This is a genomic window from Haladaptatus rarus, assembly GCF_054177585.1.
Genome location: NZ_JBPEHG010000017.1, coordinates 1 through 55279, shown reverse-complemented (window position 1 = coordinate 55279; position 55279 = coordinate 1). Strand labels below are relative to the sequence as shown.

Here is a 55279-nt window from a genome sequence, read left to right as displayed (position 1 = left end):
CAGGTAGATCCTCAGGGCGTTCTTGAGGTTCGTCGTCATCAGCCTCATCCAACCGTGCCTCTCGCTCTCGATACTCCGAAAGTGCATCAGCATACTTGGCGATAGACCGGAGCGTTTCCGCATTACACTCCTCGAGTGAGGACGCTACTTCTTCGGGAACCTCGGGTGGGGTCGCTGGTTCTGAGTACGACATGGGAGCACTTTAACCAACAGATGGGGCTCTGAGGCTTAATTTTGTTGGTTAAACAGGGGGCCTTCGATTACGACTGTCCTGCGCTTCCCGACCCACTTCTCCGCAAATGAAGGGGTTGGTGTCTTAGCCGGCGACTTCTTTCTCACCGATACCAAGTGATCGCTATCCAATACACACTTGGCGATAATTATATGAATTATTGGCTGAGTTATTGTTGCCGTGCCAGTTACGCGGGCGAAACCACTTGACTCCCTCTACGACGAAGTCCGAGACTATGACCTCGTCATCGTTCCTGATGCGCCGCTTGCCAGTGGGCTGAACCGACGTCTTGACCGAGCTCATTTCGGTATATTTGCCATCACGCCGCGTCGACTCGCAGCAGGTCGTCGCGAACGCGCCGAGGACCGGAGCGCCTTTCTCGAACTCGTTACGACTACCGATCTCGAGTGGAAGCAAGCTGCCTACGCGATCGGAAACACGCTCCAATGCTGGGAGCACCAGGGACGGGTCGATGCCGTTCTCGACTACGACGCCTACGCCGACACCGCGACTGAGACCACCGTCGAACAGCTCTCAACGCTCGATACGACCTCCCGGCGACTCGACGAGTACCAAATCGACGACAGCAAAGACGTCGCCGTCGTCGGCCACGACCAACTTACGACCCTCGAACGATCGATTCTCCCCACGCAGTACGATACGTTCGATCCATTCACCGATGCCGCATTCGACCGACCGCCGTTCCACATTTTCGATTCAAGTACAGCAATAGTCGACGCTGTGCTCGGCATCGTCTCCGCCGACAATGCGGAGGACGTTGCGGTCGTCGCGGATCGCGGGAGTGAATATGCAACGCTCGTCCCGAGCGCGCTCGAAGCCGCCGATATTCCGTTTATCGGTGGCCCCGGGTTCGCTGACGAACAGCACCACCGCGGATTCGTCCAGTTCCTTCGCGCCGCTACTCGCGGGACGGAGACGCGCGTGAAGACCATTCGTTCTGTTCTCTCCAGCCTCGGGATCGCCGTCGACGTTGAACACGACGACAAGCGGCTACAGGATGTCGACGCCGCCAGTCTGACGTGGTTTCAGGAGTTCAGCGCGGAGATCGGCGAGACAACGTTCGCTGGAGCACTTACTGCATACGAACGACAGGCCGGGATCAGCCTCGATGCGTTCCGAGATGAACTCGAGGCGCTCGGGATCGCTACCGACGACGTCACTAGACAGGGCATTGATCGGCTCGAATACTACCTTCAGAGCTACGAGGTCCCCGTCGACCGCGAAGACGAAGGGGTTCTCCTGGCCGACGCAAAGTCAGCAGCCTACGTGGACCGCCCCGTCGTATTCTACCTCGGCCTCGACGAAGCGTGGACTCACTCTCCACCACGTCGTCCATGGGTCGACCGTGACGCTGAATTCAGTCGGAACCTGACGCAGTTTCAGCTCCTCCTCCAGAACGGCGTCGAACAGTATTACCTCGTTCAGGACACGATCGGCGGCTCACCCGCAACGCCGTGTCTCTACTTCGAGGACCTCCTTGATGACGACTTCGAACGGTTCAGCGATCTCGATACGGTGACTCACGGACGGACCTTCAGTGCGGCCCAGGATGGGTTCGAGAAGGAATCACTCGACGTCTCACCGACGCAAATCGACACCGTCAGCCAGTCCAGTCTGAGTACGTACGTCAACAGCCCCCGTGACTACCTCTTCAGTCGGCTCGTCGACGGCCCCGATAAGGACTACTTCAAGGAGGGGAATCTCTTCCACGACTTCGCCGAGTTCTACGTCAACCATCCCGACCTGATCGACGAGGAGACCATCGAAGACCTCGTAGACGTAATGCTCGAGGAGGCGGGTCCGTTCGTGCGGCGCGTCGACCGTCCAACGCGCCGTACCAAGTACCGGGTCGGCCTCAAAACCATCGTCGAGTTGCTCGACGAACGCACCCCGGAGGGTGACGATCTGCTCACTCCGAACAGCGGGTGGGGCCAGAATTTCTTCGCGGCCCATTTTGACAGGGAAGTCGACTCGCCGTTCACGGAGCGCTGGTTCGAGAACGAAGACCTCGGACTGAAAGGCAAGATCGACCTTGTTCATGGACCGACTCACCTCCTCGATTACAAGAGTGGGAGTCGGAAACGGGCGTCTCGCGTCGTCAAGAACTCCGCGCTCGATCCACCGAGCGATACGCCGAACTTCCAGGCACTTCTCTATCTCGCCCACCGTCGGAGCGAGCGCCCAGGCGAGCGCCTACAGTTCACGTTCTTCCACTTTCTCGAGACGCTCGACGACGTCGTCGCCGGCGAAGCGGACGTAGAGGAGACGCTGACGACCGTTGAGTATCATCCGACCCCGTTCGAGGAGCACGCCCGGTCGCGAGCGACGTTCGAGGCGCTCCGCGATGACGGGGCAAAGAACTGCCAGAAGACGCTCTCGAAGATTGCGTACGCTGATTACCAAGCCGCGTTCGAGACGGCCCCGCTACCGGCGACGCGTGACAGTGACGAACTCATCGACTCCGAGTTCGGGCAGGCGATGCAAACCCGACTGCAGGAGTGTGTCGGCGAGTTCAAATACGTCTCGTCGGGCTGTAAACAGCTGCTTCGTCAGCTGGCACGAGTTCGGAGTCAGAACTACTTCGAAGAAGATCTCGACGCCTTCGAGACGTTCGTCACCGAGCGTATGACGGAACTGAACCACCGACGTGCTGGCGAAGAACGCTTCCCTGTGAACGGGCTCGCCGGTGAACCGAACTACCGTCGCGTGGACAACCGCGACCTCCTTCTTGACCATGACTAATCCCAACCCTCAACAGCAGGACCTCATCGACAGCACCGACGGCTTATACCTCGTTGACGCCGGCGCAGGCACGGGGAAGACGTTCACCATCACGCGCCGCTATGCGAACATCGTCGACGAGGACGACGTCGCCCCTGAGGACGTGCTGCTGGTGACGTTCACGAACAACGCTGCAACCGAGATGAAGGACCGGATCGTCGGCCACTGCGAGTACGGAATGCGCGATCTCGCGGACGCGCCGATCCAGACGTTCCACTCGCTCTGCCACGATCTCCTCCAGGAGCACGGCTATGCTGCGCCGACGCACCTCGGGATCGACGACCGCATCACGGGCTCGACGCGGATCGTCGAGGACGACCTCGTCGAGGAAGCCCTGTTCGGGGAGTTCATCGACCGGTTCAGCGACGACCACCCCGAGTACGATGACTACTTCCGCATCGTCTCGGACCCGACCGAACTCCTCGGACTCGTCTCGCAACTCGCCTCGAAGGGCGTGTTCCCGACAGCCGACGGCTGGTATCGGAACGGCGAACGGTATCTCGACGGGGATTTCGAGGCGTTCAAATCGCTGTTCGACGAGGTAAATGAGCCACAGAATGGCGGGAGCAAGCAGTCACGGCTTCGCTCGAAGCTCAATCGCTACGGGAAGAACAAATGCTACCTGCCAGACGCCCCTGAGAAGGCCGAGATTCGTGGGCAGGGCACGAAACGCGTCCCTGATGCCGTCGCTCGGATGGTATTCGACGCTGACCGCGAGGGACTCAAGGCATTCGTTCACGATGTCTACTACGAGTACCTCGAATTCGCGCTCGGCCGGAACTACCTCAACTTCGGCTTCCTCCAACTGTTCGCGTTCGTCCTGCTCTGTGAGGACCACGCGCTTCGTGAGTCCATTGCTTTCGACTACGCGATGGTTGACGAGTTCCAGGACTCCAGCGAGATCCAGTTCAAGCTGACGCTGCTACTCGCGGGCACGAACAACCTCTGTGTCGTCGGCGACTGGAAACAGAGCATCTACGGCTTCCAGTACGCCGAAGTCGAGAACATCACTGCCTTCGAGGACCGCCTCAATCGGTTCGTCGACGAACTGAACGCCGACCACGAACGGGTTACCTTCGACACTCGGCCGATTCATACCATCGAGCTTATCGAGAACTACCGCTCCACCCAGGAGATCCTTGACTTCTCGGAGCACGGGCTACTCGTTCCGGCGGCGAACCGGGACAATGTCGATGTCGAGGCCGTTCAGGATCGAATCGTCTCACTCTCGACCAACACCGAACACGAGAACACCCAGATCGAAGCGATCGCGAGCCCGGAGGAACACGAGTCGGTGGTTGCGAAGATACAGGAGCTAGTGGGCAACGACGCCTACCAGGTTGAGGCCGATGACGGGTCGCTTCGGACGCCCGAGTATCGAGACGTCGCAGTTCTCACGCGAACACGAGAGTTCGGCCGCGACCTGCTGCAGACCGCCGAGGAGTACGGACTGCCGATGGCGTACGAGGGCGGGATCGAGCTGTTCCGCACGCCCCAGGCAAAGTTACTGCTGGCGTGGCTCCGCATCCTCGAATCCGACACCGACCGCGGCTGGGCGGTCGTCCTCGAGGAAGCAGGCTACACACTCGATGAGATCAAGCACGTCCTGGAGACCGAGGCGTATCCCGAGAACATGCGCTCGTTCCGCGAGAAGCTGGCAGAACTGGAGACGCTCGGCGGGGTGGCCGAACGCGTCTTCTCGCGGTACGGGTACGACGGTGCTACAGCCGACGTCGTCCTCCACACGATTCAGTCGGTACACACCGCGACGACACTGACTCGGGGAGACCTTATCCGGTTCATCGAGCGCGGCATCGATGCGGGCAGTACCCACGATGTTCACGCGAACGCCGGTGCAAACTCAGTGACGGTCCAGACGATTCACGCAGCGAAGGGGCTCGAACATCCGATCGTCGTGCTCGCGAACATGAACAGTGGGCGATTCCCGCCATCGGGCGGCGGGAGTGGAACGATCACGTTTCAGGATCCGGTCGGGCTCCGACAGCGGAAACGCTACGCCGAGGCTGACGGCCTCCCCCACGTGTACGATGACTGGCGGACTGACGTCCTCCGCCGGTGTTTGCCCAGGGAGTACGACGAGGAGCGCCGACTGCTCTACGTGGCGATTACGCGCGCCGAGAGCCACGTGATCTTCTCGGCCGGGGAGGACCCAAACACGTTCCTCGAAGAACTCCCGGTCGAAATCGAAGCGTGGGACACTGAACCTGATGCGGACACCGTAGACGAAACCGAGCAGAAGGAGTTGCTGATCACGGTACCGACACCGGAGGGACCGGTCGGTCACTCACCACATTCGCTGATGCGTGAGGATGTTTTCGAGGACGTCGACGATGGTATGGGGAAGGCGTTCGGTACCGACGTCCACGACTTTGCGGAAGCGTACGCGCGCGGCGATGATGTAGAACTGAATCGGGACGACCCCGGATGGGACGACAAACAGCACGTGATGTCGTTTCTCGACGGCCTGTCGGGCGACCTGCTCGTCGAGGAGGACGCCTATCTTCCGCTGGACGTCGACGGGACTCGCGTGATGATCTCCGGGATCATCGATCTCGTCCACGTTCGAGCTGACCGCATCGAAGTGGTCGACTACAAGACCGACCGTGGTCGGCACGCGGAAGCCGAGTATCGAAAACAACTCAGTGTCTACTATCACGTGCTTCGGGAGCTGTATCCTGAGCATGAGATTTCGGCGTCGATCTTCTACACCGTTGATGGCGTCCGCGAAGAGATCGATCCCCTCTCACGAGATGACCTTGTCGACGTCGTAAAGTCGGTGTCTGATGTGGAATCGCTCCAAGCTACACCTCCGTTAGGTAGCTCCCGTTAAGCCGAATACGGGGAAGGAATTTACCAGTCACGTCTCTTGATAACGGGCACGAGCCCTGTTTAATCTTAGAGTTAAGGTTAATGGTGGCTTTTGTCCTGATCGCAGACAGCGACGCTTCAATGAGGGCCTATTCACATCAGTGGGAACTCCAGCTTTTCTCTCGGACAAGCAGACCTCCGATTGGACACACTGATGCTGAGCAACAATGACAGACCTATCCTTAAGATTAGAATTAATGTTAAAACAAGTCTTATCGTTGTTCCCACCCCGGTCTCGGCGACCCCGGGAGATCATCTGTAGCGTCGAGTAGCTCTTCCTCAGTCGTCCAGGGATAACATCGCCCGTGGAGTTCGAAGAGACGGAAGTCGTTCAGATGGACCCAGCTGTACGACGGAACCTCGATATCGTGTTCCTCAAGCGTGGTCCTCACCGCATCGACCGAGATGTCGATCCCAGTTTGGTTTGCTCGTTCGACGAGAGCCTCGAGTTCTGCAGTCTTTGTCTCGTCATCGATGTCGGTGGCAGCTATGATTTGCGCAGCAGCAGCGACTACGTCACGTTCGTCGGTGAGGTGGTCCTCCGTTTCCCACTGGTAGGCACGGGGGAAGGCGTACGCCTTTTCGAAGTACTCGGTTTCGCCCAGTTTGCCGAGTTCGTTGATCTCCCCGCCCGCGTCTTGCTCGAACACGGCAGCCACGTAATCACAGAGTGTCGCCGTGATATGGAACTTCACCCGGAACTCCGGAAGACGCGGAAGATCGATGTCTGAGAGGTCTCCGATGAGGAAGGCATACGTTCCGTATCGGCGGTTTAGCCGATCGCTGACCGCCCGTACGCGTCGGAGATACGGATCACGGTAGCTCCCGAGGACGAGATACGCGGTTTGATCCCGGTCGTAGATCGCTGGTGTCTCACTGTTTGCCCACGAGAGGATTCGCACGGCCTCCGTCGACCCGACGTCGAGCCCACGTAAAGCCTGCTGCACAGCCTTCATGATCTCGCCCGAGTTTGGGGGCACAGATGGAGCACTCATAAGTGGGAACAGTACTGGCTGAGTAAAAGGCGTTTCTAACTGACTCAGTGTTTCGGCGATTCTATTGACTTGTTCAACCCAAACCGTTATGCAGTCGAGCCCACTACTCTATCGTATGAGCGACACGGCCCCGGAAGGGTTTGAGGACCCCTTCGCAGAGCAGCAGCGAATGCGTGAGCTGCTCTCCCAGGAGACGCGCCACCTCATCTTGCAGTTGATCCTTGGTCACCCAGCACACCTCGCGTCGTTGGCCGAGCTCGACTACATGATTCCGAAGAACGAGGCGGCCATCCTCGACCAGCTCGAGACACTCCAAGAGGCAGGAATCCTTGACGTCTACGTGCACGAACCCAACGTGTCGACGCGAGACCTCCCGTCAAAGTTCTGGGGGCCGACCGAGCGTGGGGTTGAGATCCTCTACGAGCATAATTTCCTGCGGGGCGTCCCAGTTGCACGCGCTGTCTACGAGGAGACGAAAAAATCCGAGCGGGTGCAGCGCCACGAGGACGCACCGCGACCGACTCTTCCCAAAGCCGTTAGAGAGGCACTCGAATTCGACGAACCGGATCTGGAAGAGGCTGAGGTTTCCTAGGGTTCGTCAGGAGAATCTCGAGGAGAGTGGTTTGTGGATCTCATAGGGAACTCCATGAATTTTGACCCCTCTCACCGACTCTCTACTAACCGTGGAGAACGAGATAACTTGCCAGCACTGCGGTGCACACCTTTTCGATGGACCGGTGTTCGAGAAGGACCAGTTTTCGTGCGTCCGGTGCCATATTTTGGAGGACGAACGAGAGCGGGAGTTCTCTATTGTTGAGTCGGACGAGGTGATGACATACTCGGGAGAAGGCTACGCAGTTGCTGAGAAAGAGAGCAGCAGCCGTTCACTGTTGTACGTTCGCGGATTAGAGAGTCGTAGGGAAGGCGAGAGGTGGGTTGAGGTCCTTCAAGACCGACTTACGAGGGCCCTATCTCTGACGCTCAACACGGGTGACAAAGAAGTTCCACTCATTATCTGCGGCCGATCAACCGCTGAGTGTGAGCGAATTTTCTCAGCACTTGATAACTCAGTCCTTCAGCCGTACATTGGTAATCACGACATCCTACCGCTCTGGGAGCTGGAACCAAGTGCCTACAGTAGACGTCTGATTGACTATTCTGACTGGGCGATCCCGCGTATCCGGCACGCGAATCCGATCCGATTTGAGGAGAAGACGTTCGGCCTCGTCGTTCGAGGTGATGACTTTCGTCCAGATGACAGTCGTATCCAATTCGACCCAATCATTGAGGCACTCCAAGAAGAGGCGGGAGAGCGCGCCGATCTTGACGCCGTCGGAACCCTCTCTGAGGCGAGAGACGTTGGCAAGAATCTCTTCCCAACGGCATCGAAGGTGATCCCTCAAATCGAGCGAGCGCTAGTGGAATACCTTCGAAAGAACCCTGAACACCTGAACCCACGAAGTCGCCGAACCATCGCCGGTAATCAGAACGGACAGAACTTCGAGGACTACTTTGAGCAGATGGCACAGGATTCAGGGTTAGAGGTCGTCGACGGGCCAGAGACTCTCTGGGCGTTCATTGATGTCAACCCGAGCAACGCGAGGTGGGAGTTCGACTATGAAGCGCTCTGCGAGGCTGTTCCCAGCGCGCTTGAAGCCATCTTCGATGGTCACTCGAAACACACCCCGCCTGCTGGTATTCCTGACTTCTTCGTCTACGGTGAGCAAGCGGATGTCGAGGCGTTTCTCTCCGGTCTTGACGACGAGGATGTCACGCTCTCCCATCAGGGGGCCTACGTCGAAGTGAAGTACACGGATTCCAAATCGGGTCGTGCACATATTCCTAATAGCCAGCGAGAGCTAATCCCGCAACTCACCGAAGCGGGCGCTGACGTGTTTTTCTTTAAGGGGACACCAGAGGATGAGGAACTCCGGCGGTCGTGGCTAAAGCCGCGCAATTGACGGGTGGTGGAACCTTATGTTGTCTTTTCCGATGAATGTACTCTCAGAGCTACCATGGTAGCTCTAAGCTACCACTATCTTGGTGCCTTGCTGTGAGACTAGGAATAGACTGTGGAATCCTTAATTCTAATCTTAATATTAAACAGCTTCAAGAGGTTGAGGGGCACGATCCCGGTAATAGATCTTCTAATGATTCCATCTGTAGCCAACGATGGCTGTGTCAGTACAGTTGCCCGGACGTTTTAAAATTAACCTTAACATTAGGGTCAACCAATGGCGCGGAGGATTCCCACACGGCTTAACCAACAATCTCCATGAGATTGGGATGGCGTTGGTTAATTCAGTCCTTGAGGAGATCGTCCACTTGCTTCGCGGTTTCGGCTGCTTGGATGTCGGAGTACGACTCGTGGGTAGTCTCGATGCTCGCGTGTCGGAGTGCTGATTGGGCGAGTTCGGCGTGGCCGCTCGCGTAGAGCTCGTGGCCAAGCCCTCGACGGGCACCGTGTGGCTTCAGGTAGTCACCGTCGACGTCGAGGTCAGCGTCATCACACAGCCGCTTCATCAGGTTGCGAGCACCGTTCGTCGAGAGCGCTGGTGGGATGATCTCATGTTCTCGGAGCACCGTCTCGATATCGCTGCGCTCGAGAATGGTCTCGATCTCGTCGTCCGAAACTCCCTCGCGGGTCAGCTGCTCGCGAACGGCGCGATATTTCGATGGGACGTGGCCGCTGGGAAAGACCGGCCACTCGTCGGTCGGTGGATCGAGGACCGTCCTGTACCGCTCTAATGCCGTGGCGGCCCGCTCGGGAAGCTGTGCGTACTCGTACTCTCGTGACTTCCCGAGGACGCGGACGGCACCGGAGTCGAGTTGGACGTCTCCCCAGGTGATGCCGTTGCGCTTGTCGTCCGAGGGTTCAGCGAACACCTCCGCGCCGCGAACGCCCGAGAGTCCCAGGAGATAGACGATTGCTCGGTCGCGAAAGGCCCGCTCACGACTCACGTCCGCTTCCTCGTCAAGGGCGTGATCGACACGTTCGTCGACGTAGCGCATGATCGCCCGCCGCTCCTTTTCCCGCCAGAACTGCCGGTCGGCGTCACCGAGATCCTCGGGGAGCTCGTCGGTGGCACGCTTCGCTTTGGCCGGATTCGTATCGAGGAGCTCGTCGGCCACGCAGAACGTGAGGAACGCGCGGACGTACGCGTAGTAGGTGGTCGCGGTACTCGCTTTCAAATCGCCGTCGCGGGCCTGCTTTTTGAGATAACGCGCGTATCGGCGGCAGTCGAGGACGTCCAGGTCCTCGAGGTCCGTCACACCGCGCTCCTCGCGCAGCCAGGTTCGCCACGTCGCGAGGGTCGACGCGAAGTTCTTCCGGGAGTTCCCGGCTTCGACGCTGTCGAGGTACTGCTGGATGGCCGTCTCGACTGGTGTTTCCCTGGGTGTAGCGTCGCCCTCGTCGGGTTCCATGGTTCGTGCTCGACCGACGGCGGCGACCCACGTAAATCTACTGTGTACAACGGGGATAATACACAGTGAATGTGTATCCTCGAATTCTCCATATACCAAAGGATACACAGGCTATAACGCCGATATTCTATCTTATATATCGTATATGGCTATACAAAGTCTACTGCAAGACGTCGTCGAGGCTTCAACCCGTTCACCGGGTGGCTCGTTACAAGATTGTCAAGGAAGGCAGGAGAGGTGCACTGAACTCCTATTGCCACGCTAACGTTACCCGCTAGTGCTGTTGGTGGTAATCATGGTGAAGTCGCTTGACGACATTCGCATCAAGCACTTCATCGAGATGTTGACTCACCATCTCCTCTGTAACCACGATAAGCTCGCTGCAGTCATTGAGTGCTTCCTCGTAACTATTGTACCGCTCTGGAAGCTTTGTCTGCGGCGAGTTCTCCCGGGTGATCTGCTGTACCTCTGGACTCAACTCCTGCTCAAATACACGGCTATCGAAGAATGGGCGGATCACCTCGACTGGATCACCCTTGGAGAGATTCACTTCATTCTTAACGAGGGGAACCGCGAATGACTCCACCAACTGATAGAGCGCGTCTGTCTTCACGATGACGACGCTGTAATCGCCCTTATAGGCCTCTTTCAGCCGATTGTACCATCGAATGTCCTCTGCACCAGAAAGCTCGTGAGTGACGATTACGTGGCTGATATGGTGGTTCCTGAGCGCGTGGATGCTCGTCCGGGCAAGGTATCGCTTGTGCTTGGTGATGATTTCCTCCTTATCAAGACGTGCTTCTTGCCCCGACTTCGCGTCTACGACACTGAACACCTCGGGGTACCCATCCAACCGTTCTTCGGGGAACCCACCGTGTCTGCCCTGCGGGAGTTCAAACGCGGTGTCAGCAACATTCTCGAAGTTATCCTCCCCACCCCCTTCATCAGGTAGGAGAATGCCTTCGAGCATCATGAACGCAACTCTGCATGTTTTCTCGAACTGATTGGCGATCTCCTTGTTGCTGGCACCGCCAGTCTCTCGGAGAGTAATCAAGTGTGCCAACTTCTCACCTACCATCCCAGGATTCTCGCTGAGATAGACTAGAAGATCATCTTCGTCAAGCTCGTAGAGGTTCTGTACACTAAGCTTGCGGTCTCTTGAAATCGTAGCACTTCGCATGAGCTGGCGAAGAACACCAGTCTCTTCCAGTTTTGAAAACGGGTAGGGACGAACCGTGGCCATCGCATACCTGTCGATGATTTCGATGATATGATCTACCGTGTCTTGGAGTGAGAGCAATACCACGACCCGGTCGTGCTGGATTGCGTCTCGGATAATCTGGTCAGCAGTCTCTTCTTCTTGCGAAGGTTCAGTAATCAAACAAACGTCAACACCGTTGGTTGTAGGAGCTGAAATGTATGAGGGCAGCCCAAGGTTCGGTGTTCCGTCGCGTTCTACCTTCAAATGATTGCAGAGGCCGTCTAATACTGCTTCAGGTTCTAAGGAACAACTCAGAAGATCTGTTTTCTCGATGGTGCTTGAGTGGCTATCTGTACCGTTGCAGACAACGGTTACCTCATAGGAGTCTCCTACTCCGTTTGGTGGGCGTGCATCAGCTTCGCAGAAAGTATTGGGACAGGCAATCTGACTTCGTGTCTTGCACTCGACAAATCCTTCATCAATCAACTGGCCAGGAACATCATCTCGCTTGGGTGAACAGCCGGTGTGAAGATATTTCTCCAGTGACTCGAGTATGGACTGCGTCATAGCTCAGTCTCCATCAGGGATTCTACCCGTTCGAACGCTGCACTTTCAATTCCTCGCCCAACGACAGACCATTCGTCTTGGTGGACTTCGAAGACAGCACGCTCGTCGGTTGCCGGATTCTCAATCTGGAAGTAGAGACCAATCTTCTCGTCCTCGACTTGCTGGAAGTATTCGACGAGTCCCAATCGGGATACTCGTTTCTCCACATCTTCTAAGATACCCTGCGAACGCACGTTAGCCCGATGTACATTTGTTTGCTCGTCTTTCAGAACGCGGAACCCAGAGAGTGCCAAACTCTCGTACCACTCTTTTGCGTTGTCCACCTCGTCACCGCTAATCTCCGAATCGGCCTGGAGGTCAGCGATAACCTTTTCCCACAGCTCCTCCGCCGCGTCATTCACTCGTTCAATCAACTTTTCCTCCTCGTCCTGATTCAGCTTCCGGGCAGACTGGCGTGCAGAATCCAAAACGTAATTCGCCCCCGGATAGGGTTTGGGTATCAGCGCATCATCACCGTCATTAATCTCGAAAACGTTCCGGAGGAACCGATCCGTTATTTTTGTCCACCCACTCAAGTCGCCAGAATACTCAATCTTCACAGAGCTGTCCCGATTTCGGATACTCATACCGAGCGTGTCTACTGCAAATTCGGATTCATACTCAATGTCGGGATCGCCGGGATTGTAGGGTGTACTCCTACCTTGTTGACGGAATCGGAAAACGTGCCGGGCAGTTCGGTACTTCTCGCGATAGAATTTCAGCTGCGCCATCTCTTCCGGCTGATCGATATCTCGTTGTACCGCTAGCTTTCGTTCGCCTTCTGTATTCCAGTCCGAGAGGAACTGTTTGATGTTGCCCTCGACTTTATTGAACGGTACCCGTTCGTCCTCAATGACGAACGTCGATTTACTGTTCTGCTTGTAGATTTTCGCTGCGGCCAGCAGATTCTGAAAGCCGTCAGAGAGGCTCTTGTTCTGGGTGTCGTATATACAGTAGTACGTAGCGACGAGAAGTGCGGGCCGGGATTGTTCTTCGAGGAGTTCAGTTGTTAGCGTTGTGTGGGCTGAACCGTAGTTGTTGACGAGGTAGTCAACGACGTCATTCGCGGAGATCTCGCTTTGGCTGAATTCGGTGTCGAGAATGTGGAGAAACTGCTTCAGACCGTCTGAGTGGTTGTTGACCAATCTGGTTGCCCAAGAGTCAGCACTGGTGGTTGGGGACTTGTCAATATACTCAGATAGATGGCGTTGGTTGCTTTGTCCGTTAAGAATGTGGCTTAGAGCTCGAAGGTGTTTGGCTGTGAGTCGTCGGGTAGCATAATTGTGGAGGCTTTCATCAGAAGGTGTTTGCTGACTATACATTGTGTTGTTTATCAGTTTTCTCAGTGGCACAAAAGAATTTGCCCGATGGGAAGGGCGACGCTAATTTCAAGCGAACTGCTCTCCGTGTGTTGCTCCGTTCGTCGAACTCGACTGTGCGTTCATTTCCACCGAGGATTTCACTGTCGAACCTATCTGAGAAGCGTAGTGGGTGGTTCACATATAATAGTAGTAGTGGTACGGGAACGCCCCGTCGGGTAGGTTCTGTGCCATGGGTTCTGCGAGAATGTCGCTGACAGCGTCAGCGATCCCGACCGTCACAGGGAGCTTCTTGCAGAAGTCAGAGCTGTTCCAATCGAGCTTCGAGAATGAGAGTATCTCCTCGCAGATTTCCCGGTACGAGGTAGCGTTCACGTCCTCATGGGGGCGGACGACGATTGGATTTGGAGTGCCGGACTCAGCGTACGCAGAAATCTCTGGAATGAATCCCTTCGTGTAGAGGTAGTACTCTTCTCTCCCAGGTGGCAGGGCGACTGTACCCCTCAGAGGCGGGTACTGCGTGTTGCTGAAGAGACGAATTGGGTGATGCTCTCGAATGGTGATGAAGTCTCGCTGTCTCACGTCCTCGGAGCCAGATTTGAAGCCTTCTGTCTCCTGCTCCCAGAAGTTGGAAGACTTGTGAATCACCAACCGATCAGGGCGATCCTGCCTTCGGTCGCCGTACCGCTCCAAGATGGTTTGGATTAGACGCTCGGCATCTCCAGCCGACAGATGTGTCCGTCCTGTATCATCATCGCTGGCGATGTCGGTGACCGGATCGCCACGGATGACGAAATTCTCTCCGGTCTCCATGAACACCTGCGCGATTGACGCTCTGGTGTCTGGCTCCGTCCCGCGCTCATCGTAGAAGGATATGCCGGCGTAGCAGGTGTTCGATTTGAGTTCAGTAAGCTTCCATGGTCGTCCTCTTCGAGCCTTGTAGAGTAGACCCACTGCGAGATTCCACGCTACCTCTCGACGTGGTTGGACATCCTCTCCGCGGAGGGTCTTGGGGCCGATGAGCTGTGTCGGGGTCTGATTCAGCATCCCCAGGAGCTTGATGCGGCTTCTGAAGTCGGTGTCGGCCGTCCGAATGGTATCTGCTTTCTTGCCCTCTGTGAACAGCTCAGCGAGGGTTTCCGGGATGCTTACAATGACTACGTCCGGGCTCGGGGTTGTCGAGCAGACGCCCTCTATCTGGTACTTGATGTAATCCAGTGCCATCTCAACACGGTCGGCATCATCGCGCACGTCGCTCAGTGAGTCGATGTCATCATGTTCGATTTCGCCCCGCCACATCGGACGCTGATCGAACGACATCTTGAGCTCAGAGTTAGGGCCGAGTCCCGGGAAGGGTTGATTCCACCGCTGTCGCTCGTCTCCCTCGGGAAGGATCCCATAACGCATGTCCTCAAGCAGGTCTCGCATCGCCGAGATAGACCAGCTATCACCAATCAATCCAACCCGTACCACCTCATGATTAGAGCCGTCACGCGGTGGGCAGGGCCCGTACTTCAGCAGTCCGCTCCGCGGGTCCTTCGCCGTATTGCCACCGGCGAAGACGAGTTCCGGCTCCGAGAGGTAGTCCACTCTGAACCCAGACATCAGTACGCGTCCACACCTCGTTGCATGAGAAGTTCCCTCTCGGAGCCGTCTTTCGGAGGCCGCACGCGAAGCTCTAACCCCTCTTCGTGCTCGAACTCCAGTCGTTGGGGGTCATCCTCTACATCTGCCTCCTCAAGCGGTGGTGATTCGTCCATTCCGAGGTATGCGCGCCACTGTCGGAATTGTGCCTTCAGATTATTTGGACGGTAATGGCCGCTACTTTGGAGTTTGTCATGGAGTTTGCTAGCGGTGTCGCCTTTTACAATACTGGTGCCGCCACCAGAACGGGAGAACATCCACCCAGTGTCGATGAAGACGTAGAACTGCTCCTTATATTGCTTGACAACCGGTGCCGCATAGCGATGGGCAGTATATGCGCCCCAATCCATCGCAACGTCCCATCCCTCGACCCTCGTCTTTACCGGAGAATCGTCCTCTTCGCCAGATCCCCCGCCTTCGTGTTTGAAGAGCAGGCGATTCTCGTACTGGTGGCGAACTATTCTACAATCTTCGTATCTTTCAACTGCGCGTCGTCGTATCTCGCGGTTGAACAGTCGCTTCGCAACGTCGGGTGCAGTATCTTCGCTCTCTAGCCAACTGTCGAACGGTCGGCTCTGAACAGACTCCCCATCGACGAACGGACGGAGCGAGTCAGGCATCTCTTCCGTTGGAATCAGGCTGTAGAACAGGCCTGACTCGACCCAGATGGGCAGGTGTCGAGGATTGTCGACGTAGATGTCCTCAGGATGATCTGCGAGGTTTTCACCGATGTAAATCGATTCTGGTAGCCCACTAATAAGGAGGAAGTTGGCGACAAGAGTCTCGGCTTCTCGCGCGGGTGAATTCTCTCGGGTGTAGAAGTCCCATTTGGAGCGATTCACAGACCGCTCATCCTCTGCCATCTGGCCGAGGCGGTTCCAGCTGGCGCGGTGGACGAAGACATCGGCGAGAAACCACTCGAAGTCTTCTACTCCAAGGTCTTGGAGGGCTGCTTCCTCGGCGTCATTCAGCTTCTGCCTCTCTTTCAAGGTATCGAAGTAGTCATTGATGTACTCCGGGGTGTTCGTCCTGGGATCGAAAATTCGCTCCCACTTGTCAAAGGCTTGGAGGTACGATGCATAAATGTGGTATTCGAATCCTCCGTCCTGCTCGCAATAGTCGATGAAAACGCGAGCTAGCTCAGTGAGGAAATCGTCATCTAGTCGCGACAACTTGGTTCCCTTGGCCTCCACCCGTACGAACTTCTTGACGTCGTCACCTACCTTCTCGCCGCTGAGATAGTGGAAACGCTCGTCGACGGTGACCGCGGCCAGGTCTTCGGTCGTGCTGTGATGATTCGACCGTCGTTCGATGCTGTAGCCCCGAGCGCGGAGGTACTCTTCGATCGCCTGCTTATACTTTTCACCCTTGTCCCCACTAGCCTCGCTTGTTCCTTCGTGATTGTATATCGGCATTTAGTTACTGGACATCCGTGCTCTTTGATAGATAGTGTTTCTCCTCTACCCACAGCATAGATATATGTCCGATTCTAATGATAGATTGACGAATCGATGCACGGGAAACTGAGCGTGAGTGAGGTGGTTGCACTTCTCTTCGACGAACACAGGTACGACAGTCCCCTCTCCCGAAAGGCCGTTCACAAGCTGCTCTATTTCGTGAAAGAGGAACTAGACAGTGAGCGGGTTACGACCGACATCCCGACCTTCTGGTATATGTATGGTACAATGACGGCGACTGCCAATACCGGCGTTCACACCGGAGGCGAGCCAAACGACGATCCAGTAATTTGCGACGTCGATGCTGCTGCCATTGACAGACCAGAAGGGACGATTCGGCGGGGACGTCGAGCGGCAAGTCGCGCGCTTGAACGTTACTACGACCTCGGCCTCGAGGGACTCACCGACCGGATGTACGACGATGCGCCGTACGAAATACAGCGACATTACCGGCGTCTGGATAAGCAGTTGGGGACTGCAGATTCGGCACAGATGACGCTCTCCTTCGACCGGAATGCTGGACCGACGAGAGAGACGTTGTACGATTTCATTGAGGACTTCCCTACTGACTCCTTTCCCGACTACGAGGACGATCTTCACATCTGGTACCGATTGATGAGCGCTGAGCTGGATTCTTCGGGGTATGATCCCAAAGAGGCCAAGAAGTATTCCAAGACGTTCTGGCGGCTTTTCTGTCTGGAGCTCGCGGTTCGTGAGAACGACGGTCTGACGCGTGAGCAGATTGAACGTGAGTTGAGCCTCGACAGCCTGGATGATGCGAAGAGACAGCTCCGCTCTCTACTTCGTAGCTGGGAGCGCGAGAAGGCAGAAGCAAACGCACGTGACGACAGGACCTCGAGAAGAGCTGCAGACGCACTCGTCTTGCCTTACATCGATTTCGAGGTGACAGGATAAGTTCCATGTCACGCTATTTCCTTGACACCGGCCCACTTGTCGGGGTGACGTTCCTACACGACCTATGGCGCGACGAGGCCGAACGACTCTTCGAGACCGACAACTCACTCTCGACGAGTCGGGCGGTGATTTACGAATACTGTAACAGCACCTCAGAGAACTCCCTCGATTCGGCAGAGGTAAGCTGGGAGACCGATGAGGGGAGGTTCGGCGATAAGTTTTCGAAAATTCGGGCTGCGCAGACCAACTTAGGGATTAAACTTCGAAGTTGCGCCGATGAGGAACTGGATCTGGAAACACTCGTTGACGAGTTTATCGCTGTCACTCGCATCGAAGAGAACGTTTTTCCTCCGCGTCTGATCCGAGAGATTATTCGACCCAATATCCGGAGCTTTCTCCGCGACGAAATCGGCGACCAGCAGGTGACCAGTAAAGTGGCTCGTGAGGCGATGGACGCGCTCTGCGATACCATCATTACCGATGCACTGGAGACACGGGCCCAACTTCAGAGTCGTCTCACGTGGGGCCCGACGAGTGAGTGGACCGAGGAAGAGCGGAATCGACGTCTTTGGTTCGTTGATGGGTATGTTGACAAGGTGATCCTGTGCGATGCAAATCACCAGCGCAACCGAAACTTCATTGGAAAAATAGTGACCTCGGACAAGTCGCACATGTACGGAAACCGCGACCGCATCAGGGCCGTGTTGGGGCTTCCGGTCGTATATATCAAAGACGAGTTCGCCGACCCCGACCTGCCTGCTGGCGACTGAAACCGTCGTAAAGCGGTGATTTGAACCGACCTCTTCAAGCTACGATATCCCGTCGATGGCCCACGATGCCAATTTCCGGACTTTCTCGTCAGGGTCGGATTCTGCAACGGAGCGAAGCTGGACTAGCGCCACAGTCGCGTCTAGCTGTCCGAGTGCTTTGCAGGCGTTTCGACGGACGACTGGCGATGGATCGTCCAAGAGTTCGATGAGAGCTGGAATCGCCTCCTCGACGGCTGCTCGATTATGAACGCCGACGTGAAGAACCGCGGAGGCAGCGTTCCCACAGAGAAATTCGTCATCACTGTGGAAGCATTCAATCAGGGCCGGTACATGGTCCTCGACGGCGTCAGGATGTTTCTTGGCGATATCGGCAAGTAAAGCGGCTGCATTAGCACGCACCTTCAGCGCCGATGCAGACGTTAGCTCAGCCAAGACTTGAGTGGTTGACTTCGCAGTGGCTGGATACGCTGAAGTTACTGCCCCGAGCGCCGACAACGCGTTCGTCTGGTACGACTGATCGCGTTCAGTAATCCCCGCCACCAGTTGCGGGACCATTGGCTTCACCTCTTCTGGATACGCGTGAGCGACTTGCGAAAGGATATAGATCGCATTCGTGCGAATCGTCTCGTTCTTGACGTCGAGCAGGGCACTGAGCATCGGAACTTGATCGATGAATGCCTGTGGCTCTGTACTTGCAAGCTCGACGCAGCATCCCGTTGCAGCCTGAGTAGTCTCGGAATCTTCGAGCGTGATCCGATCAGTGATTCCATCTTGAATCCTGAGGACGGCAGTTGGATCATTCGCCGCCAGCTGACGGAGACAGCGAAGAACAAGCGCGTCGTTGAGGGATGGTCGATTGAGTAAGCGATCTAGGTCATCGACAAATGCTGACCCAACGTCATCACGGGCACGGGCAACATTGAGTAGAGCGACGATAGCAGCACCATGTGTGTTCGGCGAGACGGTCGGTGTCGAAATAATCTCATGCAATTCGTCGAGAGAAACCTCTGAAGGATTAGTGATAGCGAGTTGCTGTAGGTCGGTTGCTCGCTCAGCGATGTCTTCGCTGAAATTGGCCATTATTCGATTGGTTGTAACTGAATTGATAAAATATTGGGTGGTGGACATTCTAATGAGAGAACTCAGACTGCCTCGAGGATTCCGTGGGAAACCAGTGCTGCACGATATTAATCTTATTCTTAAGATTAAGCGTCACACTGGGGGTCACAAGACATGACGTTGACGGCGGATCTCTCCCTGCTCGACAGTGATGGTTTCTACACTTGGCTCAAGGTCGCTGGTCAGTCGTTCTGTTGCCCCACCACAAAATGCAGAGCAGCCATTCAGGGTTTTCTCAGCGTTCGTATGAAGATGCCCGAGAGCAAGCCCGTCAATCGAAATCGTGCTCTCTTCGAGTACTTCCTGTAAGTGGCAATCAGGATTCGGACTTCCCGTAAGCGGTGCAACCGACTGATGCATACAGAGGAGAGTCGCGACCCCGCTTGGTGGACGCTCAAAGCCTAGCTGACCGTGGTCCCACGATTTCTGATAGTCGACTCCATAGAGTGCGACAGCATCACCGATCACGGCGGGACGGGAGCGAAGATGGGTAGCTAATCCTGCATCACAGAACTGTTCGAGACACACGCGCCCCTTCTTCCGCGCATGGTTGCCGTAGATGAAGTAGAACGGAATCTCGGCGTTCGCCAACTCAGTGAGACCATCATGGCATGCTTCTTCGATCGAACTCGGAATCCCGTTCCTGGTATCGTTATGGAAGACATCGCCAGTGTGAACAACGGCATCGACACGATGCTCGATCGCGAGATCAATCGCAGCGTTGAATCCAGCGACGGTGTCGATCTTCCAGGAATTGTTTTTGTGACCGCCTGTTTGCTTCCCCAGGTGCGTATCAGTCAGATAGAGAAGCTTCGCACGGCGGTCGGTCGGGCGAACGCCTTTGTGTTCAATCTCGAGTTTGCCCGTCCCATGCAGCTCTCGGCCAGCTGGCCACACCTCGCCGTATGCAGAGTGAAGCCGATACCAGTGACCCTCCTGCCAGGGGTAGTCCCGCCCATTCGAGCTTTTCGCCCATACTGTAAATGAAAATGAGGTCCCATCAACGTCCTCGACAGTCATCTCGAAGGCGCGTCGAGAACCTGAACCCGGTCTGCACGTCACAACCTTGACTGTAATATCGAGATGCTGCTTTTTTCGAATATCAGCATACGTATTCTCCATAGCGACTGCTCATACCACTGCTGTCACTGATTAATAGTTTTATCACCGACTCTCAAAGAGAGGGATATGTCGTCAATAGATGCTGAAGCCGGTGTTCTTCTTGGACTTGCTTGTGGCGACGCCCTCGGACGGCCCATCGAATTCCGTTCCTCACACCAGATTTCGCAGACGCACGGAACGGTTACCGAGATGCTGGGTCACGGGACGCACAATCAGCCTGCAGGGACCATTACTGACGATACCGAAATGGCGCTCTGTATTGCCCGAAGCCTCGCCGACCATCACGCGTTCAGGCCGGACGATATCGCTGAGCGTTTTGTCGCCTGGTACGACAGTGGTCCGTTCGACATTGGCCTGATGACCAGCGATGCCCTCCAGAACATCAAACACGGAGCTTCCTGGCGTGATGCTGGCCAGCAGGTGTGGGAGTCCCGCGCCGAGGGGAGCAATGCTGGGAATGGGAGCGTAATGCGCTGTGCGCCGTATTCGATCGCGTTTCGGGACGAGTGGAGTGACCTCGCACGTGTGAGTGCGACGTCTTCAGCGATCACGCACGCGGATCCGCGCTGCACGTATGGCTGTATCGTGCTCAATCTCACTTTGGCAGGGTTACTTACCCAGCGACCAACCCCTCTCAGAGACGCTCTCGACCATATCGAAGCCGATGCCCCCGAAGAACTCCTCACAGCGTTACGCTCGGTTCCGGACGGTATCAATCCCGACACGCTCAGTGCAAGCGGCTACGTGGTCGATACGCTGCAAACATCACTGTATCACGGACTTACAGCGGACACGGCGGAGGGTGCCATCGTCTCTGCTGTAAATATGGGAGATGACACCGACACCGTCGGTGCAGTTACGGGAGCTGTCGCAGGAGCTCGGTTCGGGGCAGACGCATTCCCCGATCGATGGACCGGCGAGTTGGAGTGTGCCGATGAAATCGCGCGCCTCGAGTCGGTACTTATGACTGCAGAATTCACCGTGGACGAGAGTTCCGTTAACTAGCTTCCCAGGGCTTGGTCTAGCCCATTCTTAATATTAAGAATAAGATTAAGTCTAGGTGGCTGCTGACAGCCTACAGTGTCGAATTTGGCTGCTGTTCCGATTCTGTGCGAGGGAGGCGTCCGTCTGGTTGGGGAACGTTCCCTGCATCGATTTCGATATCGACGCGGCGCATATGTTTACAGCCCCCTTCAGGTTCGCGTCGCTGCCAGTCGAGACATGTACACGTCTCAGCGGCGACATCGACATCGTAGAAATTCCCGGACTCTGAATGAACCTCGTACACGCCGCCCTTCTTCAAGAGTGAGACATCCATCTCTTCGTCGCATGCTCGCCGCATTCGCGGTGCGAGCTCATCGGCTGAAGGTTCTGCCGAAACCGTATCTATCTCTGGTTTGATGGCGCTCTGGGTGTCTCTGGTTGCCACCCATCCACCGTCTGGGGCGAGAGCGGGGTCGTTGGGTTCCACGAGGCGAGCTAGGTGCTCTTCAATCGGGTGATTGTAGTGGAGGAGAAAGTGTGCTTCGCGTCGACCGCGGTGATCGTAGGAGCCACACGCTGCAGCTGGCCCCTCCCAGACGCGCCACGCGCCGAGTGCCGTCATCACCTCCAACGCCCGTCGCGGCAACTCGTCCTGGTCTAACTGCTCGTAGAAGATGCGAAACCGAGTACAGTGCTCTTGCGGTTCGATGTCGGTCCACCACTCAACCTCGTCTCTCCAGTGATCGAACATCGCCGCATCGTTCCCATACCCGACCGTGATCCCTGGAACACGTGATTCGCCCGTATGGGTGTCTTCAGCCTCGTTCTCCAGCAGCCGGAGTACCGCGAAACGCAGGTGTTCGTGGAGTGGCTGTTCGGTTCCGTAGCTGACTTGCGGATGGCTCTCGATTGTCTGGCGGGCTTCGTCGAGAACCGTCGTGAGGTACTGTTCAGTCATGGATTCGTTCTATCCCGGTCGACGCACGATCACGCGCGCCGCCACCCTTCCGCGGCGCAATAGAAACTCACGGCGACGTGGAGAGCTGTTCATCGACGCGCTACACTGACCTACCCATCGATCACGTCGATGATCTCCTCTGCGGTGCTGCTAATCCGTCCGAAACGATCTTGGATCGACTCTGGTTCGTCGTCCTGCCACGCGGCGAGATAGAACGCTGAGCCGCTCGTTTCAAGGCCGCAATACCGACCAACGATGTACGCGACGGCTTCCGCTTCGACTTCGCGCTTTGACCGTTCGGCCTTGTCATCGACGTCGAAATGGAGCAGCGCGTGCGCGAACTCGTGAATTAGCGTAACTGCGAGGTCGGCCTGGTTCGTCCGTGCTTTCGCCTCAACGATCGGCGTGAAATCATGGATATCCCGCTGTTTGCAGACGCCCTTTGCGTCGCCGTGCTTCCACTCGTCAGCGTCGACGATGCGAACCGTCACGCCGAGCTCATCCGCTGCGTCTGTGAGAGCGGGTACGAGGTCCTCAGCGTCGCCTGTCGCCTCAGTTTCTAGCTCGGGAAGCGGCTCTCCCTCGGTCTGAGAGACGTCGAAGACAGCGGCCGGTTTGAATCCCACGAGCCCTTTCGACCACTCTTCGGGGGGTGTCTCGTCGTACTCACAGTCACATTGCTCGTGGTAGCTCGGCGAGTTCTCGCACTCCGGGCACTGCTTCGTGATGATCGGTGCCCAGATCCAGATCGCCTGCTCGCCCTCCTGGACGTACCGGTCGAACTCATTCCGCCAAGTGTTGAAGCCAGCCACCTTCGTCGCCTCGGGACACTGGAGTTTGATGAGCAGCGTGTTGCGATGGGAGTAGTCGTGGAACCGACTCTGGACGTCGAGCCACTCCTGGAACTCATCGCTGGCCTGCGCCGCATCAACGTCGCCAACGAGTTCGTCGATCCATGCTTCAATCGTACTGTGCATCTCGTCTCTTCGCGTGTCGGTCTCCTCGAAGGAGGCCGACGAGTCACTAGTCGTAGCCATGATGTTCTGAAATTCGCCTTACTGCGATCGCTTCAATTCAGCCCGCGCCGCATCCCTGACGGCGCATTAAAAACTCGCGACGACGGTTACCGGAGGGCAGCTTTCTCATCAGCGAAGCCGACTGTGACGAGGTAGTCGAGGAACTCGTCGAACTGGTCGACGTCGCTGGGCCTGTCGGTCGCGAGGTGCCGCGTCCACTCGATGGCCCACTGAAACACCGGATCAGTGCCGCCCTTGCCGTGGATATACCACCAGCGAGCTGCCTTCAGGACGACAAGTGGATTCGTCGGTGGCTGCTCGGACGCAAGCGCTTGCGTAATCGACCGTATTTCCTCGGGAACATCTTCCGGTTCGACCCCGGTTGACTGGCTGTTCGCTACGTCGACTGGAATTGCATCGATCGAGACGTCGTTCGAATGCTGTTGTTGGCTCACGGAAATCACCATCTCGGAGGGCCTGATCTATCACGCCCTCGTCCTCTCCGGAGGGCGCGAAAAACAGGACGCTGCGTCACGCAGGCGGGATGTAGACGCTCCGATCACTGGCGACCTCCTCAAGGTTGTTCCGATGCCGATGTGAGAAGTAGCACTCATAGCAGCAGTACCCACAGACCGCTCCCGTGTCGTACTCGGCGACGTATGGGCCACGATCAGTCGTCCACACGTTGGCGCGGCACTCGGTACACGCCGCGCTCTCGATATCACTTAGCGTGGGCCCGGAGTAGGTGAGTTCGGTATCGGCCGCCTGAGGTGTCGAATCGGGCCAGACACCGTGGTCCTGCCAGAATTTTTTGAGCCGGCTGAGACTATGCCGGACCGTCTTTCGGACCGTGACGTGGTCAGCGTCGCGACCACTGTCGTCCCAGCCGTCGGCTGTCCAGAACTCGCCGAACTGCGCCCCGCGATGCAGACCATTCCAGTCGAGGCCGAGGATGTCGGCCGGCGGGTCACCCGTCAGCGTTGGTTGGGTGAGCTGCTCCACGACTTCGAGTTGCTTGGGTGGACTGCCACCGAGGATGTGGACGCGACGGCCCCGCCAATCGACGGGGTCGGAGAACTCGTGTGCGAGCGTCTCCGCGTAGCCTCGCGAGTAACCAAGCACGATATCGTCGGGAATTGCCTCGATGGCGGCCCGGCATTTCGGGACGATGATGAACTCCGTCTCGGCAAGACTCCCTTGGAGCTCCCGAATCGTATCGACGTACGACTGTGCTTCTGCAGCGTCGTAGGCGTCACCGATGACACCCACGTCGGGCTCGTACTCGAGCGCTCGATCGACGTACCGATCAAGATCGGGATTCCGAAAATCGTTATCGAGCATTCCGACCGGGCACTCGAGGGTATCGAATTGCGACTGCTGATACGTGCAGTCCTCGCGATACCCAGGGAGGAAGCCGAGGGTCAGCGCATCGAGCGCGAACGGAACCCGATGGAGGAACGCCACGTACGCCGCCTGTCGGGCGTCAGTGTGTGTCTCGGTAGAACTGTTGCTAACTGGGTCTGCGCTGTCGTGAATGGCCATGAGGAGTCTCCTGCGGGACTCCGTCGCCCCGCAGGGCTCTCCGGGGCAAGATAGACCTCGCTAGTATTAACCAACGGAAGTAGAAAATTGGACTGCGTGTTGGTTAATCTCCGAAAAGGCACTGCATGGCTGCCTCGTCACCTGTGAGCGTCTGCTGGTCGGCGTCAGTATCCGCGAAGAGCGTCGACTGATCTCCTGTTGAGGACTGCGATGCTTCTGGCCGGTCGTCGACTCCGAAGTCACTAGCCTCGGGGCGATCGAGCCGCGAGTCTCGGTCGCGATGATCGACGTCTGCACCGAAGTCCTCGAGCGAGGTCTCGACGCTCGTCTCGGCCAGTTCGAGCTGGCCGTCCTCATCGAACGCGGTCTGTCGTTGAATCTCGATCTCGGGTCGGTCGCTCATCTAGTTCGAAGCCTCCACCTCTGATGGCGTCGACAAACAGCCCGTGAGCGTCCATTTAGGTGTCTTCTGACCGAAGCTCGCTGGCTCGGTCATCGAGCCGGCGAAGAATTTGGACGCGTTGCCCGTGGGCGTTCTCATAGGCAACGCACGCTCGCAGCGTTTCCATGTCGTTGATCGTTGCGATGCCGGCGTTGATGAGTCGTGTATTCGGTGGGTCGAGACGCTGTTCTGGGGACAGTTCGCTCGAATCTGGATCGTGCTCTTCTGTATCGCTCACTCCTGGTCGCCTCCACGCCTCCTGAGGCGACGAAAAACAGCACCCGCTCGCTACTCGTCGTCTCCTGGTTGGATCTGGCGAGCGTCCTCGGCGAGGTCGTGGATGTACTCCCGAAGCGTCTCCATGTCCTCACGGGCGTCTTCGAGCGTCTTGTCTTTCGCTTTCGCGATCACCTCATCCTGATCCCTAGTGCCAGTTCCGCGTTTGAGCTTCACGGTGAGGGAAACGCCGACGTCGCTTCGCTCGACGTACTCGGTCGGTGTCTGTTGCTCACGGTTCTCGGCCGATTCAGCGTTCGTACGGGACTGCTGCGAATGTTCTGACATGGATTGATCTCTGTGATCGTTAGTCGACGGACGGTGCGACTGGTTCGTTGACTGTTTCGCGAAGGACAGCGTCGATCTCGCGTCCGGTGAGTCGCCAACAGCCGTCGGGTTCTGTACACTCCAGCTGGCTCACGACCTCGGTCTTGAACGCCATGTACTCCGCCAGTGCCACCTCCTCATTGTCGGTGTAATCGAGCAGGAGAGCGAGCGCGAGTTGGGCCGGTCCGCTACCACCATATCCCCATTCGAATCCGCTCGGACTGTGGTCCACCAACTCGAGACTTCGATCGAGTGTGAGCTGTTCCTGGTCAGGCTGTTTCTCGACTATGGCGCGGCCTCGACGACGGTAGCCGACGTAGACGACGTCAACGTCATCTGAGATGCCTCTCTGTTCGTGCGAGTGTGAGTCGTTGATTCCACTCATCGTTTTGTTCGAGAGATGCTCGTTCGAGCACCCCCGCACCCCTCTGGGGGCGAAAAACCACTCTAAGCGGTCCCGTCACAACTCAGAATACAAACGACCAAACCATGGATGGACGAACTGCTTTCATTGATGTCGGATAGCGTCGTGACTCGTGCTGCGGCTCTCGTCGACGACTATCTACTGCTCTGGGTGTTGCTCTCGGTGGGCGTCGGGCTAGCCGTTCCGTCAGTAGCCGTACTCACGCCGCTGTCAACGCCGATTCTCGCCATCATGATTGGCGCGGTTTCGCTGACGCTCGCGCCCGAACGGTTCCGCCACCTTCGCGGACGAGCGCTGCTCGTGATTCTCGTCGTCCAGACCGGGATGCCGCTGCTCGCGTTTGCCATCGCCCGGGTTCTGGGCCTCAGTCCTGCGCTCACAGCCGGCTTCGTGGTCCTCGGCGCGGTGACGCCCGAACTCGTGACGCCGACGATGACCGAACTCAGCGGCGGCGATACCGCGCTCTCGACGGTGGTTCTCGTGGTTGTCGGCCTCGGAACGCTCGTGCTCGTCCCGGGCGTCGTCACCGTATTCTTGGGAGAATCAGTCACCGTCCAACCGGCACTCATTGTCGAACAATTGTTGCTCGCGGTGGTCATTCCAATGAGTCTCGCCGTCGCGGCTCGGTATCGGTGGCCTGACCGGATCAGCAGATACGACGAGATCTACCCGTCCGTGTCGGGACTCATGGTGATCCTCATCATCGGCATCGTCGCGGCGGCGAACGCCTCACTTGTCCGCGATGGCGGGGACGTCCTTCTCCTCGTCGCGGCCGCTGCGGTCGTTCTCAACTGTGGTGGCTACGTATCCGGCTGGCTCGTCAGCTGGAACTTCACGCGTGGCGAGCGCATCGCCGCGACGCTGTCGATTGGAATGCGCGACTTCGCTGTCGCAGCCGCTCTACTCGTTGGTGCGGGCTTTCCCACTGCAGCTACACTTCCTGCCGTTGTCTTCGGCATCGTGGAGATGACGACGAGTGCCGGACTCGCGAAGTGGTTCAGCCGTCCTCGGTAGGCGTTAGACGGAGTTGTCCTGTGTCTCTGCCCATTCGAGGAGTGGATCGAGTCGCACGCGAAGTCCCTCACCTTTCTCGGTGAGCTCGTATTCGACGCGTGGTGGGATCTCTGCATACTGTTCACGGGAGAGCAAGCCCGCTTCGACGAGGTCATCGAGGCGAGTCGACAGCGTCGAACTGCTCACCTGGCCGAACGTCTTCTCGATCTCGCCGTATCTCGCTGGCCCGATTGCGCCGACGACGCAGATCACCTGCATCGCGTACCGCCGACTGAGAAGATCCATCACGCCGCCCAACGGGCAATAGCAGGTAGTCTCGGTGTTCGGTATCTCTGGGACGTCAGGTGACGAGTCTGGTGTTTCTGGCATAGCTTTCATCCACCGCACCTGGTCCAATACTTCGGACTTGACAGTATAAACAATGCTGAGGTCAAAGTAATTGTGTATCATGAGTCACAACGGCTCGTCACAAGAAGTTGCATGTACACTCACCGACGAACAGGAGCGAGAGCGAGGTGAAGAGGTTCGTTCGCGTCTCATCACCACCTATCTCGGGTTTGAGGAGTGTGAAAACGGCGTGACGATTCGGTTCGACGGAGCTGACGAGGCGCTCATCGCAGCTGCGCAGTTCATCTCGGCAGAGCTGCAGTGTTGTGCGTTTGCCGAGTACGAGCTCACAGTGTCGCCACCGTACGAGGAGACGGTGCTGACCATCACCGGTCCCGACGGAACGCGACAGCTGTTCCGCGACGGACTGGTTGATCGACTCGAGGCTGAGACAGCGTAAACGACCACTCTACTACGAACCTCTCGATCGACTACCGAGTGGATTCTTCGGGAGTGCCTACGCGAGATGCGCCACCTCGTCAGGTTCTTCGATGTCGTCGAACTCACCGCGCTCGACAGGCTCCCAGTTATCGCTGGGTTCGGGACTCCACCAGTCGACCTCGTAGGCACCCGGTGCGCCGAAAATTTTCACCCGAGCCGACCCGTCAGGCAGGTCACGCCGATGTTTTTCGTCGACGTGGAGATTCCAGGTCGTGGCGGTATCGAAGCAGACGAGGACCGCTTCCTCGTAGCCACGATCCTCATGTGATTCTTGGAGTTCCATCTGTGTATTGCAGTCCTTGCAGAACACGCCCTCGAAGGGGATGTGGCTGAACACCTCGTGCCCGCAGACCGGACACCAGAGGAACTCGAACAGTGCTTCGCTGTGACGGTTGATGACGTCCAGACTCATTTGTGGATCTTGCCCGTGTGACTCGGGGCCACCCCTTCCTGCCCCAGTAAAACCCTCTCGGTGGACGTCTTGTGACCTCAGCGCTCAGCGCCGTAGACGATCTTTGAGCGAGCTTCGTAGCCACAATCAGGACAGTCGAACCAGCGCTGTACCTTCGCCCCGTCAGCTGCCTTCTCACCGACGAGAACGTCGTCGTTCGGGCACTCAGGACAGTTCAGCTCGGGGAGTGGTCTGTCCCGGAGCGCGTCCCGAAAGGCTGTCGCCTGCTTCGTCTCGAAGCCACACGACCAGACCGGGTAACCGTCGACGAGGAGTGCACCACGCCACTTGTACCGGTATAAGTCGGGTGCACGATGGAGAACGGCTCGGGCTCCAGTCTCGGTGTTTCGATACGCGAGCGACGGGGTGCGACGTTCTCGCGTCCAGTTGGTGATTTGGGGCATTGGTTAGAAGTGGACGTCGGCGGGGACGATCCAGAGATCCTCACTCTCTTCGAGGAGCCGATCCAGGTGCTTGCGATGTCGGATGCCGCTCGCATGTTGGTCGTACAGGAACACCGACGGACCGTCGTACGCACCGACCTGGTGGAATGCATGCCGAGCGAGGTCCTCATCGCGCATGATCTCCTTGTCTGAGAGTTCGTCGATGGCTTCTTTCACCCGTTCGAGATTCCGTTCAAACTCTTCTTTCGTCGCTTCCCACCCTCGGTCGAGTAGCTCCTCTCCCTCATCTGATTCCACGGGGGCAGCCACGGGGAGATTACCCCAGCGGGCAGGGCCAGCGACCGTCGTCTCATTTTCATCGAACGTGACGTAGTAGTCAAATACGGCGCCAGCGTGCGGGTCGGCTCCAACCAGCCGATCGAACACCGTCTTGCCGGTGGCCAGAGCATCGTTGTGTGTCGATGCCTCTACGAGTGTGTAAATGACCATATGCATCGGTTTTCACCTTGCTCTGCCGACGCACGCGACTATGCTCTGCGTCACTATTCGCTGCGCCGGCACCCATCGCCGGCGCTCGAAAAACAGGACTGACGGCGCTGTCCCGGTGTTGTCGTACTGTTGAATAGTCTCTTCGACGGTGATCGTCAAGCTCCCAGTCTCGTAGTGTCCTCCCTCGTGCAGTAGTTGAGACTGCCTGTCTCAATGCATACGGCCGACGCAGTTAGATACATCACCCAAACATCACTTCGCGCGTCCCTCCGTCAAATATCAGGGCTGGGACAGGCATAACCGTCCTGCACCCCTCACACTAGAGAGTTACCCATGGATATCTCCGAGATACTCTCAACGAAGTTTACCGAGTTCGACATCGGCACCCCTCTCTCGAAAGTCGCCGGGGCGTTCGAGAATCAGGAGCTCGATGCCGTCATCGTAACGGACGGCGACGAGTATCGCGGCATCGTGAATCGCCGACAGCTGGCGTCCTCGTCCAATCAGCCCTCTGCAAAGGTCGGCTCACAGGTCCAGCACGTCCCGACGGTCGACCGCACCGAGGACGTCCGCGAAGTCGCGCGACTCATGATCGGGAGCGACGCCAAAACGCTCCCCGTACTCCGCGACGACCGTGTCGTCGGTGTGGTGACCGCAGATGCGGTCCTCGAGGCCGTCCGTCCGTTTCTTGACGCGGCGACCGTCGACGACGCCTACACGGCGGAATTGGTCAGTGCGACCCCTGAGACCACGATCGGGAAAGCGCTCAATATGCTCCGAGAAGCCGGTATCGCCCATCTTCCGGTCGTCGACGGGGATGACCTCGCGGGAATGTTGAGCCTGTACGACGTCATCGAGTTCACGACGCGGGGCGGCAGCAAGAGCCAGGGTGGGTCGTCGGGCGGCTTCGGTGGCCACGGTGGTGGCGGACAGAACCGCGGTGGGTTCGGCTCGCGCGAGGGCGACGCCGACCGGATGCTCGACCTCCCGGTCCGGAACCTGATGTCCGACGCGGTCGCGACGGTCGAGCGGAGCGCGCCGCTTGACGACGTCGTCGAGACGATGTTCGAACAGGAGATCTCCTCGCTCGTTGTCACGGCCGACGACACCGGCGAGCCGATTGGTATCATCACGAAGACGGACGTCATCGAGGCGCTCACCTGGGAGCGCGATGATCGGAACGCCGTGCAGGTGTTTGGGCTCGACCTGCTGGAGGGGATGGACTACGACGATGTCTCCGCATTAATCGAGAGCATGGCCTCGAAATACGGTGAGATGAGCGTAATCAAGGCCAGCATCGAACTGCAGGAGCATAAGGAACAAAGCCGAGGCGTGCCGCTGGTGCTGGCACGGATTCGACTGGTCACCGACCGCGGCTACTTTACGGCCGATGGCGAGGGGTATGGTGCCGCTCACGCGCTTCGACTCGCCGCGAACGCGGTCGAACGCCAACTCCTCAAGGGGAAAACCTACGGCGACTCGAAGAAGCATCCCAACACTGACGAGCAGGCACAGCTCTACGGCTGGTGGCTCGGGGGGTAAATAGTGCCAAAGGGGGGTGAACACGCTGATACGACTACACCTCGAATGAACAACGTATGCCGACGCACCGCCATGGAACGCAGTCATTCATCGACTTCATGGAGACGTACCTCCAGGATCATCCTAAACGCTGCAAAGAGTGTGGAAACGTCGCCCGCGCCCGGTCGGAATGGCGGATAGAAAAACGTGATGAGGATGGTCTCCACTTCGTACATACCTGCCCACGGTGTGGCGCGGAGAACGACGTGTTTCTCAACCTTGCCCCAGAACACGAGCGATCTCGAGGGTAGGAAGGGCTATGTGCAGCCTCTCACTTACTATTGGTTCAAACACTCCGGATTCCGCTACGTCACGTCGGTTTCCGAGATTCATGCGACGCGAGAGGGGGTAACCGTATGCAAGAATTCACGATCGATGTCCAACAGCAGATAGCTGCCTCGGAGACACCAGGTGCGGAGTTCCAGGCATTGCCGTGGTCACGCCAACGAGTCGTATTCTTCCAGCTACCCGAGTCGGTCCAGCGAGACGTACTCGATGACATGGATCGTCAGGAGGTACGGCGATTCGTCCGCAGACTTGATCCCGACGATGCGACCGACGTGGTTGGATTACTCGACGGAGACACGCAGGAGGCCGTGCTCAGTCAGCTCGATGCGGATCGACGAGAGCGGATTGAGTTCCTCCTGAAGTTCAGCCCGGACAGTGCCGCCGGTATGATGGACCTCAACTACGTCACCGTCGACAAGGCACAAGGGCTCGAGGAGGTGGCCCGGCTCGTCCGACGTCACGAGGCCCGAACGGGACGCTTCCCGACCGTCTTCGTCACCGATGGTGACGAGGTGTTAGGGGAGTTACCTGGCCATACCTTAGCCCTGGCTGGTCACGGGTCGGCGGTCATCACCGAGTATCTTCGACCCGCTCCCACTGTTCGATACGAACAGCCCGACTCGGAGGTCATCGAGGTGTTCAGGGCCAACCCACAGAGTAAAATCGTCGTTCTCGACGAAGACGACAGCATTCTCGGAGTCATCTATGCGGACGACCTCTTACAGGCCATCGAGGAAGAAGCCGGCCAGACGCTCTATGAGTTCACTGGTGTCGATGAGCAGGAGAGCGTTCTCGATGGCGCCTTCGAGAAGGTTCGCCGGCGGTACAAGTGGCTCATCATCAACCTCGGGACCGCCTTTCTCGCTGCGGCGACTGTCGGGTTATTCGAAGACACGATCGCGGCGTTGACGCTACTGGCAATCTACATGCCGGTCGTCGCCGGGATGGGTGGAAACGCCGGCACGCAGTCGATGGCCGTGACGGTCCGCGGCATCGCACTAGAGCAGATCTCACTTCGAACAGGGAGGCGCGCCATCGGCAACGAGGTGCTTACGGGGGGTGCAAACGGCGTGATTACCGGCGTTATCGTGGCTGTCATCGCCACCCTGTTCAACCAGAGTCCGCTGTTGGGACTGGTCATCGGCATCGCGATGGTGCTGAACCTCGTCATCGCCGGGTTCTTCGGCGCGCTCGTTCCACTCGTACTGAATCGATTCGGGTACGATCCGGCAACGTCGGCAACTATCTTCATTACGACCGCAACTGACGTCCTCGGATTCTTCATATTCCTCGGACTGGCGCAGGTCGTACTCCTCTGAAGTGACTCGTAGAGATACTAGTCCGTACCGTGGTCTAGCACATCGCGAGCCGATTCGCTATCGATGTATCAGTCCTAGTAGCCGGCTTCGAACATCATCGGCGGAGTCGTACGTTTGGTTATCAGTTGGGGCAAGCACTTTTTCGAGGGATTCTGTTCCGCCCTGGGTTTCGATCTCGTAGTCTCCAAAAGCGTCAACCAGTTCGTCGGTCGTAGTCGGGTAGTTCTGGGTTTCGAGTGCTTCATCGAGGTCACCAAGCCGCCCACCGGGGTCGCCGCTCATCGCTCTGTCTTCGTGGGCGCGGTCACGGACCTCCTCTCGCTTCCGCTCTGGCTGTTCGTTGTCATTGTCCTCGTCTTGGCCTCGTTTGTCGTCTTGCATCCTTACGCGTAGGCGCCCGATTCGGATAAGTTGCACCTTGAGGACGTTGCATTAGCGCCTGAATGTAGGTAAACCCCACCAACTGTCAATGCGGAGCTGAACCTGATTCTGCGCCTAACTCTGCGTTTGACGGGTGAACTCGTGGAGTTCCTCTTCGATGAGCGTCGCAACCCGTTCACTATATCGCCAGAGTGCTGCGTTGAGTCGCTCTTCGGTCTCGTCGTCGAGGTCGTCGGCCCCACGAAGGACGGAATCTTTGGTGATCTGTGGGTGGTACACACAGACCACTCCGAGTGAGGTATCCGAGCTTGAGGTTCCCGCTGTATGGATTCCGTACTGGTCGGTGCCCCAGACACCATCACCGCCCTCTCGCTCCAGTTCCGAGTCGAGCGCATCGAGCAGCTGTATCTCTTTGGGGGAGAGGATGGGACCGTCACCTTCGAACAGTTCAGTGTACGCCTCCATCCGAGCACTTCTTGTCCACTGGTCCAACTGGGAACGCGCCCGTAGTACGAGTTGTCGTTCGTCTGGAAACTCGGCCATGGTCCTAGAAGGGGTGCAAGGCGAATGAACGTTTGTACAACGTCTACGGATGGTGGGTGTGTCAGTGGTGACGGTGTACTTTAGTAGTCTCTGTCACGGGCAGAGCATTCAAACGGATTCTCCATGTAAATCGAGTATGCCGGTGAGAGAGTTATCATAGAATCCAACAGCGGTCAAGCGGAGTATGCCACAATCCCAGAAACTATCGACATCCTTAGATATACTGCGGAGAGTTTGAGTCTCTCCTTCAGCCGGTGGGACGAACCATATGTAACCGGACCGAGTCTCTATTTTATTGTCGTTGCTGACATTGATTTCGGTAGATACACCGATCCGCTGGGGGACAACACGTGGCCCGTCGACCAGTGTGGGTCAGTCGCCATCACCTCCGAGGAGTTCATCGACGCAGCCCGCAACGTGGCATTCAGCTGCGATGGGGCAGTCGTTATTGCCGCGGATAGGACGATCCAAGAACAAATGGTTCGCGTTCGGACTCCAAACGCTACGGAAGTGGTCGAAGAGCCACCCCTCGCTTATGCCGATTGGATGGGAACCAAACATCTCAGTGCGTTAGAAGTGTCCCTCCGGGAAGAGGTGCTTGTCAGTATAACGCTGAGCGAAGAGAATGGTCGTGTGACAGTCTTTCGGAATGGAAAATATACTGATTGCGAACGTGAGGAACTTGGGGGACGCTGGCGGACTGCAGACTGAGATTGTATGGTTTCCTCGGTGACGGGTGTTCTGCGAGCTCAGTTTTCGAATTCGTCGTCGTATTGTTCGTAAGTAATCGTCAGTTTGCCTGTGGTGGGACGTTTCGCTGCATCTCGGAGCGTTTTAAACGATTCGAGGAGTTCGCTTGTGTCGTCAGAGTCCTCCCGGCCGCTCGATGACTCTTCTCGAATCGTATCGTATACTCGCTCCAGGATGCGTCGAGCGGCATACGAATCGGTTTGTGAGTCAATCTCGAAGGAAGCCACGTATCGCGACATACTCAGATATAGCTCTCCACGGGGTTAACAACCGTCATGTTTCAGTGGGAGGCATGTCATCAGCCCCGTCCGAGATGATTCTCGTCCCCTCGAATTTGCCGGTTCGGACAGCGGTGAGGATGTTCTCTGGATCGGTTCCATCAATAACCACGGTTTCGCAGTGTACACGTTGAATCATCTTCGCGGCGAGAAGGTCGATCGGTACACGACTCCCGGCAGTAGTGTCGATATCGAGGATGAGGGTAATGAGTTGGCTCGCGCGTAACTCGCCGAATGGCTCTGCGTCTGGGTGCGTGTGAGGATCCGCGCTAAAGACCCCAGGCACGTCCGTCGCATAGATGAGACGCTCTGCGTCGACGTACTCAGCAAGGAGCGCACTTACCGCGTCAGTAGTTTGACCGGGTGCTGTTCCACCCATGACGACGATGTCGCCGCAGCGGAGCGCTTTGCCCGCCGCTTCGTAGTCTGTTGAAGGCGTCAAGACGGCGTCGTCGCCGATCGCCGCGATGAGAAGTCGGGCATTTAGCCGAGTAACCCCGATACTGAGTTGATCAAGCTCGACTTCGTTCGCATCAAGAGCTCGCCCCACATCGATGAATTCGCGTGCAGGAGATCCGCCCCCGGTGACGACACAGACGTCGTGCTCCTCGGCGAGTGTTGTGATGACGGCTGCGTACTCTCGAAACTGCGCTTGGTCAAGGGTTGGCACGAGGATGCTCCCGCCGAGTGAGAGTACGATGCGCATGGTGGTCTCTAGACTATAGGACAGCGCCGAACTACAATCTAGCACCTCTTGATAACCCGCCACGTTATCCACGCGGCCCGCCTACTGTCGTTCATGGCGACGATTGTGTATCAAGGCGACAACGGCGACACCGCGTCGGAAGAAATCGACGATGAGAAACTGAACTACCGAGAGGACCACTGGCAGATTCACCACGGCGACGACGAGTACACGTACATCCCGAGAGAACGTGTCTATACAGTGAAGATGACTGACCCGCACTTCGAAAACGAGTGAGGCGATTCACTCGGCCATGGCATGTTCTCTGCACCCACATCGTGCAACACAAGGAATCTCAGTATTCCTGCGTCGTCGTTCAGGGGAGAGATATAACACAGAGATCAGACACGGACACCCCAGAAGAACGCAATTCCGAGGGTTGTTACGACCGACAGGAGCAACTGTAACGGCGCACCAACGCGGATGAAGTCTGAGAACGTGTAGCCACCGGGCCCGTAGACGAAGAGGTTCGTCTGGTAGCCGACCGGCGTCATGAACGCCGTCGAGGCGGCGAATGTCACGGCGAGGACGAACGCGAACGCGTTCGCACCGATCGACTGGGCCGCGCTGGCCGCGACGGGAATCATCAACACGACGCTTGCGTTGTTACTGATGACGCTCGTCAACAGCCCGGTCGCGAGATAGAACACCCACAGAACACCGATCGCCGGCAAGAATGTCGCCGTCGAGGCGACAGCGTCTCCCAGAAGGGCAGCGGCCCCCGTCTGCTGGAGCGCAATCCCGAGGGGGATGACGCCGGCGAGCAGGAAGATCACGTTCCACTCGACGGACGAGTAGAGTTCGGTCGGTTTCAGAACCCCGGTGAAGACCATCGCCACGACCCCTGCTAACGCAGAGACGACGATCGGCAGGATGTTCAGTGCCGGGAGCGCGACGACGCCGGCGATGATTCCGACCGCAAACGGAATCTTGTCGCTCCGATAGGTCACCTCGTCGAACTCGTGGGCGACGATGAAGTCCTGGTTCTCGACGAGGCGAGTGAGACTGTCGGGCGGTGCCTGCACCAGGAGCGTGTCACCGACCCGGATACGGATGTCCTCGAACCGGTCCCGGACGACGTCACCCCGGGTTCTGAAGGCGAGGACGTTCGCGTCGTAGCGCTGTCGGAACGACGAACTTGAAAGCGTCTCACCGACGAGGAACGACCCCGACGGGACGACGACTTCGACGAGCACGGGTTCTTCGTCCTCAGGATGCAGATCGTCTTCAGTTCGGGGGCCACCCGTCAAGGTGAGGCCTTCTGCGTCCATGATGTGTTCGAGCGTCTCCCGATTCGTCCTGAGCCGAAGCGTGTCGTTCTCGCGGATCTCCTTGCGAGCGAGCGGTTCCGAAAAGCGCTCACCGTATCGGATCAGCTGTAACACGTCGATATCGAGTTCGTCGTCCCCCAGTGCCTCCTCGACCGTCTGCCCGACCAAGGACGAGTTCGCTGGAACAGCGACGTCTGCGAGGTATTCTTGGAGGGCGTACTCCTCGACGAGGTCCTCGTCAGCGGGAATCCGTTCGGGGAGCAGTCGAACGCCGACAGTCATCAGATAGAGAGAGCCGACCGCGAACACGACGAGACCGAGTTTGGTGAACTCGAACATCCCGAACGCGTGTAGACCCAACTCCGGGGAGTCCGCCCCGAGTTGGGCTGCGATATCGCTCGCGAGGATGTTCGTCGACGTCCCGATGAGGGTCAACGTGCCGCCGAGCATCGAGGCGAACGACAGCGGCATCAGCAGTTTCGACGGCGACGTCTTCCCGTTGTGTGCGAGATCGTTGATCACCGGGACCAGAATCGCCACGACCGGCGTGTTGTTGATGAGCCCCGAGATGGGGCCGGTGATGCCGATCGTCGCCGCGAGTTGCTTGCGTCGGTTGGCCCCCGCGAACGCGGCCATCTTCCGACCGAGCAGCTGGACGATGCCGGTTCGGTTGATTCCGGTACTCAGGATGAGCATCGCCAGGACGGTGATCGTGGCCGGATTGGCGAAGCCAGAGATCCCCTCACGTGGGGAGATTTGTGTCCAAGGCTCGAATATGATCAACAACACCATCACCAGAATCGCGGTGACATCGATGGGGAACCACTCAGTGGCGAACAACACGAGTGCGAGGAGAATAATTGCAAATACGACGAGCATCTCGGCCGTTATGGACGGGAGGCCGAGGGCCGGGACTGCCAACGAAACGATAGAGAAGGGCACACCAAATAGAGACGCTGACGCGGGAAAAGGACTGGTATGTACACCAGCTGGTTATTGAGCGTGACAAGCCGTCGAGACGGGTTGACTGCCAGTTTGAGAATTCCAACAGTTGCGTTGTGCGCTCCGAAGATAGTTACTCGTTGGTCGCATCGTTCGGACTCGGTTCCTCTCCGCGAGAAATGTACGCCGCCAAGTCTGTTGTTGTGATAACACCGATGACATCCCCGTTATCGAGAACCGGGACGTGATGGAAGCCATATTCAATCATCAAATCAGCGACACTACGAACGGATTCGTTCGCGGTAGTTGTGGTAACGTCTGTACTCATCGATGCTCCGACAGTCGCGTCCGGGTCGGGGTCTCCGTCCGCGATGACTCTAATGAAATCAGTGGCTGTGAGAATGCCTTCGAGTTGACCGTCGTCGTCAACGACGATGACCGAGCCAATACCGTGTTCGAGCATCAGTCTTCCAGCATTCCGAAGTGACGTGTCGGTACCTACGGTGTGGACTGGCGAAGACATGAGGCTCCCGACGAAAACATCGTCCATCTATGCACAGAGCGGATGTCTGGGGATAAGAGTTCGCACCGCAGTACGGATCAGGTGGCAGAACGCTCGATAGAGCTTCAAGGCGATTGCCTCGGAGTCGTTCGAGAGCGCAACGCTCGCTCATGGTGAGGAGACGGCGGAGCCATCTCGAACCAGTAGCTCCCAAGACAGTTCGCAGAATACAGTTCCGACAGACACTCTGATCGAACGGCAGTCGATACCCAGAGAGTGAGCAAGCACCTGAACAGCACAACAGAGAAAGTGTGACTTATTCAGAAGCCCCGGAGCGTTCTGTCGAACAAGGCGGTTTTCTCCCGCGAACCAGCCATACGGCCATCTATACTCTTCATTGTTCATTTTATGGATATTCGTCCAAAAATCTCCCGAATTGTATGACGAATACGGAAGTCTTAACCGTGGATGCGGTCTGGTTTTAGTTGCAATGGCAAACGGTAAGGTTGATTTCTTCAACGACACTGGCGGCTACGGTTTCATCACGACGGACGACTCTGACGACGACGTATTCTTCCACATGGAGGACGTTGGCGGTGAAGATCTGACGGAAGGAACCGAGATCGACTTCGATATCGAACAGGCCCCCAAGGGCCCCCGCGCGACGAACGTCGTTCGCGCCTAATTCAAGGTTCACGTCGTCGCCAAACGGGCGACACTGTAACTTTGTTCCATTTCTGAGCCAGTTCCATCCGGAGTACTAGCAAACAGACTACGAGACTGCTGAGAGAACCCTACTTGGTTTGAGGCAGTACGCCCAGTTCCCGAAACACGAAGACAGAGACTTCAGATTTCGAGTTCCGATAGAATCGTCTTCTGGCGCAAGCCGGCTTCGGGACGTGGAAAGCTGTTGAGCGGGCATAGTGGGTTAATATAGTAGGGATCGAACGGCGATAATCCGGCCTGCAGTAATTAATCTGACAATCCGAATCGCGGCTCTTGGACCGCGCTGGGCTCGTTTTCATTTCCGTTTCGAATTGACTACTCATTGTCCGTCTCTTCACCTGTCTCAGCTTCGTGAATCACGAGCCGTTCGATTCGAGCGTCATCGACGGCCTCGACCCGAAGGACGTATCCGTTCTGTTGGATCTGATCGCCTACTTCGGGAACTCTGCCGAGACGGCTGAAGACCAGCCCACCGATCGTTTCGACATCGTCGCTCTCCAATCGCGTGTCGAGGCGGTCGTTCACTTCCTGAACGGGGACCCCTCCGTCGACGACGTACGCTCCGTCGTTTCTCTTCTCGATCGAAGGCTCCTGGGCTCCTGTATCGAACTCGTCCTGGATGTCGCCCACGATCTCCTCGAGGATATCCTCGATGGTCACGATGCCCTCGAAGACACCCCACTCGTCGACGACGACGGCCATCTGGCCTTCCCCACGCGTCTGAAAGTCGGCGAGTATCGCGTCGATCCGACGCGTTTCCGGGACCGTGAGGACCGCTCGTGCGAGCTCACGCGCCGTGACCGTGCTGTCCGGGTCCGTTCCGGCTTCGCTCGCTCGCAGGATGTCTTTGGCGTGGACGAATCCAAGCGGTTGATTCCCGTCCTCGTCGAGCACGAGATAGCGCGTGTACGTCCCGGTAGCGGCAACCGACCGGAGTTCCGAGAGCGGCATTGAGGCAGTCACGGTCTCGACGTCCGGACGCGGAACCATGACCTCACGGGCGATCGTGTCGCCGAGTTCGAAGACGCTCTCGATCATCTCAACCTCGTCGAGGTCGATATGTCCCGTCTCCTCCGAGCGGGTGAGGATCATCCGAATCTCAGATTCGGTGTGGGTTTCCTCGCTCTCGGAGGCCGGGGAGACACCAGCGAGGCGGGTGAAATAGTTGGCCGTGCCGTTGAAGACGATGATACCGGGCACGAACACGTAGTAGAAGAACTTCATGAGTGGGGCGACGAGGAGCGCGACACGCGTGGCCTCCTGGATGGCGAACGTCTTCGGCGCGAGTTCGCCGAACACCACGTGGAGGAACGTGATGAAGCCGAATCCCAGGACGAACGCGACGAGGTGGACCGCTCCCGCAGGAAGAAACTGACCGAGAACGGGGTCGATGAGCGCTGCCACGGCCGGTTCACCGATCCAACCGAGACCAAGCGAGGAGAGCGTGATACCGAGTTGACTGACAGCCAGATAGTCATCCAGATTCTGGATGACCTCCTGGACGAGTGTTGCCCCCGGTTTGCCGCGTTCGACGAGTGCGTTAACCTGCGTAGGACGGACTTTGACGAACGCGAACTCCGCAGCGACGAAGACCCCGTTCATGATGACGAGAATGAAGGCGAGGAGCAGTCCGCCGAGAGAAATCAGATCTACCATAGTCAATTACGGACGCGAGGGCACTTGTAGGGATGGATACTGCACTAGTCTTCTGCGGTCAGCGTTTCCACGAATCGCGGGGGATCACGATGTCATTAGCGTCTGTACTATCCCTCCCTCCTCGCTCGCTCGGGGTGAGGGCTGTGAGATACACGAGAACGCCTACTGGGGCTTACAGACCAATCTGGGGCTGCGTGAGAACCTGGCCGGCCACGACGGCACTGCGTCTCAGTTGGTGATTCAATCCGATACCCTGCAGCGGTAATTCGCTTCTCAATGGCGTCGACGTCGGTGTCGTCTGGGTCGTAGGTGACAGTGACAGTTCCGTTCATCACCTATGGATCGACCTCGTGGATACCGTCGAGCGTCGAAACGCTGTTGGCGATTTTCTCCGGACACGACGGACAATCCATGTCCGGTACTGATAGCGAGATTTGCTGGGGGGTCCTCTGGTGGATCCGTTGGGCCACCCGAATCCTGAGTCATTACCTCTAGTAGTCATGCTGCGGGCAAAGCGGTACGGTTGCTGTGCAGCAACTTCCTCGGTGTCAGCCGTCCTCGTCAGTCGCAGTGTCGGAACGGCCTGCGTCGGCATAGGCCAGCGCAAGCTGTGACTCTGCGCGACGAAGTCGATAGGCGAATGTTGAACTTGGGATGCCGAGCCGGTCCGCGAACTCGTAGGCTTCGATCTCTCGTGGCGTTTAGTAGTACCCGGCGTCGACGGCAGCGCAAAGCGCGGCGTCCTGCTCAGGGGACAACGCTGGCTCCTGGTCGTCGATATCTCGCTCCGGCAAGGCAGGTGCATTCGTGATGCGACGAATTTCGACGCCCGTCGTCTCGGCGATTTCGGCTGTGAGGTCGTCGTGGAAGGCGCTAAACTCGGGATTGCCTGGGACGATCACGCGCCACTCGTATCGTCGCTCTGTCCACGTCGTCTCGAAGATCAGCCCGTCACCGAAATGCTCGAGCGCGAGGTGGGGGATGGACATGCAGGAGGGCGTCCGCGTCCAGTAGGAGTAGATGACGAGCGTATCTCCGGATTCGTCGAGGACTTGGGTCTGCCAGTCCGCATCGCAGTCCCGTCGTGCGAGGCAATCCGGGTAGTAATCTCCGTCTGTGACTGCAGTGACGATGTCGTCGCGGACTGTTTCGGAGCCTGTAATGTGGTCGACGCGCCAGAGATGCTCCGCGGAGACGTGGCAGGACAGTGACTGGATACGAGTATCGGGTGCAGCGGAGAGGACGTCCGCGACGGCGTTCGTCCCGGGATCGTAGGCAAGTGTGAAAATGAACTCTCGCATGACGAACCGTATGCTGCATGCTCGTAAGAACGTGCTGTCCAGAAACGACTCTCTCTAAATTGCAACAAGGAATACGAGGGCGAACATGCCAAACAACAGCGCTACCAACACCGCAAGGATATCCGTAGATGAGTTCGGAAATGCAATGTGCGTCGTTGAAGCAGGAAGTCCCAAGGCTTGACCCTCCGGGGAGGTTCACTTGGTTTGTTTGGTTTCTCTCTCGACGATGATCGTCAGATTCCCAGTTTCGCAGTCCGCCTCAAACGCAACTGTGAATGCATCCGATTCGTAGGCGGCGTGATAGGCTCGATGGAGCTTGAGCGATCCGGTCGCCTTGAAGTGGAAGAACGCAGCCGACGTATAGGGCTTGCTCGCGGTCTCAACCTGCGCCTCGACCGACGCAGGGAGCACGATCTGTGGCGTGTCGGTGTCGATACTCGCTGCGAACGCCTTCGCCTCCTCGACGGTCGCTTTCGAATGCGCTGGTATCTCGCCGGTCAGCACGTTCACTGGCGTCCCCAGAACGCTTCGCGTTCTGGTGTGCGGACGAGACGCGCTGCGTCTCGTCAACGTCTCTGTGTCGTCTGTGAACAGGACGTCTTCGAAGGTCTGTGTCCCGAGAACCGCGTCGGGGTCCAACTCGCAGTCGTGGAACGGATCGTCGGCTAGTTCCTCAGTCATGGAATCCTGACCCCACGAGGGCTCAGTCCTTCCAGCCCTCGAAAAACAGCAGCTGCCTCGAAGCAGGTTGTCCCACGAGTGGATGAACAACAGCTACCCCTCAATTGGCTCGAGGGACCTGAGGTTCGCGTGGAAGACCTCTCCGTCGCGAACGACGTACCGCTTCGCCAGGACCGGGAAGCGACATTTCGTGAACCCAGCTGTCTGGATGTCGAGTTCTTCGTCTGACTCGAGATAGTCGGCAAGCGTCCGGAGGAACTCGTGGGTCACGATGCCGCCGTCGTAGTCCGGAAGCCCGCTCTCTATGGCTTCGTAGACCTCGAAATCATCGTAGCCCCAGAATGTGAGCTCGCCTTCTTCAGTGAGCTCCCAATTGAGCGTCCCGAAGCAGTGACTCTCGCAGAGCTCGCGGACTGCCTGTGGATTCGATACGATTGCGCCGGTCGACGTCGTCGCAGCTTGGAGTGTTGCCATTGGTTGTACTCGAGGGCGTTTTCCTGCCCTCGCACCCCTTCGGGGGGTGACAAACCCTGCTTGGAGAGACGTGGAATCGCTGTTTCTCGATGCTGTTGAGGTTACTCAGAGCGCGATGCAGTCGATATCCAGGCGTGTCTCGTGGGTCCATCATGTGCGCCTCGGCGACTCCCGGCGCAGAAAAATGAGCCGAGGTCGTTGATGTCTGCCGCCAGGTCCTGAACCAGTCTTAACCAACAACGTCGGGTGTATGCAAGCCCCGTTGGTTAAGATGTTGTTCTCCGAGTATCCTACCGAGGATTCGGTCCGTGACGAGGTGACTGGCACACCTGGCACTCCCACATCGGCTGGCCAGACCACTTGTCATCTGGGATAGACTCGAACTCTTGGAACTGATGCACAGTCTTCCGATCGCACTTGCGACACTCAAGACGCGTTTTCGAGGGAACGTTGGGTTGCCCATTCCCTGACTGCGCGTCGTCGACGGAACGCTGGAGTGCAATCGCTGGCACCAACCAGGCGTCGTTCTCGGCGCTCTCAAGGAGACCTGTAAGCCGATTTCTGTCGCGGATGCTGTGACCCTCCTCGTCGTAGAGGAACGTCGTGTGAGCCTCTCCACGTGTCGCCTCGGTCGGCTCAGTCCAGAGAGTCCGTTCACGAGCCACCGCAAGGAGCCGGTCACCACGCTCGGAGGTCGCCCGTACGGCGTCAGGAAGCGAGGGCCACTCGTCGGTCAGTTGTGCGGCAGGTGCGTCGTCGAAATCGTAGAGCAGCTGGCAGTCGTCGACGGCTGGATCTCTGTCGGACCTCGCGAGGAGGGTGGCTGCCGCAGCGCCCTTCGCGAGGGCGTGATAGACAGTCGATGCCTCGACGAGCAGCTGGACGACGTGAAGCAGTGTCCACTCGGTATCTGCGGGCTGCTGGTTATCGGTGGACGCTCCGAGGTGATTCGTGAGGCAGAACCGGCACTTCGTCTGGCTGGCTCGTATCGACGCGCCACAGGAAGCACACTCGCTCGCTGTTGGGCCTGCACCATCTGGATAGCCCACGAGTGTCTGCCCGGTTCGGCCGCTGGATGACTCGCGACGACCGTCTCTGGTGAGTTCATCGTCGGGAATCTGTGTCGCCTCGCCACGCGGTCGGAGTTCCTCGAGATCAGCGTAACGATCGGTCATGGGGACGTCTACCAGCACGTTCCTTCGTCTTCACTTTTAAACATCAGCCCCCACCTGAGACGGATTGAGCGTTCCGAGTCAGACGCCACAGAGGACCAGATCAGCCAGTGCGTCTTGATGCGAGCGGATGGTCGGAGGAGTGACGTTCGCAGCCTCTGCAACTTCCGACTGCGTCAGCCACCGGCCTTCATCACGTCCTGCTGTGTAGAGACAGGCCGCTGCGAATCCTGATGGCCGGACTCCCGTTGTTGCACTCGTTGATTCAGCTTGTTCGGCCAACGTTCGAGCTCGCTGTCGAATGGAGTCGGGAACATCGAGTTCCGACGCAAGCCGGGGAACGTATTCGCTCGGACGAACGGGTTGAGTCGGGAGTCCGAGATCAGTATTCAACGTTTTGTAGGCACTCTTGACTCTCGACTGCTCGACCCGTGCCGCGTCGACGACGTCGTCGAGTGTTCGTGACAGGCCGCTACAACGACACGCCCCGTAGACGCTGGCTGTCGCGATTGCTTCGATCGATCGGCCTCGAAGCAGGTCTTCATTCTGAGCGCTCCGGAAGAGCTGACAGGCTTGGTCGCGTACCGAGTTCGAGAGATCGAGAACGCTCGCGATTCGTCGGACTTCACCTAGGCCGTGTGCGAGGTTTCGCTCGGCTTTCGACTGGAACCGACCACGGGTCTGTTCACGTCGCATTCGCGCTAGCTGTCGACGCTTTCGTTCGGAGAGCTCGTTCCCGTTCGCGTCTTTCCCGTGACCAATCTCCGTCGACAGCCCTCGATCGTGACGTGTTGCTGTGAGTGGAGCCCCCGTCCGCTTACGCTCGTGTTGGTCGTGGGTTATCCATTCAGGCCCGTGGTCGATTCGCTGCTCGTCAATGACGAGCCCACAGTCCTCGCAGACAGTTTCAACGCTGTTCGTTCTCACCTGGCCATTACACTCTGGACACGGCGTGGTTCCGTCGTTCGATACGTCTTCGTCGAATCCGCTCTCGTAGACGTTCTTTATTGCCATCGTGGACCGCGAGGTACTTTACACGCACCTCGCACCCCTCAGGGGGGGTCAAAAACACCCACGAATCGCCTAGGTGGCCGATCATTCGACCAGTCGGCTTCGCTGTCCTCACAGCTGAGCAGAAGGAATATACTTCGTGTGGATGAACTGTGTGTTCGTGAGGCCAAAGTGGGATAATCTCTTCTGGTACCAACGAGCCAGCGACGAAGGAAAAGAGCAGCTGGAAAACAATACCACGAAGGGATTCCTGAAAGTCTTACAGGAGTCGGATACTCGACTCACGGATGGCTTTCTAGACCAATTTCTGGGAATACAGTTTGAGGACGCTGAGTTCGAGTACGATGCCCAAGTTGGGTTAGAGGATATTCCCACGACTGATCGAACCATCCACCTCGTCGGCCTGTCGTACGAGGGACGAAACGTTGCAGCCGAGTCTGATCCGAGGTCTGGTGACGGCACGGTTGATGGAGTGGTCACCATCCATTCGGACGATGCACCTTCGTCAATCGTTGTCGAAGTGAAGACCGGACGAGACAGACTGAGCCAAGCGCAGATGGGGAAGTACCGGGGAGAACTCGATATCGAGATTGATCGGCTGTGCCACGGCGCGAGCTGGTTAGATGTATACGAGCTATTGGAATCACACCGAGGGACTTCGACCAATAATGTTGACCGCTTCCTCTTGGAGGAATTCACAGATTACCTGGAGTTAATGAGAATGGTACCATTCAGAGGGTTCGACCGTGAGAAGCTGAAAGGCCCTGGGAGTACAGAATACAAGCAAGAACTCCTCCGTGGAGTTGATCAGAATCAGACTGGCATCTTTTCACAGACGCTGTACGACAAGCGAGAAGAGTATGGTCTTGGACGGTTCCTTGCGACTTCGAACCAGAAGAGTAGGGAAGTTCATTTGGCGGACGAAGACGGGCTGGACAGCTATCCGTTTTCCAAGCTGAACCACTTCTCTGCGGGATTCTGGCATGCGGGGCGGTTCAGTGTTCAGCTATACATCACTAGACGGGTGCTCGGTAACATCACCAATCGAGGGATTGAGCCTGACCCTCAATTCCTCCATGTGATGAAGGATGCGCTGCAGAACCTGGAGAACGTCCAGCTAACAACTGAAGATAATCCGTTCACCTACATTCGATATCAACGGAATATCAAGCAGGCGAAGGACACGATGTACAAGACCACGACCTTCCCGACCGATTCCATCGGGTACGCCCCCGGTATGTCCGACGAGGAAGGGATTGAAAATCGGCTATCTCTCATCGCCCGCTCGGTTCGAGAGGCTAATGAAGCCAAGATCGGGCAAGAGAAGTCGTTCGTGATCGAGAAGCAAATCCCGTACAACTCGGAGTTCATCGATAACAAGGAGCTTGTAGAGTATACGCTCGAATTCTTCGAAACCCTCCTCCCCGTGTACGAGCACTTCGCTCCCTAAAGGATGAGCGTCTTTTACGAAGTGTACCGCTCCAGCCAGTGTTCTTCCTCGGTTCCTTTGAAGACGAGGACATCGAACCCATTGGCTTGGAGTTGCGGGAACACCTCCTTCTGATTATCAGTATAGAACTCTCGGGTCGGATCCCAGGATGTGAATTTGACTTCGACAAAAACCCCGATTTCGTGTCTCGGTTCTTCAAACTCGTCTAGACCGAGGCCTCGAATAAACTCAGAGAGTTCTCGTTGCTCACCCCACACGAAATAGTCTGGCATCCCTGCCTGACCACGGAATTCGTCGAGATCGTCTTGTACTGGTTCTGGGAGGCGCCACCAGCTATGCCCACGGCACGTATCGAGACCGGCGTCACTGGTGAGATTTGAAAAGAGGCGCTCGAAATCCTCTCCATTGGCGTTGTTCTGGATCATCTTCCGGCTTTGTTTGCCGAGGAGATACGGATTATCTCGGAAGTAGTCGCGTGCTGGTGGTGAGAGTCCAAATGAAGAGGCAATTGGAAACCACTCATCAACAGCTGCGGTCGCATCACCAAGTGTCTCGATCTCCTCTAAATCAGCACCGTCAAGGAATAGGGATAGGAGACGGTCTCCCAGTACGTTCCTTGTTTCATCCTTAAGCCAGCCGCGGCTATCTGTGATACACGGAATTCCAGTCACTAGACTAACTCGGGCAGGACCAGGCCGTCCAGATAGACCAAGCGAGCTGTGTTTCCACTTCGAGGCTTGCCAGCAAAGTCCCTTGTCCAACTCGCCGTACACCTCCCCAAGATTGAACATGGTAGAATCCTCCACAAACTGACCGAGTTCAGACTCTAAAACAGCAGATTGGATGAATCCAGGGTCTGTCTCGTTCCGAGCAAAGGCGACTACACTCTGTGGCGGATCATTCTCAATTCGAAAGAAGACGATGTATCTGAGTTTGTCGTGAAGTGCTTGCAGTACAGTCTCTTTTTCATCGCCATCGAGATGGTACGGATCGTAGTCGTCGTACTTGTGCAGGAGCACGTTAGAGTCGAGATAGCAGGGATAGCAAAGCGGCGTATCGCTATCTCCAACCCCATGATTACTGGACTCGAACATATCGAGCTCACTGCCACACTCCGCACAGTCCATTAATCGAGTAGAGCCTACCAAATCACAAGACCGTTTCCCACGCAGCACCCGCCCGAGTGAATGAACAGGAATGACTCCCGACATGTTACTTGGGGATATTTCGAGTCGATATTGTTTGGACCGTCATCGAGGTTGTGGCTGCGCGCGCAGCGAAGCGAGCACGGAGCGGAGGGTGGGGAGGTGGGGTCTGGGTCGGTCCGGCACGTAGCAAAAAAGAAGACTGCGACGACCGGCTATTCCCACCACCGACCGCGCTCAGGGAAATGCACGGTGCTCCACCCGGTCAGAGCCACGGAAACCCGCCCGTTGTACCAGTTCTTCGCCGCTCCGTGAATTCGAACGCGCTCGCCCTCCTCGATCCACGGTTGGTCACTCGCCACCCAACTGGTGAATTTCGTTTTTCCACTCTCGTCTTCGATGAGCCCCACTTGGGAAATCGCTGAACTCGATGGGTCCCACAACTGCGTCACACGACCCTCAATACTCACCTCTTTGCGATTGACGTCCTCGAGCTTCCCGATGGGAACCACCTGCCCCGGCGCCGTCTGCAACTCCTCAAACACCCCGACGACCGCGCTCATCAGATCTTTCCCACCGACGACGGCCTCACCTAGTCGCCGTCCAATCGCTGCCCGCGACCAGCCATCCAGCTTCTTCGCCAGCCGCATCGACTGCTTGTTCACCGCCGCCAACTGCTCCTGCGTGAGTTCTGCACGAGGATCGTCTCGCTCCGGGTCTGCCCACGGGTTCACGCTCGCCGCCCGCTTCTGGAACTCTGCACGCCGCTCAGCGCTCCGCTTCGCCGCGATGTCTCGCGTCCGCTTCTCCCGACCTTCCTGCGTCCCCAGCTCTGCCTGGGCACTGATACGCTCCAGCTCAGCCTCCCGTGCCCGAATGCGCTCTTCCTGTTCGAGGGTCGCACCGTAGATCCGCTCGTCACTGGTGTCGACCATCCCGTCCGGGTGGTTCGCATCGACCTTTGCCTGCACCTCCATCTGCACCGTCGCCTGGAACTCCGGCGTCTCATCGACGACTTCGAAGCCGTCCTCGTCGACCGTTCCGTCCTCGTGTTTCTCGAATGCCTGTTCATCGACCGAAACTACATCAGTGGTAACGTTCTTACTTGACATTGGTCTCACCATAGACCTGAAGGCGCTCACGCGCCCGACACCGCGATGCCATTACATCGCGGTTTTCCGACGACACCGACCGACAGAACCATCTGCGCGCTCTCGCTCGCGCCTTCGCGAGCGCCCTCTGGGCGCGAGCGAGAGCGCGCCTGAGGCGGACAATCATCCAGCACCGCGCGCCGACCCGCCCGGAGCGAGCGGCCAGCTTTAAGCCGTTTCTCGTGTCCGGCCCGGACTGTGGGTCCGTGTCCAGGGCGACGGTCGTGAGCACGGCGAGTCGCGATGTGACTCGCCGCGCGGAACGGCCCAAAGCGCTGGAACGCGAAAGCCCGCGAGGGGCGCAACCGAAAACGCGCTTAATGCTGGCGTCGAGACCAGATTCACTTTAGCCCGGCAGGAACCGCACCTACTGGAGCGGAAGCCCGCCCGGAATGGTCGGTCGCGAGCGACGCGGAGGGCGGCAAGCGGCGAGCGGTGCGTGCCGTTCGTACCACACCAGTCAACCGATGGAGATCGCTGGCTCACCAATAGATCCCGGGCGGGACTGAAAAGGGCCGGGCGCTCGACGTGCCCCGACGACGCAAGCACCGCAGGGACGAGGCGCGCAGCGAGTCGCGGCCGGCGAGCGTTCGGGGGCTTTCTGGGTTGGTTTCACCGATGTTGATCAGCGCCTTCCCTGCTATCCCTTCCGCCCATCGCCATTAGGATGTCAGCTTACTCTTTGAATTCGTCAGGGGACCTTAGATACGCTATCGATCAGAGCGTAGTAGTTTTGCTCGTCTATGATACAACAGAATACGAGAAGTGCTCACTCATTCAGATTGAGCGCAACGTCGACTTCGTGATGAACGGCTCTGTTGAAACCCTATTAATCAGACACTATATGTAGTGGAATGTCAGTTGTGTAGCTCTGTTCTCTAACATTCATCGTTCGGCACGGGAAACCGGGTGGGCTGCGCTCCGTCGGGCCACTCGTAAACGACGCGAATCTCTCCAGGGAGGGTGTTCCGCGCCGTCACTCGTATCCGGTAGTGGTATTTCGCTCCCGCGCAATCCACCTTCTCTGGCGGTTTGGGGTCATCCCATTTAGGATATAACACGAGTCTCAGCCGGTCGTTTCCCTCATCATACGAGTAGGATTTGATGGTGACCCTCCGACAACTGTTGGTAAACAGCCAGCCCTCGACGAGAACTGTCTTCTCCGCACAGTCGAACGTAGCAGTGACCGTCTGGCGGTAGTTGCCATCGTCACCTCTCGGAGGCGTCGAACCATCGTCTTGCTGCGGTTTGTCGTATCTCACCTCGATGATCTCCACAGTGAACGGTTGCGATCGACTCTCTGTTGGAGTACCCGCCTCGTTTTTCTTCCCAATATGCGAGGCAGTTTCAACACATCCCGACGCCAACAGACCGATGGGAAGGCTTAAGAGTACTTGTCTGCGGTCCATACTGAGTGAAGGTCCCTCGCTTAAATAGCGATTGGCCTGACTCAAATGGTGACTGTAGCCTGGTAAACGGTCTTATCATTGCAGGGATTCTCGTGACAGACGGCTATGCCCGACGAAGTCCAATCCGACGAGAGAACGCGTGTCTTTCCGATGCGGTGGACGGTGCGACCGAACGATGACCGATCGGCACGCATTCTTGAACTAACAGACGAGGGTGCAACGGAGGTGTTTGAGAGCCTATCGTCGGAGACGGCACGGGCTCTTTTGGCCCACCTCCACGATGATCCCCAAACAGCCTCGGACCTCGCAGACCGCTTGGATACGTCATTGCAGAATGTGCAGTACCACCTTCAGAAGTTCCAGAACGCGGAGTTGGTGGATGTCGTTGATACCTGGTACTCGGCACGGGGCACAGAGATGAAGGTATATTCCCCGACCCACCACTCACTCGTGCTCTATACGGGGACTGCGCCCGGAGAGACGGGGTTGGACGATATGCTCGCTCGGCTTGTCGGAGCAATTGCTATCCTCGCCATTGGGAGTGTCGCATTCGACTGGATAGTTCGAACGCTTGGACGCCGCCACGTCGACAGAGGAGGTGGTTCGCCGCCTCTTAGCCCCGACCCACCGTTGTTGGAAATCGCTGGTATGGCTATCTCCCCTGGAGTAGTCTTCTTCGTCGGTGGCCTATTTGTAGTGGCACTCGGAGTGGGGTGGTGGTATTGGCGACAATAGGATATCGAGAGACGGCTTAATCGTTTCATTACTGTCCTGTATCTGACGATTCGATCACGTCATTGCAGACTCCCTTCTCATGACCGACTTGCGCGGTGAGTTCAGCACGGCTGTGAAAAACTGTCGCCAACTTGTCAATTACATCGAACCCTCTACGAACGGTCGGTCGCGAGCGACACGGAGGGCGGCAGCGGCGAGCGGGGCGTGCCGTTAAGAACCACCGTTCAACCACTCTCGACGCTCAGTGGCACAGTCGATATCCTGGTGGACTCAGAAAGGGCGAGGCCGCCTCGGTCGTCCCCCGACCCCGTAAGCACCGAGTGAAACGAGGCGCGCAGCGTGGGTCGCGGGATGCCGAGCGGCCGAGGGCTTTCGGAGATGGTACTCTCGGTCAACGTTCCAAGGTCTTCAGAAACCAGCCGGCGGTCGTCCCGTAACGACACTATTGGCCGACACGCGATCGGGATTCCCAGTCCTCTCTCAGAGATCGTACGGGTCGTCAAGCCCGGTCGTGATTCGGTCGGTTATTCTTCGGTCGGGGCCTCGAGATAGGTCGCAAGCTCGTCGACGACGGTTTGGACGAACGATTCCTCGAGGCGGCCCTGCCGGCGAACAATCGCGGCGTGCTTCGGCGACGCGACTGCCCACGGTGAGGCGTAGCTCTGCCTGGGCATCCCGCCCTCAACCCAGTCGGCGTCGTCGAGGGAGATGCCCTCGTCGTGGGGTGTCGTCGTCAGCGTGACCGTCATGTACTCTTCGTCTCCGAACGGATGGCTGTCGTTGTTCAGTATCAGCCAGGGACGCGGGTTCTCACCTGACTTGAACGGGTCCGGGCCCCAGACGACGTCCCCGCGCTGGTAGCTCATTCAGTCGCCTCATCCTCGTCGTCGACGGCGTGCTCCAACCACTCGTCCATGTCCTCCTCGCCGAAGCGGTCGTTGGCCGCTCGCGTACTCTCGAGCATGCTGGCGTACGCGGCGACGTCGTCGGCCTCACCGAGCGCCCAGTAGTTACCCTTGTGCCGGACGAGTCCCCGATCTTCGAGTCGGGAGAGGACGACGCTGATGCTCCCCGTTTTGACGTCGGTTGCATCGCGGATCTCGCTCTGAGTGAATGCCTGATCGGGATGTGCGGCGAGGAATCGCATCACGCGATCGGCGTTCGTCTCCCCGGAGTGCTGGAGGCGGTCCTCGGGAGAAGATTCGAACGTCTCGATGTCGATGGGCATGTGTATTGCTTTGTCGCCGTATGTATTAGATGTATCGACGTATTTTTGAGTCGGTTCAATCTCGTTGATCGACTGGGTGTGGTGGGAAGGGCAGTCTATTCATCGACGACGTGCGTCTCGAGATCCCGCGTCCAGTACGTCGCGGGGCCACCGGGGTTACAGCGAGTACACAGCTGTAACGGCCCTTCGAGATGCCCGAGTTCGACACGGAATCGCGTCAGTGCAGTGAGCGTGTCGACGACGAGTCCACAGCCATCGCAGGCGTGGTAATCACGCTTGTCGGGGTCGGGCCGCGCTTGGACGGCACAGTCGACGCAGATCTGGTGGGTGACTCGCTCGTCTTTCCCCCACGTATACGCCGTCCCTGCCGTGGATCCAGGTGCTGCATCACAGAAGGCACAGCCGGAGAGCGTCTGCTGCATCACTCGTCAGCCTCCCCAGTGTCGTGGGCAGCCGACCAGCCGCGGTGGAACACGGCGAGTTGCAGAATCGAGTCGAAGGCTTCGCCACTCGGCTCGTGAACGAGAACTCGCTGGTCAGCGACCGCCGTCACGACGCCGTCGTCGACGAGGTCACTGACGAGCTGCCGCGCCGTCGTCTCGTCGACGTCCGCCGTCACCACCCGGGCTGCATCCCGGTCTTGTGCGAGGAGTTCGGTTTCGAGTCGTTCGTGATCGGCTGCCGTATCGTCGTGGATGACTGGATCAGTCATGGGTTCACTCACTGACACGCACGAAGGCGCGCCTCGCACCTTTCGGCGTCGACAAACTCGGCCGTGGCTGGACCGTAGTGACACGAAGATAGCACCCCAATCGTCAAATCCAGAGATACCGATACCTTACATAATGGAGAATTCGCGGACCCCGATCAACTCCAGTGAGGAAGCCGCGCTCGATCATCTCGAGCAGTACTTTGAAAGAGCGGGGAGTGACGAGACGATCACGCGAGAGGACGCCGTCGCCCACCTAATGGATCAAGGCGTCGAGCGTGCCGACGCACGAGCACACATCGAGCAGTTGCTCCTGAAGGGCTATCTCTACGAAGTTGATGACGAACTGCGGCTGCCATCACGACCCTGACGAGGGGTGACGTCCACCGTTCCTCGTTTTCGTCCCCTACAGCCCGACCACCGCGACGGCGACTGTGAGGAGTACGAGTGCAATCCAGGCTTTCGTTGCCCAGAGTCGTCGCCCGCCCCGGCGACACAACTGTTGAAGTTGATCTCGAAGGGCTGCACGGCGTTCAGCTTCGAGGACGTTGACCTCGTCGTAGTAGTCGCGTCGATCCGCAGGCAGCCTCCGGAGTGTTGTCTGGCACTCGCTACAGGTGTACTCGAACTCCGCCCGGACGTGTTGCCGACGGAACTCTCGCCCACCGCCCTCGTCGAAGCTCGTCACCTCGTACACCAGGAGTTTCGAGACGAAGCGACGTGCTCCGCACTCCGGACACCGATCCATCTCAAGCGTTGGTGTCCCGCCGTCGCTGCTCTCTTCATCTAGCCATCCAGACTGCTGAGATTGTTCGCCAGTATCTCGTGGACTCGCGTGGTTCTCTGAAGACGATGCTGTCGTGGACTCGGAGTTGCTGAACGTCGACATGGTATCACTCACTGACTGCACTCAGCTGACCGGACACCTTCGCACGCCAGAGGTCAATCCAAGTGATCGTGACTGCTGAGCGCCGTCACCCTTCGTCGGCGCGAACAACAGCTCCGTAGGCACACTCCCGCCATTTCACCTCCATATGCAGACTGACACAAGACGCGAAGAACTCACCCTTCATTGAGAACGTCGTATGCTCACCACTCCCGTCACACCACCGGCTAACCCCTCGGCTTCACGAAGGAGAATATCTAGTCCTCCTCCCACATTCATACGCACTCTGAAAACTCAACCTCCGCCAAATGAGTAGCCTCAATCAGATCTGTCCAGTCCTCGTCTCTCTGCCCACTCCCGACCGATACCTCAACACCTGTTTCTCTCCATTTCACCACTCGGCTACGGCGCTCGCTGTGTTATCCGCAGCTGATAGTTTTCCCTATTCCGCATGCACTCCGACCCTCCCTGAATCCCCTCTCTGCAACACACCGGATTCACACCTCGTACCCCACCCTTCCTTTGGACGATTTTCGAGGTGCGAACTCAGACTTGACGGCTACAGAATTGCATAGGATAGCGGAGGACTGTTTTGAGGACGTTATTTGTTATATGAAAACGAGACTCGGGACTCTCGTTGATATATGCAACGTGTTACGGCCGCTACCCTCTGAATATCGGCAAAACGGGAAACTGGTGGAATAAGGTTGCGGATCCTATATGAAAGCAAGTTCCGACGATAAATGAAAACCGAGGGGGGAGAACCGCTAAGACTGCTCATTTACTCGCGGAGAAGCCCTAATTCGTATTTGCAAACCCCAGTCCTGAACTCTCTCGATATACCGACGAGGAATAGATACGCGAACTGTCAAACGTAACCGTGTTCGCTCGACTCGACGACTTACTGTGATGGAGACGCTCCTTGGTCATCGATCTGCTCGTACATCTCATCGGGGAAGGGAAGGCTCCCATAGATCGAGTACGGGCACTGGTCGCGCCCGATGCAGTACCGCTGCATATCATCATTCGCACAATTCATCGGGAGGGGGATCTCGCCGCCGATGTCGTTGTCGAGTTCGTACCGAATCTGGTACCCAGTCACCTCGTCGTCATACCAGGGCCACCGCGAGAACAGGTCTTTCACGTCGCTGATGAATTCCTCCGTACTCGCGTCCCGGTACTGGGGAAGCCACCACGCCATCCGCACCAGATTGAACAGGTCCTTCCGGACGGGTTTCTTTTCCTGCAGGCGCTCGTCCATCGCCGCCATACAGGGCAATTCGAACAGATCTT

Annotated in this window: 63 protein-coding genes (1 of these 63 cut by a window edge); 18 read left to right on the top strand and 45 right to left on the bottom strand. The window is 57.5% G+C overall.

Annotated features, from left to right (window positions below):
• Positions 1-193: the 5' portion of a DUF6788 family protein gene (locus ACR3FE_RS23655; protein WP_458210307.1), read on the bottom strand. The gene continues 128 nt to the left of window position 1, outside the view; only the first 193 of its 321 coding nucleotides appear in the window; it begins with the start codon at positions 191-193; its stop codon lies beyond the left edge, outside the window.
• 219 nt (positions 194-412) lie between these two features.
• Here ACR3FE_RS23655 and ACR3FE_RS23650 point away from each other — a divergent pair, with 219 nt between their 5' ends.
• Both ACR3FE_RS23650 and ACR3FE_RS23645 read left to right on the top strand, forming a co-directional pair.
• The gene (locus ACR3FE_RS23650; RefSeq protein WP_458210306.1) at positions 413-2995 is read left to right on the top strand and encodes a PD-(D/E)XK nuclease family protein; all 2583 of its coding nucleotides are present in this window, start codon (positions 413-415) and stop codon (positions 2993-2995) included.
• Positions 2988-5885 carry a UvrD-helicase domain-containing protein gene (locus ACR3FE_RS23645; RefSeq protein WP_458210305.1) on the top strand — a complete coding sequence of 966 codons (2898 nt, stop codon included), beginning with the start codon at positions 2988-2990 and terminating at the stop codon, positions 5883-5885. The genes ACR3FE_RS23650 and ACR3FE_RS23645 overlap by 8 nt, the downstream gene beginning before the upstream one ends.
• Positions 5886-6135: 250 nt before the next feature.
• Here the strand turns inward: ACR3FE_RS23645 and ACR3FE_RS23640 are convergent, their stop codons facing one another.
• Positions 6136-6918, bottom strand: coding sequence for a DUF8170 family protein (locus ACR3FE_RS23640; RefSeq protein ID WP_458210304.1), 783 nt, complete (start codon positions 6916-6918; stop codon positions 6136-6138).
• Between the two features lie 115 nt (positions 6919-7033).
• On the opposite strand from ACR3FE_RS23640, the gene ACR3FE_RS23635 reads away from it, so the two are divergent.
• Positions 7034-7510 (top strand): ArsR family transcriptional regulator, encoded by a 477-nt coding sequence (locus tag ACR3FE_RS23635; RefSeq protein WP_264783335.1) that lies wholly within the window; start codon positions 7034-7036, stop codon positions 7508-7510.
• A 91-nt stretch (positions 7511-7601) separates the two neighbouring features.
• Positions 7602-8879 (top strand): hypothetical protein, encoded by a 1278-nt coding sequence (locus ACR3FE_RS23630; RefSeq protein ID WP_264783336.1) that lies wholly within the window; start codon positions 7602-7604, stop codon positions 8877-8879.
• A gap of 340 nt (positions 8880-9219) precedes the next feature.
• Here ACR3FE_RS23630 and ACR3FE_RS23625 read toward each other — a convergent pair whose 3' ends face one another.
• The 5 genes from ACR3FE_RS23625 to ACR3FE_RS23605 form a co-directional block, all read right to left on the bottom strand.
• Positions 9220-10344, bottom strand: coding sequence for a tyrosine-type recombinase/integrase (locus ACR3FE_RS23625; protein WP_458210301.1), 1125 nt, complete (start codon positions 10342-10344; stop codon positions 9220-9222).
• A 274-nt stretch (positions 10345-10618) separates the two neighbouring features.
• Positions 10619-12112, bottom strand: a complete 1494-nt coding sequence (locus tag ACR3FE_RS23620) for a hypothetical protein (RefSeq protein ID WP_458210299.1) — start codon at positions 12110-12112, stop codon at positions 10619-10621.
• Positions 12109-13503: a hypothetical protein gene (locus tag ACR3FE_RS23615; RefSeq protein WP_458210298.1), complete on the bottom strand. Its 1395-nt coding sequence runs from the start codon at positions 13501-13503 to the stop codon at positions 12109-12111. The genes ACR3FE_RS23620 and ACR3FE_RS23615 overlap by 4 nt, the downstream gene beginning before the upstream one ends.
• Before the next feature lie 144 nt (positions 13504-13647).
• Positions 13648-15075 carry an argonaute/piwi family protein gene (locus tag ACR3FE_RS23610; RefSeq protein ID WP_458210296.1) on the bottom strand — a complete coding sequence of 476 codons (1428 nt, stop codon included), beginning with the start codon at positions 15073-15075 and terminating at the stop codon, positions 13648-13650.
• Positions 15075-16529, bottom strand: a complete 1455-nt coding sequence (locus tag ACR3FE_RS23605) for a hypothetical protein (protein WP_458210294.1) — start codon at positions 16527-16529, stop codon at positions 15075-15077. The genes ACR3FE_RS23610 and ACR3FE_RS23605 overlap by 1 nt, the downstream gene beginning before the upstream one ends.
• A 96-nt stretch (positions 16530-16625) precedes the next feature.
• Here ACR3FE_RS23605 and ACR3FE_RS23600 point away from each other — a divergent pair, with 96 nt between their 5' ends.
• On the top strand, positions 16626-17486 hold the full coding sequence (locus ACR3FE_RS23600; RefSeq protein ID WP_458210292.1) for a hypothetical protein: 861 nt from the start codon (positions 16626-16628) through the stop codon (positions 17484-17486).
• Between the two features lie 422 nt (positions 17487-17908).
• Positions 17909-18256: a hypothetical protein gene (locus ACR3FE_RS23595; RefSeq protein ID WP_458210290.1), complete on the top strand. Its 348-nt coding sequence runs from the start codon at positions 17909-17911 to the stop codon at positions 18254-18256.
• Between the two features lie 39 nt (positions 18257-18295).
• Here ACR3FE_RS23595 and ACR3FE_RS23590 read toward each other — a convergent pair whose 3' ends face one another.
• Positions 18296-19384, bottom strand: coding sequence for a sister chromatid cohesion protein PDS5 (locus tag ACR3FE_RS23590; RefSeq protein ID WP_458210288.1), 1089 nt, complete (start codon positions 19382-19384; stop codon positions 18296-18298).
• Between the two features lie 96 nt (positions 19385-19480).
• The gene (locus ACR3FE_RS23585; protein ID WP_458210286.1) at positions 19481-20497 is read right to left on the bottom strand and encodes a metallophosphoesterase family protein; all 1017 of its coding nucleotides are present in this window, start codon (positions 20495-20497) and stop codon (positions 19481-19483) included.
• Between the two features lie 66 nt (positions 20498-20563).
• Here ACR3FE_RS23585 and ACR3FE_RS23580 point away from each other — a divergent pair, with 66 nt between their 5' ends.
• The gene (locus ACR3FE_RS23580; RefSeq protein WP_458210284.1) at positions 20564-21502 is read left to right on the top strand and encodes an ADP-ribosylglycohydrolase family protein; all 939 of its coding nucleotides are present in this window, start codon (positions 20564-20566) and stop codon (positions 21500-21502) included.
• A 70-nt stretch (positions 21503-21572) separates the two neighbouring features.
• Here the strand turns inward: ACR3FE_RS23580 and ACR3FE_RS23575 are convergent, their stop codons facing one another.
• From ACR3FE_RS23575 to ACR3FE_RS23540, 8 genes are all read right to left on the bottom strand, one after another.
• Positions 21573-22439 carry a hypothetical protein gene (locus ACR3FE_RS23575; protein WP_458210282.1) on the bottom strand — a complete coding sequence of 289 codons (867 nt, stop codon included), beginning with the start codon at positions 22437-22439 and terminating at the stop codon, positions 21573-21575.
• 110 nt (positions 22440-22549) lie between these two features.
• Positions 22550-23476, bottom strand: a complete 927-nt coding sequence (locus ACR3FE_RS23570; RefSeq protein ID WP_458210280.1) for a M78 family metallopeptidase domain-containing protein — start codon at positions 23474-23476, stop codon at positions 22550-22552.
• A gap of 86 nt (positions 23477-23562) precedes the next feature.
• A complete protein-coding gene (locus ACR3FE_RS23565; RefSeq protein ID WP_458210279.1) occupies positions 23563-23910 on the bottom strand; it encodes a DUF8013 domain-containing protein in 348 nt (115 codons plus the stop codon).
• Positions 23911-23986: 76 nt separating this feature from the next.
• Positions 23987-24997 (bottom strand): DUF6610 family protein, encoded by a 1011-nt coding sequence (locus ACR3FE_RS23560; protein WP_458210277.1) that lies wholly within the window; start codon positions 24995-24997, stop codon positions 23987-23989.
• A gap of 103 nt (positions 24998-25100) precedes the next feature.
• Positions 25101-25400, bottom strand: coding sequence for a hypothetical protein (locus ACR3FE_RS23555; protein WP_458210275.1), 300 nt, complete (start codon positions 25398-25400; stop codon positions 25101-25103).
• Positions 25401-25455: 55 nt separating this feature from the next.
• Positions 25456-25677, bottom strand: a complete 222-nt coding sequence (locus tag ACR3FE_RS23550) for a DUF8129 domain-containing protein (protein ID WP_458210274.1) — start codon at positions 25675-25677, stop codon at positions 25456-25458.
• Between the two features lie 50 nt (positions 25678-25727).
• Positions 25728-26003 carry a DUF7389 domain-containing protein gene (locus tag ACR3FE_RS23545; RefSeq protein ID WP_458210273.1) on the bottom strand — a complete coding sequence of 92 codons (276 nt, stop codon included), beginning with the start codon at positions 26001-26003 and terminating at the stop codon, positions 25728-25730.
• Positions 26004-26022: 19 nt separating this feature from the next.
• On the bottom strand, positions 26023-26427 hold the full coding sequence (locus ACR3FE_RS23540; RefSeq protein WP_458210272.1) for a DUF6166 domain-containing protein: 405 nt from the start codon (positions 26425-26427) through the stop codon (positions 26023-26025).
• A 129-nt stretch (positions 26428-26556) separates the two neighbouring features.
• On the opposite strand from ACR3FE_RS23540, the gene ACR3FE_RS23535 reads away from it, so the two are divergent.
• A complete protein-coding gene (locus ACR3FE_RS23535) occupies positions 26557-27480 on the top strand; it encodes a bile acid:sodium symporter family protein (RefSeq protein ID WP_458210270.1) in 924 nt (307 codons plus the stop codon).
• Positions 27481-27483: 3 nt separating this feature from the next.
• Here ACR3FE_RS23535 and ACR3FE_RS23530 read toward each other — a convergent pair whose 3' ends face one another.
• Complete coding sequence (locus ACR3FE_RS23530; protein ID WP_458210268.1) at positions 27484-27849, bottom strand: winged helix-turn-helix transcriptional regulator; 366 nt, start codon at positions 27847-27849, stop codon at positions 27484-27486.
• A 79-nt stretch (positions 27850-27928) separates the two neighbouring features.
• Between ACR3FE_RS23530 and ACR3FE_RS23525 the strand changes: the two genes are divergently transcribed.
• Positions 27929-28267, top strand: coding sequence for a Zn-dependent oxidoreductase (locus tag ACR3FE_RS23525; protein WP_458210266.1), 339 nt, complete (start codon positions 27929-27931; stop codon positions 28265-28267).
• Positions 28268-28324: 57 nt separating this feature from the next.
• Here ACR3FE_RS23525 and ACR3FE_RS23520 read toward each other — a convergent pair whose 3' ends face one another.
• The 3 genes from ACR3FE_RS23520 to ACR3FE_RS23510 form a co-directional block, all read right to left on the bottom strand.
• Positions 28325-28720 carry a DUF7567 family protein gene (locus tag ACR3FE_RS23520; RefSeq protein WP_458210264.1) on the bottom strand — a complete coding sequence of 132 codons (396 nt, stop codon included), beginning with the start codon at positions 28718-28720 and terminating at the stop codon, positions 28325-28327.
• 77 nt (positions 28721-28797) lie between these two features.
• Positions 28798-29163, bottom strand: coding sequence for a DUF7568 family protein (locus tag ACR3FE_RS23515; protein ID WP_458210263.1), 366 nt, complete (start codon positions 29161-29163; stop codon positions 28798-28800).
• A 3-nt stretch (positions 29164-29166) separates the two neighbouring features.
• Positions 29167-29658 carry a DUF7995 family protein gene (locus ACR3FE_RS23510; protein ID WP_458210262.1) on the bottom strand — a complete coding sequence of 164 codons (492 nt, stop codon included), beginning with the start codon at positions 29656-29658 and terminating at the stop codon, positions 29167-29169.
• A gap of 327 nt (positions 29659-29985) precedes the next feature.
• Between ACR3FE_RS23510 and ACR3FE_RS23505 the strand changes: the two genes are divergently transcribed.
• The 3 genes from ACR3FE_RS23505 (at position 29986) to ACR3FE_RS23495 (ending at position 32840) form a co-directional block, all read left to right on the top strand.
• Complete coding sequence (locus ACR3FE_RS23505; protein ID WP_267623115.1) at positions 29986-31194, top strand: CBS domain-containing protein; 1209 nt, start codon at positions 29986-29988, stop codon at positions 31192-31194.
• Positions 31195-31250: 56 nt separating this feature from the next.
• On the top strand, positions 31251-31484 hold the full coding sequence (locus ACR3FE_RS23500) for a hypothetical protein (protein ID WP_458210261.1): 234 nt from the start codon (positions 31251-31253) through the stop codon (positions 31482-31484).
• Positions 31485-31589: 105 nt separating this feature from the next.
• Positions 31590-32840, top strand: a complete 1251-nt coding sequence (locus tag ACR3FE_RS23495; protein WP_458210260.1) for a magnesium transporter — start codon at positions 31590-31592, stop codon at positions 32838-32840.
• Positions 32841-32897: 57 nt separating this feature from the next.
• Here ACR3FE_RS23495 and ACR3FE_RS23490 read toward each other — a convergent pair whose 3' ends face one another.
• Together ACR3FE_RS23490 and ACR3FE_RS23485 are read right to left on the bottom strand one after the other, a co-directional pair.
• The gene (locus ACR3FE_RS23490; protein ID WP_458210259.1) at positions 32898-33221 is read right to left on the bottom strand and encodes a DUF5789 family protein; all 324 of its coding nucleotides are present in this window, start codon (positions 33219-33221) and stop codon (positions 32898-32900) included.
• A gap of 114 nt (positions 33222-33335) precedes the next feature.
• A complete protein-coding gene (locus tag ACR3FE_RS23485; RefSeq protein WP_458210258.1) occupies positions 33336-33764 on the bottom strand; it encodes a DUF7539 family protein in 429 nt (142 codons plus the stop codon).
• 417 nt (positions 33765-34181) lie between these two features.
• Here ACR3FE_RS23485 and ACR3FE_RS23480 point away from each other — a divergent pair, with 417 nt between their 5' ends.
• Positions 34182-34475: a diadenylate cyclase gene (locus ACR3FE_RS23480; RefSeq protein WP_458210341.1), complete on the top strand. Its 294-nt coding sequence runs from the start codon at positions 34182-34184 to the stop codon at positions 34473-34475.
• Between the two features lie 38 nt (positions 34476-34513).
• Here the strand turns inward: ACR3FE_RS23480 and ACR3FE_RS23475 are convergent, their stop codons facing one another.
• Together ACR3FE_RS23475 and pyrH are read right to left on the bottom strand one after the other, a co-directional pair.
• On the bottom strand, positions 34514-34753 hold the full coding sequence (locus tag ACR3FE_RS23475; RefSeq protein ID WP_267623109.1) for a hypothetical protein: 240 nt from the start codon (positions 34751-34753) through the stop codon (positions 34514-34516).
• A gap of 34 nt (positions 34754-34787) precedes the next feature.
• Entirely contained in the window at positions 34788-35498 is a 711-nt protein-coding gene (pyrH, locus tag ACR3FE_RS23470; protein WP_458210257.1) for a UMP kinase, read from the bottom strand.
• 93 nt (positions 35499-35591) lie between these two features.
• Between pyrH and ACR3FE_RS23465 the strand changes: the two genes are divergently transcribed.
• Positions 35592-35774 carry a hypothetical protein gene (locus ACR3FE_RS23465; RefSeq protein WP_458210256.1) on the top strand — a complete coding sequence of 61 codons (183 nt, stop codon included), beginning with the start codon at positions 35592-35594 and terminating at the stop codon, positions 35772-35774.
• Between the two features lie 104 nt (positions 35775-35878).
• Here ACR3FE_RS23465 and ACR3FE_RS23460 read toward each other — a convergent pair whose 3' ends face one another.
• Both ACR3FE_RS23460 and ACR3FE_RS23455 read right to left on the bottom strand, forming a co-directional pair.
• Positions 35879-37687 (bottom strand): SLC13 family permease, encoded by a 1809-nt coding sequence (locus ACR3FE_RS23460; protein WP_458210340.1) that lies wholly within the window; start codon positions 37685-37687, stop codon positions 35879-35881.
• A 196-nt stretch (positions 37688-37883) separates the two neighbouring features.
• On the bottom strand, positions 37884-38300 hold the full coding sequence (locus tag ACR3FE_RS23455) for a CBS domain-containing protein (RefSeq protein ID WP_458210255.1): 417 nt from the start codon (positions 38298-38300) through the stop codon (positions 37884-37886).
• A 442-nt stretch (positions 38301-38742) separates the two neighbouring features.
• On the opposite strand from ACR3FE_RS23455, the gene ACR3FE_RS23450 reads away from it, so the two are divergent.
• The gene (locus tag ACR3FE_RS23450) at positions 38743-38937 is read left to right on the top strand and encodes a cold-shock protein (RefSeq protein WP_267623105.1); all 195 of its coding nucleotides are present in this window, start codon (positions 38743-38745) and stop codon (positions 38935-38937) included.
• A gap of 356 nt (positions 38938-39293) precedes the next feature.
• Here ACR3FE_RS23450 and ACR3FE_RS23445 read toward each other — a convergent pair whose 3' ends face one another.
• The 9 genes from ACR3FE_RS23445 to ACR3FE_RS23410 all read right to left on the bottom strand — a co-directional run bounded on the left by ACR3FE_RS23445 (position 39294) and on the right by ACR3FE_RS23410 (position 45276).
• Entirely contained in the window at positions 39294-40634 is a 1341-nt protein-coding gene (locus ACR3FE_RS23445) for a hemolysin family protein (protein ID WP_267623104.1), read from the bottom strand.
• Between the two features lie 335 nt (positions 40635-40969).
• Complete coding sequence (locus ACR3FE_RS23440) at positions 40970-41104, bottom strand: heavy-metal-associated domain-containing protein (RefSeq protein WP_390203097.1); 135 nt, start codon at positions 41102-41104, stop codon at positions 40970-40972.
• 78 nt (positions 41105-41182) lie between these two features.
• Positions 41183-41323, bottom strand: a complete 141-nt coding sequence (locus ACR3FE_RS23435) for a helix-turn-helix domain-containing protein (protein ID WP_390203111.1) — start codon at positions 41321-41323, stop codon at positions 41183-41185.
• A 12-nt stretch (positions 41324-41335) separates the two neighbouring features.
• Complete coding sequence (locus ACR3FE_RS23430) at positions 41336-41935, bottom strand: helix-turn-helix domain-containing protein (protein ID WP_458210253.1); 600 nt, start codon at positions 41933-41935, stop codon at positions 41336-41338.
• Between the two features lie 195 nt (positions 41936-42130).
• Entirely contained in the window at positions 42131-42616 is a 486-nt protein-coding gene (locus ACR3FE_RS23425; RefSeq protein ID WP_458210251.1) for a DUF8025 family protein, read from the bottom strand.
• Positions 42617-42709: 93 nt separating this feature from the next.
• Positions 42710-43090 (bottom strand): hypothetical protein, encoded by a 381-nt coding sequence (locus ACR3FE_RS23420; RefSeq protein WP_458210250.1) that lies wholly within the window; start codon positions 43088-43090, stop codon positions 42710-42712.
• Complete coding sequence (locus tag ACR3FE_RS27825) at positions 42975-43241, bottom strand: DUF8012 family protein (protein ID WP_472850195.1); 267 nt, start codon at positions 43239-43241, stop codon at positions 42975-42977. Before ACR3FE_RS27825 ends, ACR3FE_RS23420 begins: the two co-directional genes overlap by 116 nt.
• A gap of 139 nt (positions 43242-43380) precedes the next feature.
• Entirely contained in the window at positions 43381-44265 is an 885-nt protein-coding gene (locus tag ACR3FE_RS23415; RefSeq protein ID WP_458210249.1) for a biosurfactant protein 1, read from the bottom strand.
• A gap of 78 nt (positions 44266-44343) precedes the next feature.
• A complete protein-coding gene (locus ACR3FE_RS23410; protein ID WP_458210248.1) occupies positions 44344-45276 on the bottom strand; it encodes a transcription initiation factor IIB in 933 nt (310 codons plus the stop codon).
• Positions 45277-45433: 157 nt separating this feature from the next.
• Between ACR3FE_RS23410 and ACR3FE_RS23405 the strand changes: the two genes are divergently transcribed.
• Positions 45434-46723, top strand: coding sequence for a hypothetical protein (locus ACR3FE_RS23405; protein WP_458210247.1), 1290 nt, complete (start codon positions 45434-45436; stop codon positions 46721-46723).
• A 14-nt stretch (positions 46724-46737) separates the two neighbouring features.
• Here ACR3FE_RS23405 and ACR3FE_RS23400 read toward each other — a convergent pair whose 3' ends face one another.
• The 3 genes from ACR3FE_RS23400 to ACR3FE_RS23390 all read right to left on the bottom strand — a co-directional run bounded on the left by ACR3FE_RS23400 (position 46738) and on the right by ACR3FE_RS23390 (position 50281).
• Positions 46738-47850 carry a hypothetical protein gene (locus ACR3FE_RS23400; RefSeq protein ID WP_458210246.1) on the bottom strand — a complete coding sequence of 371 codons (1113 nt, stop codon included), beginning with the start codon at positions 47848-47850 and terminating at the stop codon, positions 46738-46740.
• Positions 47851-48083: 233 nt separating this feature from the next.
• Positions 48084-48980 carry a DNA-binding protein gene (locus ACR3FE_RS23395; protein WP_458210245.1) on the bottom strand — a complete coding sequence of 299 codons (897 nt, stop codon included), beginning with the start codon at positions 48978-48980 and terminating at the stop codon, positions 48084-48086.
• A gap of 917 nt (positions 48981-49897) precedes the next feature.
• A complete protein-coding gene (locus tag ACR3FE_RS23390; RefSeq protein WP_458210244.1) occupies positions 49898-50281 on the bottom strand; it encodes a hypothetical protein in 384 nt (127 codons plus the stop codon).
• A gap of 252 nt (positions 50282-50533) precedes the next feature.
• Between ACR3FE_RS23390 and ACR3FE_RS23385 the strand changes: the two genes are divergently transcribed.
• A complete protein-coding gene (locus tag ACR3FE_RS23385) occupies positions 50534-51163 on the top strand; it encodes an ArsR/SmtB family transcription factor (RefSeq protein WP_458210243.1) in 630 nt (209 codons plus the stop codon).
• A 524-nt stretch (positions 51164-51687) separates the two neighbouring features.
• Here the strand turns inward: ACR3FE_RS23385 and ACR3FE_RS23380 are convergent.
• The 4 genes from ACR3FE_RS23380 to ACR3FE_RS23365 form a co-directional block, all read right to left on the bottom strand.
• A complete protein-coding gene (locus ACR3FE_RS23380) occupies positions 51688-52029 on the bottom strand; it encodes a type II toxin-antitoxin system PemK/MazF family toxin (RefSeq protein WP_458210242.1) in 342 nt (113 codons plus the stop codon).
• Entirely contained in the window at positions 52026-52391 is a 366-nt protein-coding gene (locus tag ACR3FE_RS23375; protein ID WP_458210240.1) for a MarR family transcriptional regulator, read from the bottom strand. The genes ACR3FE_RS23380 and ACR3FE_RS23375 overlap by 4 nt, the downstream gene beginning before the upstream one ends.
• A gap of 95 nt (positions 52392-52486) precedes the next feature.
• On the bottom strand, positions 52487-52813 hold the full coding sequence (locus ACR3FE_RS23370) for a DUF7558 family protein (protein WP_458210238.1): 327 nt from the start codon (positions 52811-52813) through the stop codon (positions 52487-52489).
• Positions 52813-53103 carry a DUF8069 family protein gene (locus ACR3FE_RS23365; RefSeq protein WP_458210237.1) on the bottom strand — a complete coding sequence of 97 codons (291 nt, stop codon included), beginning with the start codon at positions 53101-53103 and terminating at the stop codon, positions 52813-52815. The genes ACR3FE_RS23370 and ACR3FE_RS23365 overlap by 1 nt, the downstream gene beginning before the upstream one ends.
• 133 nt (positions 53104-53236) lie before the next feature.
• Here ACR3FE_RS23365 and ACR3FE_RS23360 point away from each other — a divergent pair, with 133 nt between their 5' ends.
• A complete protein-coding gene (locus tag ACR3FE_RS23360; protein WP_458210235.1) occupies positions 53237-53470 on the top strand; it encodes a hypothetical protein in 234 nt (77 codons plus the stop codon).
• A 36-nt stretch (positions 53471-53506) separates the two neighbouring features.
• On the opposite strand, the gene ACR3FE_RS23355 is transcribed toward ACR3FE_RS23360, so the two are convergent.
• Together ACR3FE_RS23355 and ACR3FE_RS23350 are read right to left on the bottom strand one after the other, a co-directional pair.
• Positions 53507-53989, bottom strand: a complete 483-nt coding sequence (locus tag ACR3FE_RS23355) for a hypothetical protein (RefSeq protein ID WP_458210234.1) — start codon at positions 53987-53989, stop codon at positions 53507-53509.
• An 898-nt stretch (positions 53990-54887) separates the two neighbouring features.
• Positions 54888-55279 (bottom strand): primase-associated protein (locus ACR3FE_RS23350; protein WP_458210232.1); only part of this gene is annotated, 392 nt, incomplete at its 5' end.

Coding starts and splice junctions, on each gene's coding strand:
- ACR3FE_RS23365 (WP_458210237.1), bottom strand. CDS start 53,103: ATGACTGATCCAGTCATCCACGACGATACGGCAGCCGATCACGAACGA.
- ACR3FE_RS23490 (WP_458210259.1), bottom strand. CDS start 33,221: ATGCAAGACGACAAACGAGGCCAAGACGAGGACAATGACAACGAACAG.
- ACR3FE_RS23560 (WP_458210277.1), bottom strand. CDS start 24,997: ATGGCCATTCACGACAGCGCAGACCCAGTTAGCAACAGTTCTACCGAG.
- ACR3FE_RS23585 (WP_458210286.1), bottom strand. CDS start 20,497: ATGGAGAATACGTATGCTGATATTCGAAAAAAGCAGCATCTCGATATT.
- ACR3FE_RS23645 (WP_458210305.1), top strand. CDS start 2,988: ATGACTAATCCCAACCCTCAACAGCAGGACCTCATCGACAGCACCGAC.
- ACR3FE_RS23625 (WP_458210301.1), bottom strand. CDS start 10,344: ATGGAACCCGACGAGGGCGACGCTACACCCAGGGAAACACCAGTCGAG.
- ACR3FE_RS23515 (WP_458210263.1), bottom strand. CDS start 29,163: ATGCCCCAAATCACCAACTGGACGCGAGAACGTCGCACCCCGTCGCTC.
- pyrH (WP_458210257.1), bottom strand. CDS start 35,498: ATGCGCATCGTACTCTCACTCGGCGGGAGCATCCTCGTGCCAACCCTT.
- ACR3FE_RS23530 (WP_458210268.1), bottom strand. CDS start 27,849: ATGCCAGAAACACCAGACTCGTCACCTGACGTCCCAGAGATACCGAAC.
- ACR3FE_RS23475 (WP_267623109.1), bottom strand. CDS start 34,753: ATGTCGCGATACGTGGCTTCCTTCGAGATTGACTCACAAACCGATTCG.
- ACR3FE_RS23385 (WP_458210243.1), top strand. CDS start 50,534: ATGCCCGACGAAGTCCAATCCGACGAGAGAACGCGTGTCTTTCCGATG.
- ACR3FE_RS23410 (WP_458210248.1), bottom strand. CDS start 45,276: ATGGCAATAAAGAACGTCTACGAGAGCGGATTCGACGAAGACGTATCG.
- ACR3FE_RS27825 (WP_472850195.1), bottom strand. CDS start 43,241: ATGGACCCACGAGACACGCCTGGATATCGACTGCATCGCGCTCTGAGT.
- ACR3FE_RS23380 (WP_458210242.1), bottom strand. CDS start 52,029: ATGAGCTACCAGCGCGGGGACGTCGTCTGGGGCCCGGACCCGTTCAAG.
- ACR3FE_RS23590 (WP_458210288.1), bottom strand. CDS start 19,384: ATGTCCACCACCCAATATTTTATCAATTCAGTTACAACCAATCGAATA.
- ACR3FE_RS23555 (WP_458210275.1), bottom strand. CDS start 25,400: ATGAGCGACCGACCCGAGATCGAGATTCAACGACAGACCGCGTTCGAT.
- ACR3FE_RS23415 (WP_458210249.1), bottom strand. CDS start 44,265: ATGACCGATCGTTACGCTGATCTCGAGGAACTCCGACCGCGTGGCGAG.
- ACR3FE_RS23635 (WP_264783335.1), top strand. CDS start 7,034: ATGAGCGACACGGCCCCGGAAGGGTTTGAGGACCCCTTCGCAGAGCAG.
- ACR3FE_RS23510 (WP_458210262.1), bottom strand. CDS start 29,658: ATGCATATGGTCATTTACACACTCGTAGAGGCATCGACACACAACGAT.
- ACR3FE_RS23465 (WP_458210256.1), top strand. CDS start 35,592: ATGGCGACGATTGTGTATCAAGGCGACAACGGCGACACCGCGTCGGAA.
- ACR3FE_RS23610 (WP_458210296.1), bottom strand. CDS start 15,075: ATGTCTGGGTTCAGAGTGGACTACCTCTCGGAGCCGGAACTCGTCTTC.
- ACR3FE_RS23525 (WP_458210266.1), top strand. CDS start 27,929: ATGAGTCACAACGGCTCGTCACAAGAAGTTGCATGTACACTCACCGAC.
- ACR3FE_RS23640 (WP_458210304.1), bottom strand. CDS start 6,918: ATGAGTGCTCCATCTGTGCCCCCAAACTCGGGCGAGATCATGAAGGCT.
- ACR3FE_RS23540 (WP_458210272.1), bottom strand. CDS start 26,427: ATGAGTGGAATCAACGACTCACACTCGCACGAACAGAGAGGCATCTCA.
- ACR3FE_RS23445 (WP_267623104.1), bottom strand. CDS start 40,634: ATGGTAGATCTGATTTCTCTCGGCGGACTGCTCCTCGCCTTCATTCTC.
- ACR3FE_RS23360 (WP_458210235.1), top strand. CDS start 53,237: ATGGAGAATTCGCGGACCCCGATCAACTCCAGTGAGGAAGCCGCGCTC.
- ACR3FE_RS23580 (WP_458210284.1), top strand. CDS start 20,564: ATGTCGTCAATAGATGCTGAAGCCGGTGTTCTTCTTGGACTTGCTTGT.
- ACR3FE_RS23535 (WP_458210270.1), top strand. CDS start 26,557: ATGTCGGATAGCGTCGTGACTCGTGCTGCGGCTCTCGTCGACGACTAT.
- ACR3FE_RS23375 (WP_458210240.1), bottom strand. CDS start 52,391: ATGCCCATCGACATCGAGACGTTCGAATCTTCTCCCGAGGACCGCCTC.
- ACR3FE_RS23500 (WP_458210261.1), top strand. CDS start 31,251: ATGCCGACGCACCGCCATGGAACGCAGTCATTCATCGACTTCATGGAG.
- ACR3FE_RS23485 (WP_458210258.1), bottom strand. CDS start 33,764: ATGGCCGAGTTTCCAGACGAACGACAACTCGTACTACGGGCGCGTTCC.
- ACR3FE_RS23520 (WP_458210264.1), bottom strand. CDS start 28,720: ATGAGTCTGGACGTCATCAACCGTCACAGCGAAGCACTGTTCGAGTTC.
- ACR3FE_RS23620 (WP_458210299.1), bottom strand. CDS start 12,112: ATGACGCAGTCCATACTCGAGTCACTGGAGAAATATCTTCACACCGGC.
- ACR3FE_RS23420 (WP_458210250.1), bottom strand. CDS start 43,090: ATGGCAACACTCCAAGCTGCGACGACGTCGACCGGCGCAATCGTATCG.
- ACR3FE_RS23545 (WP_458210273.1), bottom strand. CDS start 26,003: ATGTCAGAACATTCGCAGCAGTCCCGTACGAACGCTGAATCGGCCGAG.
- ACR3FE_RS23455 (WP_458210255.1), bottom strand. CDS start 38,300: ATGGACGATGTTTTCGTCGGGAGCCTCATGTCTTCGCCAGTCCACACC.
- ACR3FE_RS23430 (WP_458210253.1), bottom strand. CDS start 41,935: ATGCGAGAGTTCATTTTCACACTTGCCTACGATCCCGGGACGAACGCC.
- ACR3FE_RS23605 (WP_458210294.1), bottom strand. CDS start 16,529: ATGCCGATATACAATCACGAAGGAACAAGCGAGGCTAGTGGGGACAAG.
- ACR3FE_RS23505 (WP_267623115.1), top strand. CDS start 29,986: ATGGATATCTCCGAGATACTCTCAACGAAGTTTACCGAGTTCGACATC.
- ACR3FE_RS23575 (WP_458210282.1), bottom strand. CDS start 22,439: ATGACTGAACAGTACCTCACGACGGTTCTCGACGAAGCCCGCCAGACA.
- ACR3FE_RS23495 (WP_458210260.1), top strand. CDS start 31,590: ATGCAAGAATTCACGATCGATGTCCAACAGCAGATAGCTGCCTCGGAG.
- ACR3FE_RS23395 (WP_458210245.1), bottom strand. CDS start 48,980: ATGTCAAGTAAGAACGTTACCACTGATGTAGTTTCGGTCGATGAACAG.
- ACR3FE_RS23570 (WP_458210280.1), bottom strand. CDS start 23,476: ATGGCTACGACTAGTGACTCGTCGGCCTCCTTCGAGGAGACCGACACG.
- ACR3FE_RS23355 (WP_458210234.1), bottom strand. CDS start 53,989: ATGTCGACGTTCAGCAACTCCGAGTCCACGACAGCATCGTCTTCAGAG.
- ACR3FE_RS23600 (WP_458210292.1), top strand. CDS start 16,626: ATGCACGGGAAACTGAGCGTGAGTGAGGTGGTTGCACTTCTCTTCGAC.
- ACR3FE_RS23400 (WP_458210246.1), bottom strand. CDS start 47,850: ATGGACTGTGCGGAGTGTGGCAGTGAGCTCGATATGTTCGAGTCCAGT.
- ACR3FE_RS23425 (WP_458210251.1), bottom strand. CDS start 42,616: ATGACTGAGGAACTAGCCGACGATCCGTTCCACGACTGCGAGTTGGAC.
- ACR3FE_RS23370 (WP_458210238.1), bottom strand. CDS start 52,813: ATGCAGCAGACGCTCTCCGGCTGTGCCTTCTGTGATGCAGCACCTGGA.
- ACR3FE_RS23450 (WP_267623105.1), top strand. CDS start 38,743: ATGGCAAACGGTAAGGTTGATTTCTTCAACGACACTGGCGGCTACGGT.
- ACR3FE_RS23460 (WP_458210340.1), bottom strand. CDS start 37,687: ATGCTCGTCGTATTTGCAATTATTCTCCTCGCACTCGTGTTGTTCGCC.